Here is a 54,011-nt window from a genome sequence, read left to right on the forward strand (position 1 = left end):
GCGTCGAGCTGGGCTGCGGCTTCAGCTCGGGGGCGGTGGTAAATGGTTGCGATTGGGCGTCGTTGAAGCGCGCGCACCCGCTCGTCACCAGCACGAGGGCGCACAGCGCGGCGAACCCGCGTCGAACCGACCGCCTCGATCGCCCTAGTCGCATGACCGTCAGGCTACGGAAAGTGCCAGCGGCGCCGCCACACACGTCCCGGTTGCCGTCGGCCGCACACTCGATCCGACCGCTGTGTCACCCCGCCCGTCAGCCGCCTCGGGCAGACCGGCGATCGGCCGTGCGGGGCCGCCGGGACCGGTTTGCGGGCCGATTTGGGCCGATCCGGCCCGGTTCGGCGGGCAAACCACCGATTGCCAGGCGAAAGCGCCGCTCAAATCCCCAATTCAGGACCGAATGCCCTTACCCTGACACCCGTGACCAGTCAACCGAATGACGCACATTGGCAAAGGCCCGGCGAATCCCCGGAGCCGACCCCGGGACGCCCCGCCTCGGCGCGGCTGGTCGATCCCGAAGACGATCTGACGCCAGTCGGCTACCCGGGCGACTTCAACCCGTCGACCGGGACCACCACCGTCATCCCCTATGGCGCCGCCGCCGCGGTCGCCGGCTCCGGCGCCGGGGGCTACAACCTGCTGGAACAGCAGGAGCCCCTGCCCTACGTCCAGCCGCATTCGGCGGCCCGCCATGACTCCGAGTCCGTAGACGCCGACGACGACCAACACCATGACCGGTGGCCCGATGTCGGCCGGCGCGGAACGCAGCATCTCGGTTTGCTGCTGCTGCGCATCGGGCTGGGCGTGGTGCTCGGCGCGCACGGACTGCAGAAGCTGTTCGGCTGGTGGGGTGGCTCGGGCGTCGCGGGGTTCAAGAACTCGCTATCCGACGTCGGCTACCAGCACGCCGACATCCTGGCCTATGTCAGCGCCGGCGGGGAGGCGGTGGCGGGCGCGCTGCTGATACTCGGCCTGTTTACCCCCATCGCGGCGGCCGGTGCGCTGGCGTTTCTGATCAACGGCCTGCTGGCCAGTGTCTCGGCGCGGCCGCACTCGCGCACCTTCTCGTTCTTCCTGCCCGAGGGCCACGAATACCAGATCATCCTCATCCTCATGGCCGCCGCAGTCGTCCTGTGCGGTCCCGGCCGCTACGGCCTGGACGTGCGCCGCGGCTGGGCGCATCGCCCCTTCATCGGGTCCTTTGTCGCCCTGCTGGCCGGCATTGCCGCCGGTGTCGGAGTGTGGGTGGCGCTCACCGGCGTCAATCCGATCGGCTGACCGGCCTAAGTCACTGGTAGGGGTTGGGCACCCGCCCCGCGCTCGCCTCGGTCAGCTCCGGCAGTGTGGCGAATGTGACCGCGGGCAGCCGCAACTCGGCGCCGCTCTTGAGCCGCGCGCGTCCCCACGAACCGCGGTGAAAGCGCAGCCCGTCGATTTCGTCCCAACCCACCTTCCGGCTGCCGAAAAGCGTCCGAACGGTCACGCCCCGGTCGTCGGCGACGGTGCGTAACCGGATGATCAACGCCGATAGCAGCACCGGAAGGAGCAGCAGCGGAAGCGACGGGGGCCACAGCAGCACCGGAATCAGCAACCCCAGCGTCAGGAATCCGACGGCCAGATGCGCTATCGGCGACACCTTGATCACGACGGGCGCTGCGGAGGGGGTTTGGGGAGACGAACCGGTAGCCACCCCATCATCATTTCATCCGGCACCGAGAAGGATCCGGCGAGCGCTCCACCGCCAACCTACTGGTACGCGGGGCGCCGAGAGTCACGGATTTGACTCCTGAGCTGTGCGAAGGCTACCGTCGGACGCTATGGATACCTCCGGAAAGCCCGGGATGCTCGTAGTAATTAGTCGGCGCGTTGGTGCCTGACTTGACCTTCAGCATCTGAAGCAATCCAGAACCAACGCGCAACCCTCGTGCAGCAGATGAGCTGTCGGGGGTTTTTTGTTGCCCCCAGCGAGACTCCCGGAATGAATGAGGACTGAACGACAGTGAGCGCTCCCATCAGGCAGCACGCCTCCGCGACACCGGACGCCGCGGACATCGCCACGGACGCGGCCAAGCCCGCCGCGAAATCCGCGGCCGGCAAGCCGAAACGCATCGGGCCCGAGCAACTTACCGGCGCACAGTCGGTGATCCGCTCGCTGGAGGAACTCGGCGTGGAGGTCATCTTCGGCATTCCCGGCGGCGCGGTGCTGCCGGTCTATGACCCGCTGTTCGACTCGAAGAAGCTGCGCCACGTGCTGGTCCGCCACGAGCAGGGCGCCGGCCACGCCGCCAGCGGCTACGCGCACGCCACCGGCAAGGTCGGCGTCTGCATGGCGACGTCGGGGCCCGGGGCCACCAACCTGGTGACCCCGCTGGCCGACGCCCAGATGGATTCGATCCCCGTCGTCGCCGTCACCGGCCAGGTCGGACGCTCGCTGATCGGCACCGACGCCTTCCAGGAAGCCGACATCTCGGGCATCACGATGCCGATCACCAAGCACAACTTCCTGGTCCGCTCGGGCAACGAGATCCCGCAGGTGCTCGCCGAGGCGTTCCACATCGCCTCCTCGGGCCGCCCCGGCGCGGTGCTCGTCGACATCCCCAAAGACGTGCTGCAGGGCCAGTGCACGTTCAGCTGGCCGCCGCGCGTCGACCTGCCCGGATACAAGCCGAACACCAAACCGCACAGCCGGCAGATTCGTGAGGCCGCCAAGCTGATCGCGGCCGCCCGCAAGCCGGTGCTCTACGTGGGCGGCGGTGTCATCCGCGGTGAGGCGACCGGGCAACTCTACGAGCTGGCCGAGCTGACCGGCATCCCCGTGGTGACCACGTTGATGGCGCGCGGGGCGTTCCCGGACAGCCACCCGCAGCACATGGGCATGCCCGGCATGCATGGCACCGTCGCCGCGGTGGCGGCGCTGCAGCGCAGCGACCTGCTGATCGCGCTGGGAACCCGCTTCGATGACCGGGTGACCGGAAAGTTGGACACCTTCGCCCCCGAAGCCAAGGTCATTCACGCCGACATCGACCCGGCCGAAATCGGCAAGAACCGCCACGCCGACGTCCCGATCGTCGGCGACGTCAAAGCCGTCATCGCCGAACTGCTCGAGTTGCTGCGCCAGGACGGGATCCCCGGCAAGCTCGACATGACCGACTGGTGGGCCTACCTGAACGAAGTTCAGTCCACCTACCCGCTGAGCTATGACCCGCAGAGCGACGGCAGCCTCGGCCCGGAGTACGTCATCGAAAAGCTCGGCCAGCTCGCCGGTCCGGACGCCCTGTATGTCGCGGGCGTCGGCCAGCACCAGATGTGGGCGGCGCAATTCATCTCCTACGAAAAGCCGCGCACCTGGCTCAATTCCGGCGGGCTGGGCACCATGGGATTCGCCATTCCGGCGGCGATGGGCGCCAAGATGGCCCGCCCGGACGCGGAGGTGTGGGCGATCGACGGCGATGGCTGCTTCCAGATGACCAACCAGGAGCTGGCCACCTGCGCGGTCGAGGGCATCCCGATCAAGGTGGCGCTGATCAACAACGGCAACCTGGGCATGGTGCGCCAGTGGCAGACGCTGTTCTACGACGAGCGTTACTCGCAGACCGATCTGGCCACGCACTCCCATCGCATCCCCGACTTCGTCAAGCTCGCGGAGGCGCTCGGCTGCGTCGGATTGCGTTGCGAGCGTGAGGAAGACGTCGAAGACGTGATCAACCAGGCGCGCGCGATCAACGACCGACCGGTGGTGATCGACTTCATCGTCGGCGCCGACGCGCAGGTGTGGCCGATGGTGGCCGCCGGCACCAGCAATGACGAGATCCAGGCGGCGCGCGGAATCCGTCCGCTGTTCGACGACGAGAGCGAAGGCCACGCCTGATGCACACGCACACTTTGTCGGTGTTGGTCGAGGACACACCCGGCGTGCTCGCCCGGGTGGCGGCGCTGTTCTCGCGGCGCGGGTTCAACATCGAATCGCTGGCCGTCGGTGCCACCGAGCAGAAGGACATGTCGCGGATGACCATCGTGGTCTCCGCCGAGGAGACCCCGCTCGAGCAGATCACCAAGCAGCTCAACAAGCTGATCAACGTCATCAAGATCGTCGAGCTCGACGACGACAATTCGGTGTCCCGCGAGCTGGCGCTGATCAAGGTGCGCGCCGACGCCGGGATTCGCAGCCAGGTGATCGAGGCGGTGAACCTGTTCCGCGCCAAGGTGATTGACGTGTCGACGGAGGCGTTGACCATCGAGGCGACCGGCGACCGCGGCAAGATCGAGGCGCTGCTGCGGGTACTGGAGCCCTTCGGGATTCGCGAAATCGTCCAATCCGGGGTGGTGTCGTTGGCCCGCGGTTCCCGCGGAATCGGCCCGGCCAAATAAGTTTTCAGCGCAAACGAGAAGGAGATAGTGAAGTGGCTAACCCGTCTGGGGAGACATTGCCGATGTTCTACGACGATGATGCGGACCTGACGATCATCCAGGGTCGCAAGGTCGGCGTCATCGGATACGGAAGCCAAGGACACGCGCACTCGCTGAGCTTGCGCGATTCCGGCGTGCAGGTGAAGGTGGGCCTCAAGGAGGGTTCGAAGTCGCGGGAGAAGGTTTCCGAGCAGGGCCTCGACGTCGACACCCCGGCCGAGGTGGCCAAGTGGGCCGACGTGATCATGCTGCTGGCGCCCGACACCGCTCAGGCCGACATCTTCAAGAATGAAATCGAACCCAATCTGAAGGACGGCGACGCGTTGCTCTTCGGTCACGGCCTGAACATCCACTTCGATCTGATCAAGCCGCCGGCCAATGTCACCGTCGCGATGGTCGCCCCCAAGGGGCCCGGCCACCTGGTGCGTCGTCAGTTCGCCGACGGCAAGGGCGTGCCCGCGCTGATCGCCGTCGACCAGGACCCCAACGGCGACGGCGAGGCGCTTGCCCTGTCCTACGCCAAGGCCATCGGCGGCACCCGCGCCGGTGTCATCAAGACCACCTTCAAGGACGAGACCGAGACCGACCTGTTCGGTGAGCAGGCCGTGTTGTGCGGTGGCACCGAGGAATTGGTGAAGACCGGCTTCGATGTGATGGTCGAGGCGGGCTACCCGCCGGAGATGGCCTACTTCGAGGTGCTGCACGAGCTCAAGCTGATCGTCGACCTGATGTACGAGGGCGGCATCGCGCGGATGAACTACTCCGTTTCCGACACCGCCGAATTCGGCGGCTACCTGTCCGGTCCGCGCGTGATCGACGCCGGCACCAAGGAGCGGATGCGAGGAATCCTGCGCGACATCCAAAGTGGCGAGTTCACCAAAAAGCTGGTCGCCAACGTGGAGGGCGGCAACAAGCAACTCGAGCAGCTGCGCAAGGAGAACGCCGAGCACCCCATCGAGGTCACCGGCAAGAAGCTGCGCGACCTGATGAGCTGGGTCGACCGGCCGATCACCGAAACCGCCTAATTTTCAGCGCCGAGATCCGTCGAGACTGAAACTACGCACACCCGTTGCGGCGTGTCGTGTCCGTAGTTTCAGTGTCGCGGCGCCGAACCCAGCCGGTCGGCGACGGCGACCACCCGGCGGGCCAGGTGTTCGAGGGCGGCGCCGGTGGCCTCGTCGAATTCGTTGATGTTGTCGTGCGTGGTGACCAGGCTCGCCCCGTAGGGATTGCCATCGATGAACTTGCACGGGTCGGTGTATCCCGGCGGCACGATGATGCCGCCGAAATGCATCAGCGTGATGTACAGCGAGAGCAGGGTGGTCTCCTGACCGCCGTGAATGGTGTTCGACGACGTGAAGCCCGCATACACCTTGTCCGCGAGCTTGCCCTGCGCCCACAGCCCGCCCAGCGAGTCGATGAACGCGCGTAATTGCGCTGCCGGAGAGCCGAACCGGGTCGGTGAACCGAAGATCACCGCATCGGCCCAGACGATGTCGTCGCCGGTGGCTGACGGAAGGTCTTTGGTGGCCGCATAATTCGCCGTCCAGGCCGGGTTGTGGGCGAACGATTCGGGGTCCTGTGTTTCGGCGACGTGGCGCAGGCGGACTTCGGCGCCCGCTGATTCGGCCGCGGCGGCAACGCGCTGCGCCATTGTGGTGCCATGACCGGTGGCCGAGTAGTAGATGATCGCAAGTTTCGTCACGGCGTCATCGTAGGCCGTGAGCGTCGACGACCTGCACTTTCGGGCCGGCCCGAGCGCAGATTACGGCAGCGGTCAGCCCGGGGGGTCCGCTGCCGGCGACGGTGACGTCCAGGCGTGAATTACAGCCGATAGGCTGGCCGGGTGAATCTGCCTGTTGTACTCATTGCCGACAAGCTAGCCGAATCCACCGTCGCAGCCCTGGGCGACCAGGTCGAGGTGCGTTGGGTGGACGGCCCCGATCGCGAGAAGCTGCTGGCGGCCGTGCCGGAGGCCGATGCGCTGCTGGTGCGTTCGGCCACCACCGTCGACGCCGAGGTGCTGGCGGCGGCGCCCAAGCTGAAGATCGTCGCCCGTGCCGGGGTGGGCCTGGACAACGTCGACGTCGACGCCGCCACCGAGCGCGGTGTGCTGGTGGTCAACGCGCCGACGTCGAACATCCACAGCGCCGCCGAGCACGCGCTGGCGCTGCTGCTGTCCGCCGCCCGGCAGGTTCCGGCCGCCGATGCCTCGCTGCGCGAGCACGCCTGGAAGCGGTCGTCCTTCTCGGGCACCGAGATCTTCGGCAAGACGGTCGGCGTCGTCGGCCTGGGGCGGATCGGGCAGTTGGTCGCCCAGCGGCTCAGCGCTTTCGGCACCCACCTGATCGCCTACGACCCCTACGTGTCGCCGGCCCGCGCGGCACAGTTGGGCATCGAGCTGCTGACGCTGGACGAACTGTTGACCCGTGCCGACTTCATCTCGGTGCACCTGCCGAAGACGCCCGAGACCGCGGGTCTGATCGACAAGGACGCGCTGGCCAAGACCAAGCCGGGCGTCATCATCGTCAACGCCGCCCGCGGAGGTCTGGTGGACGAGGCCGCGCTGGCCGACGCGGTGCGCAGTGGCCACGTGCGCGCGGCCGGTCTGGACGTCTTCTCCAAGGAGCCGTGCACCGACAGCCCGCTGTTCGAACTGCCGCAGGTGGTGGTTACGCCGCATCTGGGCGCGTCGACCGAAGAGGCGCAGGACCGGGCCGGCACCGATGTCGCCGCAAGCGTGAAACTCGCCCTGGCCGGTGAATTCGTTCCCGACGCGGTCAACGTCGGCGGCGGTGTGGTCAACGAGGAGGTCGCGCCCTGGCTGGACCTGGTGCGCAAGCTCGGGGTGCTGGCCGCCACGCTGTCCGACGGCCCCCCGGTGTCGTTGTCGGTGCAGGTGCGCGGCGAGCTTGCCTCCGAAGATGTTGAGGTGCTTAAGCTTTCGGCGCTGCGGGGGTTGTTCTCCGCCGTCGTCGAGGGCCCGGTGACGTTCGTCAACGCGCCGGCGCTGGCCGAGGAACGTGGCATCATCGCCGAAATCGGCACGGCCTCGGAAAGCCCGAACCACCGCAGCGTGGTCGACGTACGCGCGGTCGCGCCCGACGGCACCGCCGTCAACGTCGCCGGCACTCTGTCCGGCCCACAGCTAGTGGAAAAGATCGTCCAAATCAACGGGCGCAACTTCGATCTGCGTGCCCGGGGCATCAACCTGGTGATCAACTACGTCGACCAACCCGGCGCGCTGGGCAAGATCGGCACCCTGCTGGGTTCGGCCGGAGTGAACATCGAAGCGGCGCAGCTTTCCGAGGACGCCGAGGGCCCGAGTGCGACGATCCTGCTGCGGCTGGACCAAGACGTTCCGGGCGACGTCCGGGCGGAGATCGGTGCGGCCGTCGGCGCCAACAAGCTTGAGGTGGTTGATCTCTCGTGACCATCGCCCACGACGATGCGAAGCGACGCAAGGAGCGGCGCCGATGAAGCTGGCGGTGATCGAGGGCGACGGTATCGGGCCCGAAGTCATTTCCGAGGCCATCAAGGTCCTCGACACGGTGCTGCCCGGAGTCGACAAGACCAGCTACGACCTGGGGGCGCGGCGCTATCACGCCACGGGCGAGCTACTGCCGGACTCGGTCGTCGATGAGCTGCGCGCCCATGACGCGATCCTGCTCGGGGCCATCGGTGACCCGTCGGTGCCCAGCGGCGTGCTGGAGCGAGGATTGTTGCTGCGCCTGCGTTTCGAGCTGGACCATCACATCAACCTGCGCCCCGGCCGGCTGTATCCGGGAGTGAGCAGCCCGCTGGCCGGCAACCCCGAGATCGACTTCGTGGTGGTGCGCGAGGGAACCGAGGGCCCCTACACGGGCACCGGGGGCGCCATCCGGGTGGGGACGCCCAACGAAGTGGCGACCGAGGTAAGCCAGAACACGGCCTTCGGTGTGCGCCGCGTGGTGGCCGACGCGTTCGAGCGGGCGCAGCGACGCCGAAAGCACTTGACACTGGTGCACAAGACCAACGTGCTCACCTTCGCGGGCAAGCTGTGGTCACGCATCGTGGCCGAGGTCGGCCGCGACTACCCCGACGTCGAGGTGGCGTATCAACACATCGACGCCGCGACGATCTTCATGGTCACCGACCCCGGTCGTTTCGACGTGATCGTCACCGACAACCTGTTCGGCGACATCATCACCGACCTGTCGGCGGCGGTATGCGGCGGAATTGGCTTGGCGGCCAGTGGAAATATCGACGGCACCCGGGCGAATCCGTCGATGTTCGAGCCGGTGCACGGCAGTGCTCCGGACATCGCCGGGCAGGGCATCGCGGATCCGACCGCCGCCATCATGTCGGTGGCGCTGCTGCTCGCCCATCTCGGCGAGGACACCGCCGCTACGCGGGTGGACCGGGCCGTCGAGCAGTATCTGGCAACGCGTGGGAACGAACGGCGCGCCACCACCGAAGTCGGCGAATTGATTGCTGCCGGGCTCTAGTCTCCAGACCGGGCGGCAGCAGCCGCGCCGGTACCAGCGGCACGGCCGCCAAGGGGAAAAACGCGCACAACAGCCATGCCGGTGGGTATTTCGCGGCCGAGATCAAGGCACCGAACAGTGGGGGGCCGGCCGCCGCCATCATCCGCTGGGTGGTGTTCTGGATGCCCAGAGCACGCCCGCTCCAGTAGGGCCCGGCGAATTCGGTGATGGCGGTGGCTTCCAGCCCGTTGTCGAGAACCGCGATCACCGCGATGGCGACCATCATCGCCGCCTGCCACCGGGTGTTCATGTAATCGGCCCACGCCAGCAACAGCAGAACCAGCACGGCGGCGGTCGCGATGTAGCGCACGGGTCGCATGCGTGAACCGAGTCGATCGGACCAGCGGCCCACAGCCACGCGTCCGAGCGCGCCGAGCAGCTGCGAGAGGGTGACCAATCCGCCGGCCGCCGCGACCGACCAGTGCAGGTTCTTGATCAGCCATACCAGCATGAACGTCACGGTTACCGTCTGCGGCATCATCAGCAGACCCGCCACCGCGTGAATCCGCCACAGTGTCAACGACCCTCGATACGGGCTGGCGAGTTCCTGAACACTTGCGCTGGCTCGGGGTTTGCGTGGCGGGTCGACGATGCCGATGACGCTCACTATCGCCCCGAGCGCGCACGCCACCGCCGTGAACCGCAGACCTGCCTGCGGCCCGTGCTCGGCAAGCTCGGGAATAATCATGGCGCCCAACGCGATTCCCAAGGGCTGCGCGGTTTGGCGGATGCCCATCGCCAGCCCCCGCTGGTGTGGTGGAAACCAGGCGGACACCAGCCGGCCGCCGGCCGTGTTGCAGCTGGCGGCGGCCATGCCGCCGAGAAACAGGTACACGGCGATCATCAGCATCGAATGCGCTGAGGCCGCGGCGTAGGCGGCTATCGCGGTCAGCGCCGAGCCCGTGGCCATCACCACCCGCTCGCCGACCCGGTCCAGCACGTATCCCCAGACCACCAGCGTGACCACCATGCCCCAGCTGGGCATCGAGGCCAGCAGGCCGGCCTCGTCGAGCCGGATTCCGCGCGCGGCTTGCAGCGATGGGATGAGGAACGCGACGCCGTTGATGAAGAGGAACGAACTCGCCGTTGCCAGCAGCGAAGCGATCATGATGGACCAGCGCGTGCCCGCGCCGATTTCGGGCTTCGCGGCCGGGTCGGTCTGCATTCCCCATGCTTGCATATCGGCGCGAAATTTAGGGGTAGGACTTGTGCGGGTGCCCGTCACTGGCTCGGACTGCGTGGCTCCTCGTCGGGCCGTCTTGGCCCGAATCGCCGCCAGACTAGGCTCAACCGAATGCGCCTTGGTCGAATCGCCAGCCCGGACGGTGTCGCCTTCGTCAGTATCGAAGGCGAACTCGACGACCCCGCCGAGATGATCGCGCGCGAGATCGCCGAACATCCGTTCGGGACGCCCAACTTCACCGGCCGGTCATGGCCGCTGGCCGACGTGCGGCTGCTCGCCCCGATACTGGCCAGCAAGGTGGTGTGTGTAGGGAAGAACTACGCCGATCACATCGCCGAAATGAAGGAGATGACCGGCCCGGCCCCGGTGGATCCGGTGATCTTCCTCAAACCCAACACCGCGATCATCGGGCCGAACGTTCCTATTCGCTTGCCGGCCAACGCATCACCGGTGCACTTCGAGGGCGAGCTGGCGGTGGTCATCGGCCGGCCCTGTAAGGACGTCTCGGCCGCCCAGGCGGCGGAGAATATCCTCGGCTACACGATCGGCAACGACGTGTCGGCGCGGGATCAACAAAAATCCGATGGCCAGTGGACCAGGGCCAAGGGGCATGACACCTTCTGCCCGGTGGGGCCGTGGATCGTCACCGACCTCAAACCGCTGGACCCCGGCGATCTCGAATTGCGCACCGAGGTCAACGGCGAGGTCAAGCAGCACAGCCGTACCTCGCTGCTGATTCACGACATTGGGTCGATCGTCGAGTGGATTTCGGCCGTGATGACCCTACTGCCGGGCGACATCATCCTTACCGGAACGCCTGCGGGTGTCGGCCCCATCGAGGACGGTGACACCGTCTCCATCACCATCGAGGGAATCGGTGCCCTCACCAATCCCGTGGTCCGTAAAGGAAAATCGTGACTGCACCAGCCCGAATTCGCGTCCGATTCTGTCCCTCGCCCACCGGCACGCCGCACGTCGGAATGGTCCGCACCGCGCTGTTCAATTGGGCCTACGCCCGACACACCGGGGGCACCTTCGTCTTTCGCATCGAGGACACCGACGCGCAGCGCGACAGCGAGGAAAGCTATCTGGCGTTGCTGGACGCGCTGCGCTGGCTCGGCCTGGATTGGGACGAGGGGCCGGAGGTGGGCGGACCCTATGGCCCGTACCGCCAGTCGCTGCGCAGTGAGATCTATCACGACGTGGTGGCCAAGCTGCTCGAAGCGGGGGAGGCCTACTACGCCTTTTCGACACCGGAGGAGGTCGAGGCGCGCCATGTCGCCGCGGGCCGTAATCCCAAGCTGGGCTACGACAATTTCGACCGGCAGCTGACCGATTCCCAGCGCGCCGCGTTCCTGGCCGAGGGCCGCAAACCCGTGGTGCGGCTGCGGATGCCCGACGAAGACCTCGCGTGGGACGACCTGGTTCGCGGCACCACCAGCTTCGCCGCCGGGTCCGTGCCCGATTTCACGTTGACCCGCGCCAACGGAGATCCGTTGTACACGTTGGTCAACCCGTGCGATGACGCGCTGATGAAGATCACCCATGTGCTGCGCGGGGAGGACCTGCTGCCGTCGACGCCGCGCCAGCTTGCGCTGTATCAGGCGCTGATCCGGATCGGTGTGGCCGAGCGCACTCCGCAGTTCGCGCACCTCCCAACGGTATTGGGGGAGGGCACCAAAAAGCTGTCCAAGCGCGACCCGCAGTCGAACCTGTTCGCTCACCGCGACCGGGGCTTCATCCCCGAAGGGCTGCTCAACTATCTCGCGTTGCTCGGCTGGGCCATCGCCGACGACCACGACGTGTTCAGCCTCGACGAGATGGTGGCCGCGTTCGACGTGGTCAACGTCAACTCCAATCCCGCCCGCTTCGACCAGAAGAAGGCCGACGCGCTCAACGCCGAGCACATCCGGATGCTGGCGGCCGACGATTTCACCACCAGGCTGCGCGACTATCTCAACGTGCACGGTCATCGCCTCGAGCTGGATGACGCGGGCTTCGCCACCGCCGCCGAGCTGGTGCAGACCCGGATCGTGGTGCTCGGTGACGCGTGGAACTTGTTGAAGTTCCTCAACGACGACGAGTACGCGCTCGACCCCAAGGCCGCCGCCAAGGAGCTGGGAGCCGACGGCGGCGCGGTTCTGGACGCGGCGTTGCCCGCGCTGGACGCGGTGGCGGACTGGACGGGTCCGCAGATCGAAGCCGCGCTCAAGGCCGCGCTCATCGACGATCTGGGCCTCAAGCCGCGCAAGGCGTTCGGCCCGATCAGGGTGGGGGTCACCGGGACGACGATCAGCCCGCCGTTGTTCGAGTCGCTGGAGCTGCTGGGCCGCGACCGTAGTCTGCTTCGACTGCGCGCGGCGCGTGAGACGGCCGGACGGGACCCCGCCTGAGTGACCGAGACCGCGCATGCGGAGTGTCCGGTGAGACTTTGGTAGTCTGCACTGCGGTTTACCGAAAGGCCGACAACGGCTGGCGGCGGCGGACTCCAAAGAGCTTACGAAGGCCCGCAATCGACGCTGACCAGCGGTTTTAGGCAGCCAATGGGGTATGGTGTAATTGGCAACACAGCTGATTCTGGTTCAGCCATTCTAGGTTCGAGTCCTGGTACCCCAGCAAAACTCCCTCCGCCTCAAGCGATTAGGTGGGCCTAGCGGGGTGAGCTATGCTGACTGCTCGGATCGTTTCTGGCCCCGTCGTCTAGCGGCCTAGGACGCCGCCCTCTCACGGCGGTAGCGTGGGTTCGAATCCCATCGGGGCTACAAACTACGCAGCTACTGGTCGGTCCCCGGGACCGCCGGTGCTGTCGATCCGCCCACCGGCATGGCCGGCAAGCCGAGTTTGCGATGATCCCAAGAACGAGCCCGGCGGGCCACAATGCGAACGCAGACCCGCTTGTTCATCATCTGCTCGACGAACGGTTTCATGTCATCGCTGTAGGGACCGGTGTAGCGCTCCCAGACGCTGACGCCCACGCGGTGTGAGACGTCGGGATCGTCGACGATCTCGGCGACGCCCTCGAAGGACACCCCGCGCAGCGTGTCGTAGGTGTGGCCGTCCTCGATCAGAAAGCTCACGCGCGGATCGCGCTTGAGGTTGACGGCCTTCTGCGACTTGGCCTTGGTCTCCAGCCAGATCTCGCCGTCGACGACGGCGTACCACATGGCGGTCAGGTGAGGTTGGCCGTCGGCGCCGACGGTGGCCAGCGTGCCGGTGCGGCTTTTCACGACGAAGTCGGCGATCTCGTCTTCGGACATGACGATGCTCGCGCGCTGATTGGTTCCCATGCCGGTCAGTCTGGCAGGCGTTCTGCGGTGAGCGTGCACTGGTGGCGTCGAGCGTGCGCCGGTGTTAGAGGCGGCGGGTGAGAGCGTCGGCGGCGGACAGAAGATCGGCGGCCCAGCGTGCACCGGGGCGCCGGCCGATCCGGTCGATGGGGCCCGAGACCGAGATGGCCGCGACGACGGCGCCGCGGCTATCGCGCACCGGCGCCGACACACTCGCCACGCCCGGCTCGCGCTCGGCCACGCTTTGCGCCCAGCCCCTCCGCCGCACTTCGGCCAGAGTTCGCTCGGTGAACTTCGCGGTCGCGAGCACCGCCTTCTGGGTGGCCACGTCGCTATGGGCCAGTAGCACTTTGGCACCCGACCCGGCCGTCATCGGCAATCGCGCCCCGATCGGAACCGTATCGCGAAGCCCCGCAGCGGGTTCCAGTGCGGCCACGCAAACGCGGTCGGTGCCCTCACGGCGGTAGAGCTGCACGCTCTCCCCTGTCGTTTCGCGCAACAGCGGGAGAACGGCGGCGCTGGCGGTGAGCAGCGGATCGTTGACGTGAGCCGCGAGTTCGGTGACGGCAGGACCGAGCCGCCAGCGACCCTCGTTGTCGCGTGCCAGCAGGCGATGGACTTCGAGGGCGGCCGCCAGCCGGTATGCGGTGGCGCGGGGTAACGAGGTCCGCTCGCACAGTTCGGCCAACCCACAGGGCGATTGGGAAATCGTTTGCAAAATACCCACGGCTTTGTCCAGGACGCCGATGCCGCTATGCTGTCTCACAAGGAGATACTAGCGTCTCGCATTGTGAGATCACAGCCCGGATGGTCGGCGAGCCGCTAACGAGGCGAATTGAGGCGAGTTCGATATGGGAGTCGACCAAGGGGCGGCGGGGGCCGCCACCAAACCGCGCACTCTGGCCGAAAAAGTCTGGGATGACCACGTTGTGGTGTCCGGTGGTGCCAGCGAGCCCGACTTGATCTACATCGATCTGCACTTGGTGCACGAGGTCACCAGCCCGCAGGCTTTCGACGGCCTGCGCCTGGCCAGGCGGCCGGTGCGCCGCCCCGACTTGACGCTGGCCACCGAGGATCACAACGTCCCGACCACCGATATCGACAAGCCGATCGCCGACCCGGTGTCGCGGACCCAGGTCGAGACATTGCGCCGCAATTGTGCCGAATTCGGTGTGCGGCTATATCCAATGGGCAATGTCGAGCAGGGCATCGTGCATGTGGTCGGGCCGCAGCTGGGTCTCACCCAGCCCGGCATGACGGTCGTCTGCGGCGATAGCCACACCTCGACGCACGGCGCATTCGGCGCGCTGGCCATGGGAATTGGCACCTCGGAGGTCGAGCACGTGCTGGCCACCCAGACATTACCGCTGCGGCCGTTCAAGACGATGGCGGTCAATGTCGATGGGCAGCTGCCCGCCGGTGTGACGGCCAAGGACATCATTCTCGCCCTGATAGCCAAGATCGGTACCGGCGGTGGGCAGGGGCACGTCATCGAATATCGGGGCAGCGCCATCGAATCGCTGTCGATGGAAGGCCGGATGACCGTCTGCAATATGAGCATCGAAGCGGGTGCCCGGGCGGGGATGGTGGCTCCGGACCACACCACGTTCGAGTTCCTGCGTGACCGCCCGCACGCCCCGCAGGGCGCGCAATGGGATGCGGCGATGAGCTATTGGCAGCAGCTGCATACCGACCCGGGTGCCGAATTCGACACCGAAGTCTATCTCGATGCCGCGTCGCTGAGCCCGTTCGTGACGTGGGGCACCAACCCCGGCCAGGGTGTGCCGTTGGCCGACGCCGTGCCGGATCCCGAGCTGATGACCGACGACGCGCAGCGCCAGGCGGCCGAGAAAGCGTTGGCATATATGGACCTTCGACCAGGCACGCCGATGCGTGACGTCGCCGTTGACACGGTGTTCGTGGGCTCTTGTACCAACGGTCGTATCGAAGATCTGCGGGTCGTCGCCGACGTGTTGCGCGGACGCAAGATCGCGTCGGGCATGCGGATGCTGGTGGTGCCGGGCTCGATGCGCGTGCGCGCGCAGGCCGAAGCCGAAGGGCTGGGTGAGGTTTTCACCGCCGCGGGCGCCGAATGGCGGCAGGCGGGCTGCTCAATGTGCCTGGGGATGAATCCCGACCAGCTTGCGCCGGGGGAGCGGTGCGCCGCGACGTCCAACCGCAACTTCGAAGGGCGCCAGGGTAAAGGCGGCCGCACGCATCTGGTGTCTCCGGCGGTAGCCGCAGCGACGGCGGTTCGCGGCAGATTGTCCGCTCCCGCCGATTTGAGCTGACGAATTCGACTGTGAAGGGATGAGCATGGAAGCATTTCACACCCACACCGGCATCGGTGTGCCGCTGCGGCGCTCCAATGTCGACACCGATCAGATCATTCCGGCGGTGTATTTGAAGCGTGTCACGCGAACCGGTTTCGAGGACGGTTTGTTCGCCAGTTGGCGGTCGGAGCCGTCATTCGTGCTAAATCTCAGCCCCTTTGACCGCGGGTCGGTGCTAGTGGCAGGGCCCGATTTCGGGACGGGATCGTCGCGTGAGCACGCGGTGTGGGCGCTGATGGACTACGGGTTCCGGGTGGTCATCTCGTCTCGGTTCGGTGACATTTTCCGGGGCAACGCCGGCAAGGCGGGGCTGCTGGCGGCCGAAGTTTCTCAGGACGGTGTGGAACTGCTCTGGAAGCTCATCGAGCAGAGCCCGGGCTTGGAAATCACTGTCAATCTTCAAGATCGAAATATCACAGCGGGAACGACGGTGTTGCCGTTCAAGATTGACGACTATACCGCTTGGCGACTGCTCGAAGGCCTTGACGATATAGCCCTTACGCTGCGGAAACTCGACGAAATCGAGGAATTCGAGGCGGCGTATCCGGACTGGAAACCGCGCACTCTGCCCGTCTCTTCAACGGCTGAGTGAAGCCGAATTTCTGCTTGATCGGCTAACTAAACCGAGCCGATTTCTAACTCCCTCGACCGGTCAAGGGCGGCAACCGGATTGCGAAAACGTCGCACCCTCTGCCCTGAAATTGCGCGTGGCTCTTGGAAATTTGCTGGGTGAGGGTTTACCGTGTCCACTAGTCGGTTCAAATCGAGGACCACTAGCGTCGGAGGGATTGATGAATAAGGCAGAGCTCATTGATGTGCTCACAACTAAATTGAACACGGACCGTCGACAGGCGACCGCAGCGGTCGAAAACGTCGTCGACACCATTGTGCGTGCGGTACACAAGGGCGACAGCGTCACCATCACCGGGTTCGGTGTGTTCGAGCAGCGGCGCCGCGCAGCACGGGTGGCCCGCAACCCGCGGACCGGTGAGACGGTGAAGGTGAAGCCGACGTCCGTCCCGGCGTTCCGCCCCGGTGCACAGTTCAAAGCGGTTGTGTCTGGCGCACAGCGCCTCCCGTCGGACGGCCCTGCCGTCAAGCGCGGTGTCGTATCGGGTGGCGGCGCGGCCAAGAAGACCGCCGCGAAGAAAGCCCCCGCCAAGAAGGCTGCGGCCAAGAAGGCTCCGGCCAAGAAGGCTGCGGCCAAGAAGGCTCCGGCCCGCAAGGCCGCGACCAAGGCTCCCGCCAAGAAGACTGCGGCCAAGAAGGCTCCAGTCCGTAAGGCGGCGACCAAGGCTCCGGCCAAGAAGACTGCCGCCAAGAAGGCCCCGGCCAAAAAGGCCGCGACCAAGGCTCCCGCCCGCAAGGCCGCGAGCAAGGCTCCGGCCCGCAAGGCGGCCGCAAAGAAGACGACCGCTCGGCGCGGTCGCAAGTAGCGGAGTCAAGTTCTAGACACGAGTACCCTTCGGGCGGCATTGAAGCCCCCGAAGGGTATTCGTGCGTTAGCGGGTTACCGCCATCGCATCAGGCCCGAACATCGGCGGCCAACGCTCCGCCGATGTGGTCGGCAGCCACCAACCGGCCGTCTGACAGCGACAGCACCCAGGTGCTGCCCTTGTGGTTGCGCGATTTGTCGGGCCGTACGCCATCGCGCTCACACCACCACGCGATCAGGTCCGGAATCACCTTGCCCTGAGTGCAGACAACGGGGGTGCCTTGCTGCTCGGCGATGTCCAGCATCCGGTGGCGTCCGCGTTTCGCGTTCTTGGCATAGGCCTCTTCGGTGAGGGTGGGCTCGTTGTGCACGGGCACGTCCAGCTCCTCGGCAAGCGGTTCCACGGTCTGGTGGCAGCGGACGCGGTCGGCCGCATGCACCTGCGTCGCGCCGAAGGCAAGCAGCTGCGGCACCAGCGCCTCGGCCTGGGCGCGTCCGCGTTTGTCCAGCGGCCGCTTGGCATCGTCGCCGGAGAAACGCGATTTGCGGCCCGCCGTGCCGTGCCGGACCACCAGCAGGGTATGCGTGTCGGCGGGCTTCTTGTTGAAGTGGCGCAGCACTTTTCGGTCTTGCGCGTAGTCCAGCTTCTGCATGGCCTCGGCGATCGGCAGCCACAGCAACCCGTCCACTTCGTTGCCCGGCACGAATTCTCCACCGGTGGAGCGCGCCGCCCAGTAGAAGACTTTTTTGACGCCCTGGTCGATCGGATAACTCACCAAGTCGAGCCGCCTGCCGAGGATGGCGTGCTGACCCGTCTCCTCGTGCACCTCGCGCACGGCCGCCACCGGGGCGGTCTCGCCGGGGTCCACCTTGCCCTTGGGCAGTGACCAGTCGTCATACCGGGGCCGATGAATGATGGCGATCTCGATGTCGCGGTTCTTCGCATCACCATCGCCTGGTCGCCACAGCACCGCACCGGCGGCATAGACGACTCGGCTTCCAGAGCGCCGTGCGGCGGACGAATTTTGGGTCGGCACCTCAACTCCTGCAGATCAATTCACTTCAGAGCCGCACACTTGGTCAGGACGCGGCCCGGAGAAACGACCGGAAATCAACCGCACAGAGCTAGGGACTGCGATGGCGCTCCATCAACGATACTTGGTGGTCGCGCACGGTATGGCCCTCTTGTGGCGATGGGGTCCACTGCCCGTCGGGCCCCAATTCCCAGCACCGGGTCGACGGATCCAGCGCGGATTCGAACAATTCGTCCAGTTGCGCGGTGAGCCTGGGGTCCTTGACCTGAGCCAGCACCTCCACGCGCCGATCGAGGTTGCGGTGCATCATGTCGGCGCTGCCGATCCAGAACTCGTTGATGTTGCGGAAATGGATGATCCGCGAATGCTCCAGGAAACGGCCGAGAATCGAGCGGACGAAAATGTTTTCGGAAAATCCCTCGGCGCCGGGACGCAGCGCGCAGATGCCGCGCACCACGACCTCGACCCGCACACCGGCCTGCGACGCCCGGTAGAGCGCATCGATCACCTGCTCGTCGACAAGCGCATTCATCTTCAGGCGAATGCGTCCGTCCCCGCGGTCGCGGTGCGCTTCGATCTCGCGTTCGACACGTTCGATGATGCCGGCGCGAATTCCATGCGGTGCCACCAGCAGATTGCGATAGGAGACCTTACGCGAATAGCCGGTAAGCGAATTGAACAAATCGGTAAGGTCCGCGCCGATGTCGGGGTTCGCGGTCAGCAGGCCGACATCCTCGTACAGGCGGGCGGTTTTGCTGTTGTAGTTGCCGGTTCCGATGTGGCAGTACCGCCGGATGGTCGAACCTTCGCGGCGCACCACCAAGCATGTCTTGCAATGCGTCTTGAGGCCGACGAGCCCGTAGACCACGTGCACGCCCGCCTGCTCGAGTGCGCGCGCCCAACGGATGTTGGCCTGCTCGTCGAAACGCGCCTTGATCTCGACGAGTGCCACGGCCTGCTTTCCGGCTTCGGCCGCTTCGATCAGCGCCCGCACGATCGGCGAATCACCGGAGGTCCGGTACAGCGTTTGTTTGATCGCCAGCACATTGGGGTCCGCGGCGGCCTGCTGGATGAAGCGCTGCACGCTGGTGGAAAAAGAGTCGTACGGGTGGTGAACCAGGACGTCGCCTTCACGCAGCGTCGCGAAGATGCTCTTGGGAGATTCGCGGTCGGCAAAGGCGGGGTGGGTGTCCGGGACGAACGCCGGGTCTTTGAGGGCGGGTCGGTCGAGGCCGTAGATCTGCCACAGCGACGAAAGGTCGAGCAGGCCGGGGACTTCGATGACGTCACCGGGGTGCACATCGAGTTCGCGCAACAACAGATCCAGCATGCCCTCGGTCATGTCGTCGGCGATTTCGAGTCGCACCGGCGGGCCGAACCGCCGCCGCGCCAATTCCCGTTCCAGCGCCTGCAGTAGATCCTCGTCGCGGTCTTCTTCGACTTCCATGTCGGCGTTGCGGGTGATGCGAAAAGCGTGATGCTCCACGATTTCCATGCCCGGGAAGAGCAGCGGAAGGAAGGCCGCGATCAGCTCTTCCATCGGCAGGTAGCGCACGATGGCCCGCCCGCCATCGTCCGCGCTGTTGATGGCGGCGAGCTCGACGAAGCGATCGACGTTGTTGGGCACCTTGACTCGGGCGAAGTGCTGACCGCCGTCCTCGGGCTGACGCACCATGACCGCCAGGTTCAGGCTCAGCCCGCTGACGAACGGGAACGGGTGCGCCGGATCGACGGCCAGCGGCGTCAAAACGGGGAAGACCTGTTCGGTGAAATAGGCCGACAATTCGTCGCGCTCGCGCTGATCGAGGTCGGCCCACGTGACGATGTGAATGCCTTCCTCGGCGAGTGCGGGCCGCACCGACTCGAGGAACACCCGCGCGTGCCGGGTCGCGATCCGCTGGGTCTGTTCCCCGATGAGGGCGAGTTGCTTTCGCGGCGTCAAACCGTCCGCGGAGCGAACCGACAATCCCATCTCGTCACGGCGCTTGAGGCCGGCGACGCGCACCATATAGAACTCGTCGAGGTTGGAGGCGAAGATCGCCAGGAACTTGGCGCGTTCCAGCAGCGGCAGCGAGTTGTCGTCGGCGAGCGCCAGCACGCGGGCGTTGAAGTCGAGCCAGCTCAATTCGCGATTGAGGTATCGGTCGTCCGGGAGGTCGGTCAGCGCCGCCTGGGTCGCAGCCGGCGGTGCCGCCACGGCCGAGTCGCCCGAATGCCACAAATTTTCGTCGGGTCGCGCCTCAGCTTCGATTTCAGTCACCCTGCGATCATTGCTCATCATGCGCGGGTGCTGCCAGTGGTGATCGCGAGCACGGCGCGGCCGGGCGAAGCGGGTCGCCACCGTCGGAGCCAGCGCTCGAGGGACATCCATTCGCCGTTGGCACGACGTTTACCCGCCGGACAGATTTGCTGATCGAATCAATGCGTCGCGATGGCGCGTGCGGTCGCCGGCCCCACCCCGAGGCGACGGGCGGCGGCAAGATCGTTGGGAGTGTCGACGTCACACCGCAGGCCGGGCCAGGCGCCGGTCAGCTCGATCGCACCCGAACTGCGGTGCCGCGCGGAGGAATCGGAGCCGAATCGCGGGTCGAGCGGGCTACCGAACGCGAACAGCGCCGCGGTGCCCGTCGCCAGCCGGTCGGCGACGAAGCTGCGTCGGTGCTGGCGTGCGGCGGCGATCGCCTCGTTCAGCTCCTGAGTCTGCAATGCGGGTAAATCCCCTTGCAGCACAACGACATTGACGAAAGAACTTCTTAACGCCCGTTCCGCGGTGGCGATGGCGTTGTTCAGCGGATCGGGATGACCCTCTGGTGTCGGGTCGGCCAGCACGCCGGCTCCCAGATCGATCGCCGCCGCGGCCGCGGCGTCGTCGGGCGTGATCACGGTGATCGAACCCAGCGACCGAACCCGTCCGGCGGCGGTCAGGGTGTCCATCAACATGGCGAGAACGACGCTTTCCCGGGTGCGCGCCGAGAAGACCGGGGCCAGCCTGGTCTTGGCCGCGGCCAACCTCTTGACGGCGATGATCAATGCGACATCGCCTGCGCCGTGGGCTCCACCGTCGGCTCGTATGCCGCTCATGAGAAGTCATCCTGCCAGCGACGCGCTGCGGATCGCTCGCGCACCGGGGGTGAAGCGGCCGGTGCGCGGGACACGCTGGCTCGCGTGATGCCCGTGATCTAGGGTGTAGCGGCTGCACGTGCCGCGTGAGCGACATCGACCACGGACAGGGGGTCATTTATGACCAGCGCATCATCGGGCGCTGTCGCGGTCATGGGTGCCGGGGCGTGGGGCACGGCGCTGGCCAAAGTGCTCGTCGACGCCGGTGGGCCCGAGGCGCGGGTGACGCTGTGGGCCCGCCGGCCCGAGCTCGCCGAGCAGATCAATTCCACCCGATCCAACCCCGACTACCTGCCCGGCACGTTGCTGCCGCCGGGCATCTGTGCCACCGCCGACGCCGCCGAAGCGCTGCGCGACGCGTCGACGGTACTGCTGGGTGTGCCCGCGCAGACCATGCGCGGCAACCTCGAGCGCTGGGCGCCGCTGATCCGGGAGGGTGCCACCCTGGCCAGCCTGGCCAAGGGCATCGAGCTGGGCACGTTGATGCGGATGAGCCAGGTCATCGTCTCGGTCGTCGGCGTCGACCCGTCCCAGGTCGCGGTGATCTCGGGGCCGAACCTGGCCAGCGAAATCGCGGCATGCCAGCCCGCCGCCACCGTCATCGCGTGCAGCGACTCCGGCCGGGCCGTCGCCCTGCAGCGCATGCTGAACAGCGGCTACTTCCGCCCGTACACCAATAGCGACGTGGTTGGTACCGAGATCGGCGGGGCCTGCAAGAACGTCATCGCCCTGGCGTGCGGGATGGCCGTCGGTGTCGGGCTCGGCGAGAACACCGCGGCGGCGATCATCACCCGCGGCCTGGCCGAGATCATGCGGCTGGGGATTGCGCTCGGCGCCAAGGGCGCGACGCTGGCCGGGCTGGCCGGAGTGGGCGACCTGGTGGCGACCTGCAGCTCACCGCGTTCGCGGAACCGTTCGCTGGGTGAACGGCTCGGCCGGGGAGCGACCATCCAGTCGGTGCTTTCCGGCACGCCCGACGGCGGCGACGGGCACGTCGTCGAGGGTGTGACGTCCTGCGAGTCGGTATTGGCCCTGGCCGCCAGTTACGACGTCGAAATGCCCCTCACCGACGCCGTGCACCGCGTGTGCCACAAAGGGCTGTCGGTGGACGAGGCGATGGCCCTGCTCCTGGGTCGCAGAACCAAGCCCGAATAAACGCCGCCCGGGCAAAGGAAAGGGCGACGCCGAGCCCCGCCACCCGACCGGGCCGCGCACCACCCGGTAGCCTCTTGAGATTGTGAATGCCAGCCAGCGCTCGCCGCTCCCCGGCTCAGGCGAGCGGGTACGCGTCGCCGTCGTCTTCGGCGGGCGCAGCAACGAGCACGCCATCTCATGCGTCTCGGCGGGCAGCATCCTGCGCAACCTGGACCCGGAGCGGTTCGACGTGCTCGCGATCGGCATCACTCCCGAGGGTTCGTGGGTGCTCACCGACGGCGATCCCGCCGCGCTGGCGATCACCGACCGGCAATTGCCCGAGGTGACCGCCGCGTCGGGAACCGAATTGGCGCTGCCCGCCGACCCTCGGCGCAGCGGCCAGTTGGTGTCCCTCGCGCCGGGCGCCAGCGAGGTGTTGGCGTCGGTCGACGTGGTGTTTCCGGTACTGCACGGCCCCTACGGCGAGGACGGCACCATTCAGGGTCTGCTGGAACTCGCCGGGGTGCCCTACGTGGGTGCCGGCGTGCTCGCCAGCGCGGCCGGCATGGACAAGGAGTTCACCAAGAAACTGTTCGCCGCCGAAGGATTGCCGATCGGTGACTACGCGGTGCTGCGCCCGTCGCGCCCGGGGCCGCGCCCCGAGGAGTGCGAGCGGCTGGGCCTGCCGGTGTTCGTCAAACCCGCCCGGGGAGGCTCCTCGATCGGCGTGAGCCGGGTGTCGAGCTGGGATCAGCTGGACGCCGCCGTCGCCGCCGCGCGCCGCCATGACCCCAAAGTTATCGTCGAGGCCGCGGTCGTCGGTCGTGAGCTGGAGTGCGGTGTGCTCGAAATGCCCGATGGCACAGTGCAAGCCAGCACGCTGGGCGAGATCCGGGTGGCCGGGGTGCGCGGGCGCGAGGATTCCTTCTACGACTTCTCGACCAAGTACCTCGACGACGCGGCCGAATTGGACGTGCCCGCCAAGGTGGACGACGAAATCGCCGACGGGATACGCCAATTGGCGGTCCGGGCGTTCAAGGCCATCGACTGCCAAGGGCTGGCCCGGGTCGACTTCTTTCTCACCGAAGACGGGCCGGTGCTCAACGAGATCAACACGATGCCGGGGTTCACCACGATCTCGATGTACCCGAGGATGTGGGCGGCCAGCGGCATGGACTACGCGACCTTGCTGGCGACGATGGTCCAGACCGCGCTGGCGCGCGGAGTGGGCCTGCGCTGACCACCTAACGGGGCTGGCCGGGGTCGACGGGCGCCGCCGGGATGCTGCGGTCGATCGCCTCGGAGAGCCGCTGAATGGGCGTCGGTCCCGATCCGGTCGGCAGCGTGAGCGCCACATAGACCCCGCGATCCACCGTGTACCAGGTGGATCGGCCTGCGTCACCGGCGGATTGCTGCTCGGAACGCACCTGGAACCACTGCACCCGATCGACGACCTGAATCGGGGATCCCACGACGAACTCGGCCGGGCGATCCAGCCCGCAACGCAGCACCACCGGGTCTCCGTCCGGCCCGCTTCGCCAGGCGGCGACGCCGTGCGGGGCCGGCTGCTCGAGCGGCGCGTGCTGGTAGTCCCCGAGCCGCTGCGGCAGCGCGCCCATCAGCGCCCGGCATGAGGGCCCGTCGGCCTGCGGCGCGGGGACGGCGGGAACCGCAACCGAGCGCGGGGGCGCCTCGCGGGTCGCCGCGATGGCCAGGATCACGCCGATCGTCGCGACGCCCAATGCGATCGCGGCGATGATCAGCGCGCGCGGCGGCCCGGGATCGGCGTCCGATTCGGTTGCCACCGTCCGCGCACCTCCTTGTCTGCTAACCACTATCGCCCGCATTTACCTACGTGCCAATTTATTCTCGGGCCGAAACGGTCCCGCGGAGCCCCGTCCGGCGCGGTCCGAGCGACGCCACGAGCCCTATCGTGGGTGGCGTGCAAGACGAATCGGGTGAGTCCCCGTCGCTGCGGCAACTCGGTGAGTTCGCCGTGATCGATCGCCTGGTGCGGGGGCGCGAGCAGCCCGCCGCGGTCGTGCTCGGGCCGGGTGACGATGCGGCGCTGGTGTCATCGGGTGATGGCCGCGCGCTGGTGTCGACCGACATGCTCGTGCAGGACCGGCACTTCCGGCTGGACTGGTCGACGCCGCACGACATCGGCCGCAAGGCGATTGCGCAAAACGCGGCGGATATCGAGGCGATGGGCGGGCGGCCCACGGCATTCGTGGTCGCCTTCGGCGCACCCGGTGATACGCCGGCGGCGAAGGTGGACGCGCTGGTCGACGGGATGTGGGACGAGGCGCACCGGATCGGTGCCGGCATCGCGGGCGGCGACCTGGTCCACTGCCCGCAGTGGGTCATCTCGGTGACGGTGCTGGGCGACCCGAACGGGCTCCCACCGGTGCTCCGATCGGGCGCGAAGCCCGGTGCGCTGATCGCCGTCGCCGGTGACCTGGGCCGCTCGGCGGCAGGATTTGACTTGTGGCGCAACGGTATTGAGGGCTTCGATGAACTGCGGCGCCGTCATGTGGTGCCGCAGCCGCCCTATGGTCAGGGAGCGGTGGCGGCGGCCGGGGGTGCGCAGGCGATGATCGACATCTCCGACGGCCTGGTCGGCGACCTGGGTCATGTCGCCGAGGCGTCCGGGGTGGGCATCCATCTGTCCACGGCGGCGCTGGCCGCGGACCATGATGCGCTTGGCGAAGCCGCGGCCGCGGTGGGCGCCGATCCCTGGGGCTGGGTGCTGGGCGGGGGCGAGGACCACGCGCTCGCCGCGTGTTTCGCGGATGCCGCGCCGGCCGGTTGGCGCATCATCGGGCGGGTCGTCGATGGGCCGGCCCGGGTGCTGGTCGACGATCGGGAGTGGAGCGGCCACGCAGGCTGGCAGTCGTATTAGGGTGACGCGGTGACCGTTTACGCGATCGCGAAGAGCCGATGATGACCGCGCGCCCGCTGGGTGAACTGGTCGAGCCGGGGTGGGCGAGTGCGCTGCAGCCGGTGGCCGACCAGGTGGCCGAGATGGGGCAATTCCTGCGGACCGAGATCGCGGCCGGGCGCAGGTATCTGCCGGCGGGGCCGAATGTGTTGCGCGCCTTCACCTATCCCTTCGACGACGTCAGGGTGTTGATTGTCGGGCAGGACCCGTACCCCACGCCCGGACACGCTGTGGGGCTGAGCTTTTCGGTGGCGCCCGAGGTGCGGCCACTGCCGCGGAGTCTGGCCAACATTTTTCAGGAGTACACCGCGGACCTGGGCCATCCGTCGCCCTCGTGCGGTGACCTGACGCCCTGGGCGCAGCGCGGCGTGCTGCTGCTGAACAGGGTGCTCACGGTGCGCCCGAGTAACCCGGCCTCGCACCGCGGCAAGGGCTGGGAGGCGGTGACCGAGTGCGCTATCCGTGCGCTGACGCAGCGGTCGCGGCCCCTGGTGGCCATCCTGTGGGGCCGCGACGCTTCGACACTCAAACCGATTCTCGCCCAAGGAAATTGCGTTGCCATCGAATCGCCGCATCCGTCGCCGCTATCGGCCTCGCGCGGGTTCTTCGGTTCGCGCCCGTTCAGCCGCGCCAACGAACTGCTGGCCGAGATGGGCGCCGACGCGATCGATTGGCGCCTGCCATGACCGAGATGTTCGCGCTGCGGGCGCACCGGCGGGGCGGCCCGGAGGAGCTGGTATTCGAACGCGCCCCGGTACCGATACCGGCCGCAGGCGAAGTCTTGGTGGCCGTGCACGCGGCCGGGATCACCTTCGACGAGCTGACGTGGGACGAGACCTGGATCCGCGACGGGGCCAGCCGCGTCCCGGTGGTCCCGTCACACGAGGTGTCGGGTGTCGTCAAGGAGGTTGCCGCCGAGGTCACGGATTTCGCGCCCGGCGCCGAGGTGTACGGGTTGATCGGGTTCGACCGCGACGGTGCCGCGGCCGATTTCGTCGCGGTGCCCGCGACCGACCTGGCCATCAAGCCGTCGACGGTGTCGCACGCCATGGCCGCCGCGCTGCCGCTGGCCGGCCTGACCGCCCTGCAGGCGTTGGTCGACCACGCCGCGGTGCAACCGGGAGAGGCCGTCCTGGTGACCGGAGGTGCCGGGGGAGTGGGGCTGTTGGCGGTTCAGCTGGCCGCGATGCTGGGTGCCCGGGTCACCGCGACCGTGCGCAGCGACACCGCCAATCTCCTGCGCGGGTGCGGCGCGCAGCGCGTGATCGACGTGCGCACCGAGGCGTTCGACGAGACCGGCGCCGGTTACGACGTCGTCATCGACACGGTGGGAGGCCAGATGTTGGAGCGGTCGTTCGGCGTGCTGCGCCGCGGCGGCCGGCTGGTCACCTTGTCGGCGCCGCCTCCGGCCGGCAGGGCCGACGAGTTCGGCGTCACCGCAACCTTCTTCATCGTCACGCCGAATCGCGATCAGCTTGACGAACTCGCCGCGCTGGTCGACAGCGACCGGTTGCACGTCGCGATCGCCCAGACGTTCGGCCTCGACGAGGGCCGGGAGGCTTATGAAAGCCGCGACGCCGGCACGCGCGCCGGCAAGACGGTCCTCATCGTGCGGGACTGACAGCCGTCCCAGAGTCGGGCGGCAAGCGGCGTCACGAGTCCGCGAAATTGACGTCCTTCGTGACGGCCTTCCACTCCTCGATCGACTCCGACATCGCAGTGATCTTGTCCCGCATGGCCTTCAGCACGTCACGGCCCAGCAACAGCCGAAGTGGCGGCTCGTCGAGAGTGGTCACCATCAGCACCGCGTCCGCGACCTTTTTCGGATCACCGGGTAGGTGATCGGCGAACTGCTTGATCAGGTCCTTGCGCGCGGCCACGTCGGCGTAGTCGGAGATCGGGCTGCCCGATTCCTTCATCGACCGCGTCGCCCAGTCGGTGCGGAACGCGCCCGGCTCGATGGCGGTCACCTTGATGCCCAACGGGCGCACCTCGGCGGCCAGCGCCTCGCTCACCGCCTCCAGCGCGAATTTGGTCGACGAGTAATAGGCGTTGGGCGGGTTGGCCACCAGGCCCGTCATCGAGGAGATGTTGATGATGTGCCCCGACCCCCGGGCGCGCATGGCGGGCAGCACCGCCTTGATCATGTCGACCGCCCCGAAGTAGTTCACGTCGAACAGCTTTCGCACCTCGGCGTCCTCGCCCTCTTCCACCGAGGACAGGTAGCCGTGACCGGCGTTGTTGACCAGGACATCGATCCCACCGAATGCCGCGTCGGCCGCCGACACCGCCGCCGCGATCTGGGCGGCGTCGGTCACGTCGAGGGCAAGGGGCAGGGCCCGGTCGCCGAATTCGGCGGCGATGTCGCGCACCGCCTCGGGCCGCCGCGCGGTCACCACCACGTTGTGGCCGGCTTGCAGTGCGGCGCGCGCGATTTCGCGACCAAAGCCGGTGGAGCATCCCGTGATCAGCCAGCGCGCCACCGTCAGATCGTCCCTTCCGGCAGGCGGCGCAGGTAGGCCGTGCGCCGCTGCGCCAGCTCCGTTTCCCGCTGATCCTCGCTCACCCGCGGCAGGTGCGGGACCTCGGCGTCGAGCCGGTCCAGCTTGATCACCCGTCCGCGCGCGCCGAGGTCTTCCCGGGGACCGCCCTCGCCGAACTCCGCCATGCGCAGGGTCAAGATGGCCTCCCGCAAGCCGTCGGAGTCGATCCAGTTGGCCACACCGGGGTCGACCGGCGAGATCAGGTACGTGTACGAGCCGTCCTCGTTTGCGACCGACTGTGCCTTGTTGAGGCTTCCGGTGCGGTCGACGAGATCCAAAGTGGTGCCCCAGACGTTGCTCAGCGGCACCGTGAAGTATTCGGCGCCGCCGTCGTTCAGGTCGACGACGAACGCCTCGTCGGGGGCGAGGTCGAACCGGCCCATCACGTACACCTGGTTGCGCATCGCGCCGACCTTGTCGGCCGACCAGGCCAGGTCGAAGTGGTTGGCCGGCATCTTGTAGACGCCGTGGCTGAGCTTGCCGGTGAAGTTGGCGAAGTAGTCCATCATCGCCGCGGTGGCCTCGGCCTGCTCGTCAAGTGTGCGTGCCGGGGTGGCCGGCTGGCCGCCAAGTCGTTGTACCTCAATGTGATTGGGGTCGTCGCGACCCCAATCCAGCAGCACGTCGCGGATGTAGAACTCGTGGGCTTCCGGCGAGGTCTGCACGTGGTTCGGCCGCCCGTTGGCGGGTTGGGCGTCGACGGTGATGGTGTAGCTGCCGTCGGGCTCGACCTGCATGGTGCGGCCGTTGAGCACCGCGACGGTGCCCATCTGCGCGTCCCACAGCGTGAAGTAGTTCTCGGTCATGCGGTGCTCGCCGACCCGGCCGTGGATCTCGTAACGTTCATCCCCGCAGACCGGGATGACCCGGTACACGCTGTCGGGATTGTCGATGCCCCAACGCGATCCGGGAACGCTGCGGCCGTCCACCGGGTGCGCGAGCCGGGTGATGCAGCTGACCTTGGGCCGCAGCTTGTCCTGGTTGGACGACCACACCGCCGCCGAGAACATCACCTCGGCGAACGCGTCGTCGAATCGTTCGCGCATCGCGTCCGACGCCTTGGCGCGGCCGAGCCACGTCTCGGCGACCGTGCGGTAGGCGGCCCTGACGGTCGGGTGCTCGATCAGGTCGAGGGCCGCCAGCTCCTGTTCGTGCTGGGACGCCGTCGCGACCGGGTGATCAGGCATGTGTTGTTCCTCCGATATGCTGTCCAAAACGCTTGTTGTACAACGTGAATCGATCGTCGACCTGCTCGGGACGCAGGTTGTAGTTCTCCAACCCGTAGGGCGGGCGCGGCGCCTCCCGGGGGCGGTGGGCCAGCCAGCGCCGCATCGCCTCCTCCGCCTGCGCGGTCAGCGGCAGGCCGATGGCGTCGTAGACGCGAGCCACCTGGCCGATCGGATCGGCCACCGCGTCGTCGAACCCGATGTCGGTGACCACCGCGCCCTCATCGGCCCAGCCGTCGCGGACCGCCATCGCCCGATCGTTCGTCCAGCCCATCCGGTCCAACCACTGCGCACCGACCCGGTGCATGTCGACGGTATCGGAGTGCATCGCGTGCAGGGGTCGCGTTCAGGCTGGCCCCCGACGCGATGGTGGTGCGCGGGTCACGATGCATTTGCACGATGTGCAGATCGGGAAACTGGGCGCGCAGGACATGCAAATACCCAAGGTGCGCAGGCGATTTGAGCACCCAGCGCTGGCCCCGCACCCCGCGCCGGCGCTTCTGCCACTGGAGGAATTGCAGCATGCGGTGCAGATAGCTATAGGCGGGGGAGAAGTCCTGGGCGTCGAGCCAGGTTCGGTACCGCGGCAGGTGCGCGCCCGATTCGGGCACGTGCGACAGGAACGCATCGGCCAAAAAGACGATTTCCTCCTCGGCCTCCCTGGCGTACATCGGGTGGATCGAAAACAATTCGGGCGCCAGTTCGCGCGACTTCGCTTCTCGCGCTTCGCTGATCGCGATGCGCGGATCGGGGGGGTCGGTGAACCGATGGTCCAGCCGCGGCGCGACCTCGACGACCTCCCAGCCATACGCGCAGACGAAGCGTGGGTCGGCGGCCAGGAGCCGCTGCAGCAGGGTGGTGCCGCTGCGCATCATGCCGACGACGACGATCGGCGCGGCCACCACCTCGTCGAGGATCTCCGGGTGGCGGCGGATCCACTCCTGTGCGCGCAGCCGCATCCGCAGGCTGTGCACGATGCCCGAGCGCAGGATGTGCACTCCGACGGCGTTCAGGTCGGCGCCGGCGTAATCGTCCAGCAATACGCAAAGCGGGCCCTCGAATTCGCCCGGGCCCCAGTCGGTCAGCTCATCCTTGCGTTGCGCGTCGGCCAGGACGGCGGCAGGGTCGAATGGGCCGCCGGACGCGCTCGCGGATGCCACCGGTCAGAACTTCAGGTGCCGGCTGACATCGCCGACCTGGTCGACGAACATGATGCGGCTGTCGAAACACCAGGCCCCGCCCACCCGGTGGAAGGTGTCCTTGTAGTGCCCGGTGACGATCACCTGCAGCGGCAGGTCATCGGTGGCCTGCGTGACGCAGTAATAGGACGTGCTCCGCGCGGTCCCGGCCGCCTCGTCGATGTAGAGCTGGACGTTGGTCGTGTTGTGTTTGGTCTTTGGGGTGCCGTCGTCATAGATGCGCGTGGCCATGTCGTACATCTCCCGCACCCGGGCCGAGCCGGCGAACACCGTCTCCGGTGGGCCGTCTTCCACCCCGCAGATGCGGCCGTGCTCGAAAAGCCGGGCCACCCCGTCCAGGTCGCCGCCGTCGAGAAGCTGCGCGTAGGTGTAGATGAGGTTGGTGATCTCGGTGGCGCTGTCACTCATGTCGAACCGCCTCGGAGTCTTCCGCTCTTATGTTGGCAGAACCGGTCCAACTTACATAGAACCGACCATTACTCTGGATCGCCGTGACCTTACCGTGGACGCCGAGCAGGCTCGGCAACCTGACCGGCAAACGGGTGATCGTGACCGGAGCGACCAACGGCGTCGGGCTCGGCACCTCGCGCGCGCTCGCCAAAGCCGGCGCGCACGTGATCCTGGCCGTGCGCAACACCGAACTCGGCGAGCAGCGCGCGAGCGAGATCGGCGGCTCGACCGCCGTGGCGAAACTCGATCTCGCCGACCAGTCGTCGGTGCGGGCCTTCGCCGGCCTGATCGACGAGCCGGTGGACATCCTGATCAATAACGCCGGCGCCCTGACCGACCGGCGCACCGAGACGGTCGACGGCTTCGAGATGACACTGGGAACCAATCTGCTCGGGCCGTTCGCGCTGACCAATCTGCTCCTGCCCAAGGTGCGTTCGCAGATCATCAACGTCGGGTCCGACGCGCACCGCTCGGCGACGTTGCGGATCGACGACCTGCACTCGCGCCGGCACAAGTGGACGAGGCTGGGTGCGTACGCGCAGTCGAAGCTCGCGGTCATGTTGTGGGGCCTGGAGCTGGATCGCAGGCTGCGCGCGGCCGGATCGCCGATCGTCACGCAGCTCACCCACCCGGGCTGGGTGGCCTCGAACCTGTCGAATCTGGGCGACTCACCGCTGATGTCGCTGGCCCACAAGGGGGTCAAAATGGTGGCCGACCGGTTGGCCAACGACATCGACGAGGGCGCTGCGCCCACGCTCTACTGCATCAGCGAGCCGATTCCGCCGGGCAGCTACGTCGGGGTCACCGGCAGGTTCGGGCTGCGCGGCGGCCCGGTATTGATCGGCCGCACGCCGCTGGCCTGCGATTACGACGCGGCGGCGCGGCTGGTGGCCTTCGCCGAACGCGAGACCGGCACGACCCTGGAGGTGTAGTGATGGGTGAATTCGCCAACACGGTCGCCGTCATCACCGGCGCCGCGCGCGGGCAGGGTCGCAGCCACGCCGTCGCGCTGGCCGAGCAGGGCGCCGACATCATCGCTGTCGACATCTGCGCCGACCTCGAGGCGATCCCGTACGCCCTGGGGACCGAATCGGAGCTCGCCGAGACCGTGCAGCTGGTCCAGGCGGCCGGCCGCAAAGCGGTGTCCGTCGCTGCGGACGTCCGCGACCTCAGGGCGTTGTCGGCCGGAGTGCAGGCCGGCGTCGACGAGCTCGGCGACATCGACGTCGTCGTCGCCAATGCCGGGGTGGTGGCCATCGGGGTCACCGACCCCGAATCCGAACCGGTGTTCAACACGATCGTCGACACCAATCTCAAGGGTGTGTGGCACACGCTGCTGGCGACGGTTCCCTCGATCGTGCGCAAGGGGCGGGGCGGCTCGGTGGTGCTGGTTAGCTCATCGCAGGGGCTCACCGGCCGCGGCGGCGACGGTAGCGCGGCGATGTTCGCCTACGCCGCGTCCAAACACGGGGTGGTGGGGCTGATGCGTTCCGCGGCGAATGCCTATGCGCCGCACAAGATTCGGGTCAATTCGATCCACCCGAGCGGTGTCGCGACGCCGATGATCCTCAACGATTTCGTGGTGAACCGGATGCTGGAGAACCCCAACCCGGCGCTGTCGCAGACGCTGCTGCCCGACGTGCCGTTGGTGGAGGCGCAAGACGTCACCGAGGCGGTGCTCTGGCTTGCCGGACCGCGGTCGCGCTACATCACCGGCGCTGCGATACCCGTGGACGCCGGCCACGTCGTCATGTGACGACGGCTGCTGTCAGCCCCGGACGACCTTGCCGGCCTTGATGCAGGACGTGCACACGCTAAGACGCTGCTTGTTGCCGCCCGGACGGGCGACGACGTGCACGGTCTGAACGTTGGGGTCCCACCGGCGGCTGGTGCGGCGGTGGGAGTGCGACACCGACTTACCGAAGCCGGGGCCTTTCCCGCAGATGTCGCACACAGCGGCCATTGTTCAAGCTCCTCAAATCTCGGGGGTCCGGCAATCCGGCCGGGACAGCCCAGGTTCACCCGGGCACACCTGAGGATACCGACTGTGGTGGCAAGCACCAAAACGGTCACCGCCGCTGTCGCCCCCTCTGGCTAGGCTCGATGGGCCGGATCGGCCCTGGTGGTCACGGGCAGCCGTCGCGGCTGTGGCCGGGCTACGCTGGCGCCCACCGGGTGCTGGGCGTCCAAAGGTGCGGAGGAGGTGGGTCACCCTGGGCACTGCTGATACGTCGCAGGATCGTCTCCTGGACGCGATCGCCCTGCGCGACTGGGCGCACACCGCCGTCAGCGACCTGATCACGCACATCGACGAGATCAACCGGCTCAATGTCTTCCCCGTCGCCGACTCCGACACCGGCGCCAACATGCTGTTCACCATGCGTTCGGCCTTGGCCGAGGCGAAAGTTTGCACCGGCGTGGAGGGCGGCTCGACGTGCGTCGCGCGGGCCGCCGCGGCGCTGTCCGCAGGTGCCCTCAACGGCGCGCGCGGCAATTCCGGGGTGATCCTGTCGCAGATCCTGCGCGGCGTCGCCGACGTCACAGCGATCGCAGCGGCCGACGCCGGGGGTGAGCTGCCCCACATCGACGCCGCCGTCCTGGGTGCCGCGCTGCAGCGCGGCGTGGAGTTGGTGATCAGCTCGATGGGCGGCGAGGAGATCCCCGGGACCATCGTCTCGGTGCTGGGGGCGGCCGCGAACGCCGTCGCGCAGTGCGCCGGAGCCGGTGAGGGGTTGGTGTCGGCGGTCATCGCCGCCGGCGACGCGGCGGTGGTCGCGCTGGAAAAGACGCCCGAACAACTCGACGTGCTCGCCGATGCCGGCGCCGTGGACGCCGGCGGGCGGGGTCTGCTGGTCCTGCTGGACGCGCTGCGGCGCACCATCACCGGGCAGGCGCCGGCCCGCACGGTGTACGAGCTGGCGCCGCGAGAGCAGCCGCCGGAGGCGTCCGCGCACCGCCCGGCGCCCCAGTTCGAGGTCATGTACCGGTTGGACGGCTGCGAGCCCGCGGCGGCGGACACGCTGCGCGACCGGCTGGGGGAGCTGGGTGATTCGGTCGGCATCGCGTCGGCGCCGTCCTCGACGCAGCGCACCTACTCGGTCCACGTGCACACCGACGACGCCGGCGCCGCCGTGGAGGCCGGGCTGGCGGCCGGCCGGCTCAGCCGCATCGTCATCTCGGCGTTGAGCTCCGGCACCCCGGGGCTGCCCGCGGGCGGCTGGACGCGGGAGCGCGCGGTGCTGGCGGTGGTCGACGGCGACGGCGCCGCCGACCTGTTCGCCGGGGAGGGTGCCTGCGTGCTGCAGCGCGACGCGGCCGCGGACGATGCCGTCACCAACATCAGTGCGCACCAGCTGATGCGGGCCGTCGTCGACACCGGCGCTGCCCAGGTGATGGTGCTGCCCAACGGCTACGTGCCGGCCGAGGAGCTGGTGGCCGGCTGCACCACGGCCATCGGCTGGGGCATCGACGTGGTGCCGATCCCGACCGGGTCGATGGTGCAGGGCCTGGCCGCGCTGGCGGTGCACGAAACCGACCGGCAGGCGGTCGACGACGGCTACACGATGGCCCGCGCCGCCGGGGCGGCGCGGCACGGCTCGGTGCGCATCGCCACCGAGAGCGCGTTGACCTGGGCGGGTCGCTGCCGCCCCGGTGACGGCCTGGGCATCGCGGGCGATGAGGTGCTGATCGTGGCCGACGACGCGGTCGGGGCGGCGATCGGACTGCTCGACCTCCTGCTGGCCTCCGGCGGCGACCTGGTGACGGTGCTGCTGGGCGCCGCCATCGACGGCGACGGCGACGCGGGCGCGGTCACCGACATCCTGGAAGAGCACATGCACGATCACCACCCCGGGACCGAATTGGTCACCTACCGCACCGGCCACCGCGGTGACGCGCTGCTGATCGGGGTCGAATAGCGATGGTGTCGCTGAGCGATCGGCTGGACTTCGTCGTGGGCGGGAAGGTTGCGGAGCTCTTCGACGAGGTGTTCGGCATCCGCACGGTCGACGACCTGCTGCGCCACTATCCGCGCAGCTACACCGAGGGCGCGAGCCGTTGGAACACCGACGACGAACGGCCGCCCGCCGGCGAACACGTCACCATCATCGACACGATCGCCGAAACCAAGACGTTCCCGATGAAGAAGACCCCGAAGAAGCTGTGCCACCGCATCACCCTCGGCTCCGGGCGCAACAAGGTGACCGCAACGTTCTTCAACGCGAATTACCTGAAAAAGGACCTGACCACGGGCGCCAAGGTGATGCTTTCCGGAGAGGTCGGATTCTTCAACAACGTCATGCAGCTGACGCACCCGGCGTTCCTTTTGCTCGACCGCCAGGATGGGAAGAATCGCGGCACCGCCTCGCTCAAGAGCATCGCCAACGCCTCGGGCGCCACCACGGGCGAAGGTATCGCGGACGCCTACGAGCGTCACTTCTTCCCGATCTATGCCGCCAGCGCGAAGCTGCAGAGCTGGACCATCTTCGGCTCCGTGCGCCAGGTGCTCGACATGCTCGACCCGGTCCCGGATCCACTGCCCGAAGGCCTGCGCGCAAAATTCGGCCTGGTCTCCGAGGACGAGGCGCTGCGCGACATCCATCTGGCCGAGAGCGAGCCACGGCGCCGGCGGGCCCGTGAGCGCCTGACCTTCGACGAAGCCGTCGGCCTGCAGTGGGCGCTGGTGGCCCGCCGCCACGGCGAGCTGTCGGAGTCGGGGCCGCCGGCGCTGCCGCGTCCGGACGGTTTGGCCGCAGAACTGTTGGGGCGTTTGCCCTTCGAGCTGACCGCGGGGCAGCGCGAGGTGCTCGGGGTGCTGACCGACGGGCTCGCCGCGACCCGCCCGCTGAATCGTCTGCTGCAGGGCGAGGTCGGCTCCGGCAAAACGATCGTCTCGGTGCTGGCGATGCTGCAGATGGTCGACGCCGGATATCAGTGCGCGCTGCTGGCCCCCACGGAAGTGCTTGCGGCCCAACACCTCCGGTCGATCCGCGACGCGCTCGGCCCGCTGGCGATGGCGGGCCAGCTGGGTGGCGCCGACAATGGCACCCGGCTGGCGCTGCTGACCGGTTCGATGACCACCGCCCAGAAGAAACAGGTCCGCGCCGAAATCGCCGGCGGCGAGGTCGGCATCGTCGTCGGCACTCACGCGCTGCTGCAGGACGCGGTGGAATTCGACAACCTGGGGATGGTGGTGGTCGACGAACAGCACCGCTTCGGCGTCGAGCAACGAGATCAGTTGCGGGCCAAGGCCCGTCCCGGGGTCACGCCACACCTGCTGGTGATGACGGCGACACCGATTCCGCGCACCGTCGCGCTCACCGTGTACGGGGACCTGGAAACCTCGACGCTGCGCGAACTTCCGCGGGGCCGCCAGCCGATCACCAGCAACGTCATCTTCGTCAAGGACAAGCCCGCGTGGCTGAGTCGGGCCTGGCAACGCATCACCGAGGAGGTGGCCGCTGGCCGCCAGGCTTATGTGGTGGCGCCGCGCATCGACGAGAGCGACGACCCGGGGGATCAGGAGCCGAACGCCAAGGCGCCCGAGACCGCCGAGGGCCTGTACGCCCGGCTGCGCTGCGGCGAGCTGGCGAGTCTGCGCCTGGGCCTGATGCACGGGCGGCTGTCGGCCGAGGAGAAGGACGCCGCGATGGCGGCCTTCCGGGCCGCCGAGATCGACGTGCTGGTGTGCACCACCGTCATCGAGGTGGGCGTCGACGTCCCCAACGCCACCCTCATGTTGGTGATGGACGCCGACCGGTTCGGCATCAGTCAGTTACATCAGCTGCGCGGCAGGATCGGCCGCGGCCGGCATCCCAGCCTGTGCCTGTTCGCCAGCTGGTCCGCGCCGAATTCGTCGGCCGGTCGGCGGCTGCGCGCGGTGGCCGAGACACTGGACGGCTTCGCCCTGGCCGATCTTGACCTCAAGGAACGCCGCGAGGGAGATGTGTTGGGCCGCAACCAGTCCGGTAAGGCGATCACGTTGCGGCTGCTGTCCCTGGCCGATCACCAGGAGTTCATCGAGGCGGCCCGGGAGTTCTGCGTGCAGGCCTACACCGAGGACGATGCGCATCCCGGCTTGGCGGTGCTGGCCGCGCGGTTCACCGACACCGACCGCATCGAATACTTGGACAAGTCGTGAACCGCAGAGTGCTGCTGTGGCTGGCCGCGGCGGCGGCGCTCGCCTTGCTGGTGGCCTACCAGACGGTGGGAGCCTCGAGCGCGCGGCATTCCGCCGAATACGCCGCGCGCGCTGACGTTCCGACGGTCGCGCCCGGCACCGATGTGCTCGGGGGCATCGCCGTCGTGCCGCTGCGCCAGCACCGCTATGACTACCTGCGGTTGGCATTCGGCGACGCCTGGGACGACGACAACGACGCCCCGATGGGCCACAACGGCTGTGACACCCGCGACGACATTCTCAACCGTGACCTCGTGGACAAGACCTACGTGTCGGTCAAGCGGTGTCCGGACGCCGTGGCCACCGGCACGCTGCACGACCCCTACACCAACAAGACCATTGCGTTCCGCCGGGGCCCCAAGGTCGGCGAATCCGTTCAGATCGACCACATCGTCCCGCTCGCCTACGCCTGGGACATGGGCGCCTACGGCTGGCCCGCCACCGAGCGGCTGCGCTTCGCCAACGATCCCGCCAACCTGCTGGCCGTCGACGGGCAGGCCAATCAGGACAAGGGCGATTCGGCGCCGGCGCAGTGGATGCCGCCGAACGGGGCGTTCGCCTGTCAGTACGCCATGCAGTTCATCGCGGTGCTGCGCGGCTATTCGTTGCCGGTCGACCAGGCGTCGACCGGCGTGCTGCGTCAGGCCGCGACGACCTGCCCGGCGGCGTAGGGGTTTACGCGCCTTCGTAGGTCTCCGGGTCCGGGCGCAGCCGAGTGCCGTCGTTGAGCGCGTTGATCGCGTCCATGTGCTCATCGGCCAGTTCGAAGTCGAACACATCCAAGTTGGACCCGATGTGCTCCGCATTGGCCGACCGGAAGACGACGGCATTGCCCAGTTGCAGGTTCCATCGCAGCAGCACCTGCGAGGCGGACTTGCCGTATTCGCCGGCGACCGAAGTCACCGTCGGGTTGTCGTTCAGCTTGCCCAGCGCCAGCGGCGTGTAGGACTGGGTCAGCACGTTGTGCTCGGCGTTGGTCTTGCGCAGCGCTTCCTGGTTGAGCAGCGGATGCAGCTCGATCTGGTTGACCGCCGGGGTGACGAAGGTGAGGTCGATGACCGTCGTCAGGAACTCCTCGGTGAAGTTGGAGACCCCGATCGAGCGGGCCTGACCCTCCGCACGGGACTGGATCATGCCGCCGAAGGAGTTCACGTAGTTGCCCATGGCGGGGGCTGGCCAGTGGATCAGATAGAGGTCGACGTAGTCCAGCCCGAGGCGCTCCAGGCTGGCGTTGCATGCGTCCATCGCCCCCTTGAAACCCTGGTCGGAGGTGGCCAGCTTGGTGGTGACGAACAGCTCGGCGCGCGGAATACCGGAGGCGGCGATCGCGCGCCCAACGGCGGCTTCGTTCCCGTAGGCCGCGGCGGTGTCGATCAGTCGGCAGCCGACCTCGAGCGCAGCCGACACCGCGCGTTCGGTCTCGTCGTCCGACAATTCCGCGACGCCCAGGCCGAGGGCCGGGATCGTGTTTTCGTCGTTGAGAGCAATTGAGGGTAAGGCGGAGCCCGACTCGCCGGCCAATTCATTCACCTGCCTGTGAAATTGAAGGTTCGAGATTGTGCACCGAGTCGGGTTCCGTCATCGAGCGACCAGGTCGACGCCGTTCGGCGCCGAGTTCGAGGCGCTCAGTTCGGTATCGAACACGTCGAAGTTGCTCGCAACCCGATGAAAGCTCACCGACTTGGGGATCACGATATTACCGAGTCTGTAAAGGTAACCTAATCAACCCCTGGACGGGTGTCTATGCGCGCCGTCGGCCTCGGGCAGGCCACCCCGTACAGTTGGTCGCGCGGCACACCGGTATAGGCGGCGGCCCGGCCGGTCTCCCGTGCTGCGGCCAAGCCGGTGATGTCGGTCGGCCGGCGACCGACCGCAGCGTTGTCCGCCGTTTGGCGACCGCCGGGGTTGGTAAGCCTTGAGAGGCGATGAGCGGCGGGACCAATATCCGTCGAGCGTAAGCACGTGTTGTTGTAAGGGGGTTGTTCATGACCAGGCCTCTGTCGGGCGCGCCGGGTGTCAAATTCGGAGCCGATCACGCATCGGTGCCGCTGGCCAGTCGCATCCAGGGCGCCCTCACCAGCGTCGGAACCAAGGTCATCCCCTGGATCCCGACCGCGCTGCGGCGAGGGCTGGTCCGCAGTCGTTCGGTCATCATCGACGGCAACACGCTCGATCCCACCTTGCAGCTGATGTTGTCGGGCCTGCGCGCCGTCGGCATCGACGGGCTGGTCGTCGACGACGACCCGCAGGCGTCGCGCACCCAGCTGCGCGAGTCGATCGTGGGGCTGCCCGGCGCGCAGATCCACGTCGACGTCGACGAGCTCTCCCTGCCCGGTCCGGCCGGCGGGATCGGGGCCCGCCACTACCGTCCTGCCGATGGCACGGCCGCACCGCTGCTGGTCTTCTACCACGGGGGCGGTTGGTCGATCGGTGACCTGGACACCTATGACGCGCTGTGCCGGCTGATCTGTCGCGACGCCGGCATTCATGTGTTGTCGATCGACTACCGGCTGGCCCCCGAACATCCGGCCCCGGCCGCGATCGAGGACGCTTACGCGGCGTTCACCTGGGCATGCGAGCGCGCCGGCGAGCTCGGCGCGATTCCGGGACGCGTCGCGGTCGGCGGGGACAGCGCCGGCGGCAACCTCGCCGCCGTCGTCAGTCAGATAGCGCGCGACGAGAACGGCCCCGCCCCGGCGTTGCAATGGCTGATCTATCCGCGGACCGACTTCACCGCCAAGAACCGGTCGCTGACCCTGTTCTCGCGAGGCTTCCTGCTCACCAAACGGGACATCGACTGGTTTGAATCGCAGTATCTGCGGCGTTCGGGTGTGGACCGGACCGATCCGCGGGTGTCGCCGGCGCTGGCCGAATCGCTGACCGGGTTGGCGCCCGCGCTGATCGCGGTCGCCGGCTTCGATCCGCTGCGCGACGAAGGCGAGAGCTACGCCGAGGCGCTGCGGGCCGCGGGGGTCGCGGTGGACCTGCGGTACCAGGGTTCGCTGACCCATGGCTTCGTCAATCTGTTCCCGTTGGGCGGCGACAGCATGGTGGCGACCAGCGAGCTGATTTCGGCGTTGCGCGCACACCTGAGCCGGGTTTGATTCGTTGAGTCGCCGGCGCCGGTAACCTAGAGGCGCTTTGTCCGATCGCTTTGTCCGCAAACGGGCAGACCGACAACTCGTACCGAAAGATCAGGGAACCCGTGGCCGACAAACCCAAACGTCCCCCGCGATTCGACATGAAGGTGGCCTCTGGCGGTAAGTCGAGCCGGCTCGTCCAGATCGGCGGCACCGCATTCGTGGTCATCTTCGCGGTCGCCCTCGTCTTCTACATCGTCACGTCGCACCACAAGAAGGCCGGCCCCACCGGCCCCGGCGACACGGTCCGCGTGACGTCGAGCAAGCTGGTCACCCAGCCCGGCAGCAGCAACCCCAAGGCCGTGGTGGCGTTATACGAGGACTTCCTGTGCCCGGCCTGCGGCAACTTCGAGCGCACCTTCGGCCCGACGGTCTCCAGGCTCATCGACATCGGCGCCATCGCCGCCGACTACAACATGGTGTCGATCCTCGACAGCGCCCGGAACCAGAACTATTCGTCGCGCGCGGGCGCCGCGGCGCTGTGCGTCGCCGACGAGAACCAGGACGCGTTCCGCCGGTTCCACTCCGCGCTGTACAGCACCGACATCCAGCCCAGCGAAACCGGCAAGACCTTCCCGGACAACGCGCGGCTGATCGAACTCGCCCGCGAGGCGGGGGCGGCGGGCAAGGTGCCGGACTGCATCAACAGCGGCAAGTACCTGTCCAAGGTCACCGGCGAAGCGGCGAACGCGCATATCAACGCCACGCCGACCATCAAGATCAACGGCGACGACTACGACCCCTCGACACCAGATGCGCTGGTCAACAAGATCAAAGAGATCGTGGGCAACATCCCGGGCATCGACGGCGCGGTCGCGCCGGCCTCCATGTGACAAGTGCGGTGTCGACAGCAGCTGCCGATCCCACCGGCGACCTGACCCCGGATGCGTCGTCAGCGGCGCGGGTGCCGGCGCTCAGCGCCTGGTGGGTGCTGATCTCCGGGCTGATCGGTTTGGCCGCCTCCATGACGCTGACGGTGGAGAAGATCGACATCCTGCTCGACCCGTCGTATGCGCCGTCCTGCAACATCAATCCGATCCTGTCCTGCGGCTCGGTGATGATCACCCCGCAGGCGTCGCTGCTGGGCTTTCCCAACCCGCTGTTGGGGCTGGTGGCCTTCACCGTGGTGGTCGTCACGGGGCTGCTGGCGTTGACGAAAGTGGCCTTGCCGCAATGGTATTGGATGGGACTGACGATCGGCGTGGGGGTCGGGGGGGTGTTTGTGCACTGGCTGATCTTTCAGAGCCTGTATCGGATCAACGCGCTGTGCCCGTACTGCATGGTGGTGTGGGCGGTCACCATGTCGCTACTGGTGGTGGTCGCCTCGATCGCCTATCGCCCGGTCTCGCAACGCAGGCAGGCCGGTTTCGGGTGGGTCCTTTTCCAATGGCGCTGGTCGGTGGCCGCCCTCTGGTTCACCGCGGTGTTCTTACTGATCATGGCGCGGTTCTGGGACTACTGGTCGACGCTGCTCTAGGTATCTGCAGGTGACCCGGATCATTGGCGGCGTGGCCGGGGGCAGGCGCATCGCGGTGCCGCCGCGTGGCACCAGGCCCACCACCGACCGCGTCCGCGAGTCGCTCTTCAACATCCTGTCCGCCCGCCTGGAGCTGACCGGCCTCAAGGTGCTGGACCTCTATGCCGGTTCGGGCGCACTGGGATTGGAGGCGTTGTCCCGCGGCGCAGCCGCCGCGCTCTTCGTGGAGTCGGACCCGCGCACCGGATCGGTCATCGCGCGCAACATCGAAACCCTCGGCCTGCGCGGCGCGACGCTGCGCCGGGGAGCGGTGGCGAGCGTGCTGGCGGCCGGGACCACGGCCGCGTTCGATCTGGTGCTGGCCGACCCGCCCTACGAGGTCGACGCCGCCGAGGTCGAGGCCATGCTGGCCGCGTTGCCCGCGCACGGCTGGGTGCACGAGCGCAGCGTTGCAGTGGTGGAGCGGGCGGCCGGTGGTGCGCCGCTGAATTGGCCGTCCGGCTGGTCGGCGTGGCCGCACCGGGTTTACGGCGACACCCGTCTGGAACTGGCCGAGCGTCAGTGAGGCGGCCGTGTACCGTCATTCGTCATGAGCGGCGCGGTATGCCCGGGCTCGTTTGACCCGGTGACGTTGGGCCACATCGACGTCTTCGAGCGCGCGTCGGCTCAGTTCGACGAGGTGGTAGTGGCGATCCTGACCAACCCCGCCAAGAAGGGCATGTTCGACCTCGACGAGCGGATCGCGATGATCAACGAATCGACGACGCACCTGCCCAACCTCAGGGCCGAAGCGGGGCAGGGTCTGGTCGTCGACTTCGTCCGCTCGCGCGGCATGACGGCCATCGTGAAGGGGCTGCGCACCGGCACCGACTTCGAATACGAGCTGCAGATGGCGCAGATGAACAAACACGTCGCGGGCGTCGACACCTTTTTTGTCGCGACCGCGCCGCGCTATTCGTTCGTGTCGTCGTCGCTCGCGAAAGAGGTCGCGATGCTCGGTGGGGACGTGTCGGAGCTGCTGCCCGAGCCGGTCAATCGCCGCCTGCGGGAAAGGCTTTCGGAGCGGGCCTGATTCGGACGCGCGATGACCGCAGGTCAGTGCTGATGCTCGGGAGCATCGGGGGAGCCGCCCATCATGCGCACCATCGGCAGGCCCCCGGAGGTGACGAACCGGGCGACCAGGATGGCCGCGAGGGCCAGGAACGCGATGTTGAGCCACGTCGTGTAGTTCCACGAGATCGATGCCTCGATCACCATGGCGTTGCGCTGCATGGGAATGAGATTGGTTGTGCCAAAGATCAATTCGACCAGATACCCGGCGGCGACCATCGCGGCGTAAAAGGTGCCCAACAGCGTCAGCATCATCCGAGTGCCGTAGTACTTGCGGTAGATGTTCAGGATCGGAAGGATCAACAGGTCGGCGTAGATGAACGCGATGACCCCGCCGAAGCTGATGCCCCCGTTCCACAACACCGCGGCCAGCGGGACATTGCCGATCGAGCACACGAAGGACACGATCGCCACGACGGGACCCACGATCGGCCCCCAGATCGCCGAGAGGCCCGGGTGGTCGGCCAAAAAGAAGACCTGCCAGAACTTTTCGGGCACCCAGGCCGCGACGGCACCCGCGATCAGCAAGCCCAGGACGAGGTCGCGCAGGATGGCGAGGCACTCCATCACGAACACGTGCGAAACCGAGGTGAGGCCCGCCGGGGAGAACAGCCGTCGCCAGAACGAACCGTCACCCTGGATGGACATGTCCATGGCGGCGTGGCCTTCCATCGCGCCGGCGATTCCCCGCTCGGCCTGCTCGCGGGCGGCATCGACGAGGCGCGATCGCACGAACAGCCGGAACAGGACGGCCAGCACCACGATCATCAGTGGGCCGCCGACGAATTCGGCGGCGGTGAATTGCCAGCCCATCAGCAGGGCCAGGATGATGCCCAGCTCCACCACCAGGTTGGTGGAGCCGATTTCGAACGCCATCGCGGCGGTGAAGTCGGCGCCCTTGCGGAACAGCGCTCGGGCCAACGCCACCGCGGCATATGAGCACGACGACGACGCCGCGCCCAGCCCGGCCGCGACCGCCAGGGTGCGTGGCCGGTCATCGCCCATCAGCGCCACAATCGTCGAGCGCCGCACCACGGCCTGCACCACCGCCGAGAGGGCGAAGCCCAGAATCAGCGCCCACAGGATTTCCCACGTCATCGACCCCGCGAGCGTCAACGCGTGTCCGACCGCTGATAACACCGTCACTTGGTTCCTCCTTCGGGAAGCTTCGAGGGCCGCTGCGCCGTCACTATACCCCTTGGGGGTATAGTGACGGGCGAAACCTCGCCGCATTTGCAAGACTGCCCCGGTGTGGATCCGACTGCTCGGGGCGCCGTGGTGGCAGCGGTGGCTGGTGCAGTTCTGCGTCGCCGCCCTCTGCTTCGGCGTGATCGCTCCGCTGGCCGCGCCGCACCTGACGGCCGGCATGCGCTGGCCTTGGCGGCTGGCCTTCGTCGGCGTCTGCGGCGTCTGTTTCGCCTGCCTGCTGGTGGTGTCCACCCAGCGGTCTTCCCGCGAGTACCAGGCGGCTATGCGCGGCCTGAACCGCTCCGAGCGGTCGCGGGCGATTCGGGCGAGCGTGGGCGGCGAGATGCCCGCCGGCACGGCCGTCGTGGCGGCGGCGCTGCGCCTCGGCGCCATTCGGCTCGGGCACGGCCGGTCGACGCCGAAGCGCATCGTCGTCACCTACGGCGTGCTGTTCGCCAGCTGGCTGATGCTGACGATGGGCGGCATCTCGACCAACGGCACCCGTCAAACCGTGTTGCAGGGCGCGATCACCGCGCTGCTCGGGATCACCGGAGTCCGCGGCTGGATCGTTGCCCGCCGCGTCGAGCGGCGAGTTACGTTGTTGCAGAATGCATTAGAACGCACCCCGGACAGCGCTGACGCCCTCGCCGCGGTGCAGCGCGATATACCCACGGGCGGCCAGTGGCGGCCGATCTTCGCGCTGGTCACCGGCATGGTGCTGGTCTCCAACGGGATGCTGGCTGCAGTGTACCTGGTCCACCGCCCGTCGGCCGATTGCCGCACCGTCGCCGACATGGAGCGGTTCGTGGTCTCGCATCGCGACATGCTCGACCCGGCGTTCATCCCCGCCGACAGCGGCGGGCCCGGCCTGGGCGACTACCAGGAGTGGAGCCGGCGACTCCGGCATTACGCGACCAGCGTTTCCGCCCCCGGCGTCGCGCTGCACGTGCGCAGCGTCGGCGACCTGTCCGAACAGGCGGTCGGCGAGGTCCGGGCCGCGCGGGCAGATCCGGCCGGCGCGCAGGCGTCGTCCCAGGAACAGCGTCGAAGCTCCTACGCCGGCATCATCGGCAAGCTCATCGCCGAGTTGAGGGTGCTCGACGCGTCGTGCCCGCCGCGGGGACGCCGGCTCGGATAGTGCCCCGGGCCGTCCGCGACCTAGAATCGCAGGCAAATCCGTTACCGCGGCGTTTGGGGCGGCTCGGACGGGCCAATACCCGACACACCGGCGTCGCCACCGCTGTCACAGAGACAACACCAGGCACACTAGTAACACCGAGAGCTTTGCAGACGCCAGGAGGGTATGGCCGTGTATCGAGTCTTTGAGGCGCTGGACGAACTCAGCGCCATTGTGGAAGAAGCCCGTGGCGTTCCGATGACGGCCGGCTGCGTGGTGCCTCGCGGCGACGTGCTGGAGCTGATCGACGACATCAAGGACGCGATCCCGGGCGAACTGGACGACGCCCAGGACGTCCTGGACGCGCGCGACTCCATGCTGCAGGACGCCAAGGCACACTCCGAGTCCATGGTGTCCTCGGCGACCACCGAGTCGGAGTCGATGCTCAACCACGCCCGCGCGGAGGCCGACCGGCTGCTCTCGGACGCGAAATCGCAGGCCGACCGGATGGTGAGCGAAGCGCGCCAGCACAGCGAGCGGATGGTCGGCGAGGCTCGCGAAGAGTCGATGCGCATCGCCACGGCGGCCAAGCGCGAGTACGAGGCCAGTGTCAGCCGCGCCCAGGCCGAAGCCGACCGGCTGCTGGAAAACGGCAACATCTCCTACGAGAAGGCCGTGCAAGAGGGCATCAAAGAGCAGCAGCGCCTGGTCTCGCAGAACAGCGTGGTGGAAGCGGCCAACGCCGAGGCCACCCGGCTCATCGACTCTGCGCATGCCGAGGCCGACCGGTTGCGCGGCGAGTGCGACATCTACGTCGACAACAAGCTCGCCGAGTTCGAGGAGTTCCTCAACGGCACCCTGCGGTCGGTGGGGCGCGGTCGTCACCAACTGCGGACGGCGGCCGGAACCCACGACTACGCCGTGCGCTAGCCGTTTCGCGGCTGTCTGCCGGGCGGGCGCGCCCTGGAATTGTGCGGTCTGCGCCGTAGGATTTCCGGTATGACGCGCCAGCACAGCACTCGATCGGCCCGCGGCGCGACGTCACGGCTGGCCGCGCCGATGGCGTTCGACATCACCCGGCTGGGGCGCCGCCCCGGGACGATGGTGACGTGGGAGAAAACCGTGCCCAGCCCGTCGCGCATCGGGCTGGACATGATCGCGATCGAGGCGGACGCCCCGCTCGAGCTGGACTTACAGATTCAATCGGTGTCCGAGGGCGTTTTGGTGACCGGAACGGTCACCGCGCCCACGGTCGGCGAATGCTCTCGTTGTCTGACCAAGCTTGATGGACAGGTGCAAGTGGAGCTCACCGAGCTGTTCGCCTACCCGGACAGCACCACCGAGGCGACCACCGAGGAAGACGAGGTGGGCCACATCGTCGACAACACCATCGACCTCGAGCAGTCCATCGTCGATGCCGTGGGACTGGAGCTTCCGTTCTCGCCCGTGTGCACCCCGGGTTGCCCGGGACTGTGCCCCGAATGCGGTGTTTCGCTGGCCGCCGAGCCGGGCCACCAGCACGATCGCATCGATCCGCGGTGGGCCAAGCTGGCGGGGATGTTCAGCGCCGAGTCGGACGAGCCGCGGGGCAAGCGGTGAGTTCACGCCAAGCGCTGCTCGACGCCCTCGGGGTTGAGCTGTCGGAGGAACTGCTGTCCCTGGCGCTGACGCATCGCAGCTACGCCTACGAACATGGGGGGCTGCCGACCAACGAACGCCTGGAATTCCTGGGCGACGCCGTGCTGGGCCTGACCATCACCGACGAGTTGTATCACCGCCATCCCGACCGCACCGAGGGTGACCTGGCCAAACTGCGCGCCAGCGTGGTCAACACCCAGGCGCTGGCCGACGTCGCGCGCAAGCTGTGCGACGGGGGCCTCGGCGTCCATCTACTGCTGGGGCGTGGGGAAGCCAATACCGGCGGCGCCGACAAATCGAGCATCCTGGCCGACGGCATGGAATCGCTGCTGGGCGCGATCTACCTCGATCACGGCATCGACGTTGCGCGCGACGTGATTCTGCGGTTGTTCGGCCCGCTACTGGATGCGGCGCCGACCCTCGGGGCAGGGCTGGACTGGAAGACCAGCCTGCAGGAACTGACCGCGGCCCGCGGCATGGGCGCGCCGTCCTACGTCGTCACCTCCACCGGGCCCGATCACGACAAGGAATTCACCGCGGTCGTCGTGGTGGCGGACACCGAATACGGCACGGGTGTCGGCCGCTCCAAGAAGGAGGCCGAGCAGAAGGCGGCGGCGGCCACCTGGAAGACGCTCGACGTGCTGGACCCCGCGGGGACGACGTCCAACTAGATGGTGTCCGTCTAGATGCCCGAACTGCCCGAAGTCGAGGTGGTGCGCCGCGGCCTGCACGCCCACGTCGTCGGCAAGACAATGACCGCGGTGCGGGTGCATCACCCGCGCGCGGTTCGTCGGCATGAAGCGGGGCCCGCGGACCTCACCGCCCGGTTGCTGAACGCGCGGATCACCGGCACCGATCGACGTGGCAAGTACCTGTGGCTGCTGCTCGACACGGAACCCGCTGGGCAGGAATCGGATACGGCGCTGGTGGTTCACCTAGGCATGAGCGGGCAGATGCTGCTGGGTGGGGGTCCCGCCAGCCGCGAAGCGGCGAGGGGGAAGGTGCCGCGCGCCGAGCACGTCCGGATCTCCGCGCTGCTCGACGACGGGACCGTGCTGAGTTTCGCCGACCAGCGCACTTTCGGTGGGTGGATGCTCGCCGATCTGATCGACGTGGACGGCAGCGTGGTGCCTGAGCCGGTCGCGCATCTGGCTCGTGACCCGCTGGACCCCCGATTCGATGCCGGTGCTGTGGTGAAAGTGTTGCGGCGCAAGCATTCCGAGATCAAGCGCCAGCTTCTCGACCAGCAGGTGGTATCTGGCATCGGCAATATCTACGCCGACGAGGCGCTGTGGCGAGCCAAGCTGAACGGCGCGCGGATCGCCGACACGCTGAGCCGCAAGCAGTTGACCGCAGTGCTGGACGCGGCCGCCGACGTGATGCGCGATGCGCTGGCCAAAGGGGGGACCTCGTTCGATTCGCTGTACGTCAACGTGAACGGCGAATCTGGATATTTCGACCGGTCGCTGGACGCGTACGGCAGGGAGGGTGAAGCCTGCCGTCGCTGCGGCGCGGTGATGCGCCGGGAGAAGTTCATGAACCGTTCGTCGTTCTACTGCCCGAAATGTCAACCGCGGCCACGGGTTTGAGCGTTCAACGCGCGGCCGACTCAACCGAAGATGTCGCCGCGCAGCGTCCCGGTGGGCAAGGTCGGGTCCACGAACCATTCGTGGCGAAACAGCGCACCGAACACCTGGGGCGGCAACCGGAGCAGTAGCCCGAACACCCGCGCGGCCAGACCGGAATCGCCGATCTGGGAACGGTGCGCGGCCAGAGCATCTCGCTTCTGGCGCGCAAAGCGAAAGACGTTGACCCGGTGGGTGATCGTCGCGCGCGGGGCGTATGCGCCGCGGACGACGTCGCGCTCGTACGGGCCGGGAAGCCGCAACAGGTGCGCGATATCGCTGACGCGGACCAGGATTTCGCGTGGCATCGTCACCTCGAGCACCCGCGGTGTGGCGGCGAGTTCGGCGGCCCGCTTGCCGACGTGGTGGACCTGGACGTGGTCGCGGTGGCCGTAGCCGCCGTTGGCCTGGTAGCTGAGCAGCAGGTCGGCGCGTTCGTCGCGCAGGATGCCGGCCAGGCGCCCGGCGGCCTCGTCGACATCCGCACGCCCGAATCGGATGCGCCCGGGTGGATCCGGATAGAACAACGGTCCGTAGCCGCTGTCGGCATACCCGAGGCACTCCACCCGCTGTGCCCCGAGAACTCTTGCGCTCGAACGTAATTCGCCTAGACGATCGTGGGTGTCGTCGTTGTGGACGCGCCCGTCAGTTGCGGTGACCACGACCACCCGGTGCCCGGCCGCGGCCGCCCGCGCCAGGGTGCCACCGGTGAGCACGACCTCGTCGTCGGGGTGGGCATGGAATGCGACCACGGTAGCCATGCCAAGCAGTATGCCCGTGCGCCAAAGTCGCGGCGCCCGGTAGAAATAAGCCATGGCCGAACTATGGGTGGAACGCACCGGAACTCGCCGCTACACCGGCTACAGCTCACGTGGCGCGCAAGTGCTGATCGGTTCCGAGGACGTCGAGGGCGTGTTCACGCCCGGCGAGCTGCTCAAGATCGCGCTCGCGGCGTGCAGCGGGATGTCCAGCGACCTGCCGCTGGCCCGCCGGCTGGGCGACGATTACAAGGCGGTCATCAGGGTTTCCGGCGCCGCCGACCGCGAGCAGGAGCGCTATCCGCTGCTGGAGGAGACGCTGGAGCTGGACCTTTCGGGCCTGGCCGACGATGAGAAGGAGCGCCTGCTGGTGGTGGTCGACCGGGCCGTCGACCAGGTCTGCACCGTCGGGCGCACGCTCAAGTCCGGTACCACCGTCGGCTTCGAGGTCATCGATGTCGGAGCCTGACGCCCGGCTCACCGCCTGGGTGCATGGCCGGGTCCAGGGCGTCGGTTTCCGTTGGTGGACGCGTTGCCGGGCGCTGGAGCTGGGCCTCACCGGTTACGCCGCCAACCAGGCCGACGGCCGCGTCCTGGTGGTCGCCCAGGGTCCGCGGCCGGCCGGCGAGAAGCTGCTGCACCTGCTGGAAGGTGCCATGGCGTGGCCGTCGCGTCCGGGCCACGTCGAGAAGGTAGTGGCGGACTGGTCGCAGCCGCTGGAGCGATTCGAGGGTTTCGTCGAGCGCTGAGGGGCTCAGGGTTTCAGCACCTGACCCTTAAGCGCGCCAGCGCCGGCGCCAGCGCGTTCCTCACGGCCGCAGTCGCCCTCTCCCGTGGCGGATGTGACCACTGTGACCAGTGCGTCGACCAGGCATCACGCGGCCATGCTTCGGGCGAGCCGACACCCCTCGGTGCGGCCGTCCCGGGGCGATTCGAGCGGTAGTCTGGCTCGCCGTGTACCTCAAGAGTCTGACGCTGAAGGGCTTCAAGTCCTTCGCTTCGCCGACGACTCTGCGGTTCGAACCGGGCATCACCGCCGTCGTCGGACCCAACGGCTCGGGCAAATCCAACGTCGTCGACGCGCTGGCGTGGGTGATGGGGGAGCAGGGGGCAAAGACCCTGCGCGGCGGGAAGATGGAGGACGTCATCTTCGCCGGAACCTCGTCGCGGGCCCCGCTGGGCCGCGCCGAGGTCACCGTCACCATCGACAACTCCGACAACGCGCTGCCCATCGAATACTCCGAGGTGTCCATCACCCGGCGGATGTTCCGCGACGGCGCGAGCGAATACGAAATCAACGGCACCAGTTGCCGTTTGATGGATGTCCAAGAATTGCTCAGCGACTCGGGGATCGGCCGGGAGATGCACGTCATCGTCGGGCAGGGCAAGCTCGACGAGATCCTGCAATCGCGGCCCGAGGACCGTCGCGCGTTCATCGAAGAAGCCGCCGGGGTGCTCAAGCACCGCAAGCGCAAGGAGAAAGCCCTCCGCAAGCTCGACGCGATGTCGGCGAACCTGGCCCGGCTCACCGACCTGACCACCGAACTGCGCCGCCAGCTCAAACCGCTGGGCCGCCAGGCCGAGGTGGCCCGTCGCGCCCAGACGATCCAGGCCGACCTGCGTGACGCCCGGCTGCGGCTGGCCGCCGACGACCTGGTCAACCGGCAGGGCGAACGCGAGGCCATCTTCGAGGCCGAGGCCGCCGTGCGCCGCGACCACGACCAGGCCTCCGCGCGGCTCGCCGAGGCGTCCGCGGAGCTGACCACGCACGAGACGGCGGTGGGTGAACTATCCAGCCGGGCCGAGTCGGTTCAGCACACCTGGTTCGCGCTGTCCGCACTGGCCGAGCGGGTCGCCGCGACCGTGCGTATCGCCAGCGAGCGGGCGCAACACCTCGACGTGGAGCCGGTGGCCACCGGCGACACCGACCCCGACGCGCTGGAAGCCGAGGCCGAGCAGGTCGCCGTCGCCGAGCGCCAGCTGCTCGCCGATTTGGCCGGCGCGCGCACCCGCCTGGATAGCGCCCGCGCCGAACTGGCCGAGCGGGAGCGCGAGGCCGCCGAGGCCGATCGGGCCCATATGGCCGCGGTGCGCGCGGAGGCGGATCGCCGAGAAGGTTTGGCGCGCTTGGCCGGTCAGGTGGAGACGATGCGGGCGCGGGTCGAATCGATCGACGACAGCGTGGCGCGCCTGTCCGAACGCATCGAACAGGCCGCCGCCCGGGCGCAGCAGGCCAAGGTGGAATTCGAAACCGTCCAGGGCCGCGTCGGTGAGCTCGATCAGGGCGAGGTGGGCCTCGACGAACACCACGAGCGCACCGTCGCCGCGTTGCGGCTCGCCGACGAGCGGGTCGCCGAGCTGCAGTCCGCCGAGCGAGACGCCGAACGCCAGGTGGCCTCGTTGCAGGCCCGCATCGACGCGCTCGCGATGGGCCTGGAGCGCAAGGACGGCGCGGCGTGGCTCACCCAAAATCACGGCGGCACAGGCCTTTTGGGACCGATGGCGAAGCTGGTCAAGGTCCGCTCCGGTTACGAGTCGGCGCTGGCCGCGGTGCTGGGATCAGCGGCCGACGCCCTGGCGGCCGAGAGCTTCGGCGCGGCGCGGTCGGCCGTCGCCGCTCTCAAGCAGGCGGACGGGGGCCGCGCCGCGCTGGTGCTGGGCGACTGGCCCGCCGATCGGCCGGCGCCGCAGGCCCCCCCGGCCGGAGCGCTGTGGGCGCTCGACCTGATCGACGCGCCGGCCCGGCTGCGCGGCGCGATCACGGCCATGCTCTCCGGCGTCGCGGTAGTCGACGATCTGGACCAGGCCCTGGCGCTGGTCGCGGCGCACTCCCACCTGCGCGCGGTCACGCTCGACGGTGACCTGGTGGGCGCCGGCTGGGTGAGCGGCGGGTCGGACCGCAAGCCCTCGACGCTCGAGGTGACCTCAGAAATCGACAAGGCCGGCGACGAGCTCACCGCCGCAGAGGCCCGGGTGGCCCAGCTGAGCGCGGCGCTGTCCGGCGCGCTGACCGAGCAGGCCGCCCGCCAGGACTCGGCCGAGCAGGCGCTGGCCGCGCTCAACGAGTCCGACAGCGAAATCTCCGGGATGTACGAGCAGCTCGGCCGGCTCGGTCAGGAGGCCCGGACATCCGAAGACGAGTGGAGCAGGCTGCTGCGCCAGCGCGAGGAGCTCGAGGCGGGCCGGACCCAGACAGTCGCCGAAGTCACCGAACTGGAAACCCGGCTGCGCAACGCCCAGGAGACCCAGCACGCGCCGACGGAAGAACCCGTGAACCGTCAGCAGATCGCCGCCGCCACCGAAGCCGCTCGCAGCGTCGAAGTCGAGGCCCGGCTGGCGGTGCGGACCGCCGAGGAGCGTGCGAATGCGGTTCGCGGGCGGGCGGATTCGTTGCGCCGCGCGGCCGCGGCCGAACGCGAAGCCCGCCTGCGGGCCCAGCAGGCGCGGGAGGCGCGGCTGCGCGCGGCCACGGTGGCGGCGGCGGTGGCCGACTCCGGGCGCCTGCTGGCGCAGCGATTGGACGGCGTCGTCAAGGCCGCCTCCAAGATCCGCGACGCGCTGGCCGCCGAACGCCAGCAGCGTGCGACGGCGATGGCAGCGGTGCGCGACGAGGTGAACGCGTTGAGCGCCCGGGTGGCCGCCCTGACCGACTCGCTGCACCGCGACGAGGTGGCCAACGCCCAGGCGGCGATGCGAATCGAGCAGCTCGAGCAGGTGGTGCTCGAGCAGTTCGGCATGGCGCCGGCCGACCTGATCGCCGAGTACGGGCCGGAGAATCAACTGCCGCCCACCGACCTGGAGATGGCCGAATACGAGCAGGCCAAGGAGCGCGGCGAACAGGTCTTCGCGCCCTCGCCGATCCCCTACGACCGGCCCACCCAGGAGCGCCGGGCCAAGCGGGCCGAGCGTGAGCTGGCCGAACTGGGCAGGGTCAACCCGCTGGCGCTGGAGGAGTTCGCCGCGCTCGAGGAGCGCTACAACTTCCTGTCCACCCAGCTCGAGGACGTCAAGGCCGCCCGCAAGGACCTGCTCGGGGTGGTCGACGAGGTCGACGCCCGCATCTTGCAAGTGTTCAGCGAGGCCTACACCGACGTCGAACGCGAGTTCTCCGACGTCTTCACCGTGCTGTTCCCCGGTGGTGAGGGCCGGCTGCGGCTGACCAATCCCGACGACATGCTCACCACCGGCATCGAGGTCGAGGCCCGCCCACCGGGCAAGAAGGTCACCCGGCTCTCGCTGCTGTCCGGTGGTGAGAAGGCGCTGACGGCGGTGGCGATGCTGGTGGCGATCTTCCGGGCCCGCCCGTCGCCGTTCTACATCATGGATGAGGTGGAGGCCGCCCTCGACGACACCAATCTGCGGCGGCTGATCTCGCTGTTCGAACTGCTGCGGGCGCGCTCTCAGCTCATCATCATCACGCACCAGAAGCCGACGATGGAAGTCGCGGACGCGCTCTACGGCGTGACCATGCAGGGCGACGGGATCACCGCGGTGATCTCCCAGCGGATGCGCGGCCAGCAGGTGGACCAGCTGGTCGGCGCCGTCGAGTAAGGCCCGGTGACCGACGGGCAACCGGCGACTTGAAACAATGTCAGCGTGTCCCAAGGTCTTTGGATCGCCATCGCGGTCGTCGCTGCCCTGGTCGTCATCACCGCACTGGTCCTGGGCCTGCTGCGGTATCGGCGGCGCCGCATCAGCTTCTCGACCCGGGCCGAGCCCGGGGCCATCGACCGGTCCGGCGGCTACACCGCGTCCTCGGGCATCACCTTCAGCCAGACCACGACGGCCGACCGACTCGACACCACCGGGCTGCCCGCGGTAGGTGACGACGCGGCCATTCCGCGCGACGCGCCGCGGCGCACCATTTCCGAGGTCGAGCTTCCCGAACCGGCGCCCGAGGCCCCGGCGCCGCAGGCCCCCGCGCCCGAGGCCCCGGCGCCCGAGGTCCCGGCCGCTCCCCAGGTC

52 protein-coding genes, 2 tRNA genes and 3 pseudogenes are annotated in these 54,011 nt (G+C 68.0%); 37 read left to right on the forward strand and 20 right to left on the reverse strand.

All coding sequences use genetic code 11. The annotated features are described in order from the left end of the window. Positions 1-154 (reverse strand): annotated as a pseudogene (locus tag A5753_RS24245) (sorbosone dehydrogenase family protein); the annotation flags it as partial. A 263-nt stretch (positions 155-417) separates the two neighbouring features. Here A5753_RS24245 and A5753_RS06610 point away from each other — a divergent pair. Beyond that, complete coding sequence (locus A5753_RS06610; RefSeq protein WP_067124707.1) at positions 418-1,275, forward strand: DoxX family protein; 858 nt, start codon at positions 418-420, stop codon at positions 1,273-1,275. Positions 1,276-1,285: 10 nt separating this feature from the next. Here the strand turns inward: A5753_RS06610 and A5753_RS06615 are convergent, their stop codons facing one another. Next, positions 1,286-1,642: a PH domain-containing protein gene (locus tag A5753_RS06615; RefSeq protein ID WP_067124710.1), complete on the reverse strand. Its 357-nt coding sequence runs from the start codon at positions 1,640-1,642 to the stop codon at positions 1,286-1,288. A gap of 354 nt (positions 1,643-1,996) precedes the next feature. On the opposite strand from A5753_RS06615, the gene A5753_RS06620 reads away from it, so the two are divergent. The 3 genes from A5753_RS06620 (at position 1,997) to ilvC (ending at position 5,429) form a co-directional block, all read left to right on the forward strand. Further along, on the forward strand, positions 1,997-3,865 hold the full coding sequence (locus tag A5753_RS06620; RefSeq protein ID WP_067124713.1) for an acetolactate synthase large subunit: 1,869 nt from the start codon (positions 1,997-1,999) through the stop codon (positions 3,863-3,865). Then, a complete protein-coding gene (gene ilvN, locus A5753_RS06625; RefSeq protein ID WP_067124716.1) occupies positions 3,865-4,365 on the forward strand; it encodes an acetolactate synthase small subunit in 501 nt (166 codons plus the stop codon). Before A5753_RS06620 ends, ilvN begins: the two co-directional genes overlap by 1 nt. A 62-nt stretch (positions 4,366-4,427) precedes the next feature. After that, entirely contained in the window at positions 4,428-5,429 is a 1,002-nt protein-coding gene (gene ilvC, locus A5753_RS06630) for a ketol-acid reductoisomerase (protein ID WP_067124719.1), read from the forward strand. Between the two features lie 68 nt (positions 5,430-5,497). Here ilvC and wrbA read toward each other — a convergent pair whose 3' ends face one another. Further along, the gene (gene wrbA, locus A5753_RS06635; protein WP_067124722.1) at positions 5,498-6,109 is read right to left on the reverse strand and encodes an NAD(P)H:quinone oxidoreductase; all 612 of its coding nucleotides are present in this window, start codon (positions 6,107-6,109) and stop codon (positions 5,498-5,500) included. Positions 6,110-6,128: 19 nt separating this feature from the next. Next, a pseudogene (locus A5753_RS24250) lies at positions 6,129-6,221 on the reverse strand (FAD-binding protein); the annotation flags it as partial. A gap of 29 nt (positions 6,222-6,250) precedes the next feature. Between A5753_RS24250 and serA the strand changes: the two are divergent. Beyond that, positions 6,251-7,837 carry a phosphoglycerate dehydrogenase gene (serA, locus tag A5753_RS06640; protein ID WP_067124725.1) on the forward strand — a complete coding sequence of 529 codons (1,587 nt, stop codon included), beginning with the start codon at positions 6,251-6,253 and terminating at the stop codon, positions 7,835-7,837. Between the two features lie 43 nt (positions 7,838-7,880). After that, positions 7,881-8,891 (forward strand): 3-isopropylmalate dehydrogenase, encoded by a 1,011-nt coding sequence (locus A5753_RS06645; RefSeq protein ID WP_067124728.1) that lies wholly within the window; start codon positions 7,881-7,883, stop codon positions 8,889-8,891. On the opposite strand, the gene A5753_RS06650 is transcribed toward A5753_RS06645, so the two are convergent. After that, a complete protein-coding gene (locus A5753_RS06650; protein WP_067124731.1) occupies positions 8,791-10,095 on the reverse strand; it encodes an MFS transporter in 1,305 nt (434 codons plus the stop codon). The two genes, A5753_RS06645 and A5753_RS06650, sit on opposite strands and share 101 nt — an antisense overlap. Positions 10,096-10,224: 129 nt before the next feature. On the opposite strand from A5753_RS06650, the gene A5753_RS06655 reads away from it, so the two are divergent. The 4 genes from A5753_RS06655 (at position 10,225) to A5753_RS06670 (ending at position 12,875) form a co-directional block, all read left to right on the forward strand. Then, on the forward strand, positions 10,225-11,031 hold the full coding sequence (locus A5753_RS06655) for a fumarylacetoacetate hydrolase family protein (RefSeq protein ID WP_067124732.1): 807 nt from the start codon (positions 10,225-10,227) through the stop codon (positions 11,029-11,031). After that, positions 11,028-12,506 carry a glutamate--tRNA ligase gene (gltX, locus tag A5753_RS06660; RefSeq protein WP_156655980.1) on the forward strand — a complete coding sequence of 493 codons (1,479 nt, stop codon included), beginning with the start codon at positions 11,028-11,030 and terminating at the stop codon, positions 12,504-12,506. The genes A5753_RS06655 and gltX overlap by 4 nt, the downstream gene beginning before the upstream one ends. A 151-nt stretch (positions 12,507-12,657) precedes the next feature. After that, positions 12,658-12,729: transfer RNA gene (locus A5753_RS06665), tRNA-Gln, on the forward strand. Between the two features lie 73 nt (positions 12,730-12,802). Next, positions 12,803-12,875, forward strand: a tRNA-Glu gene (locus tag A5753_RS06670). Between the two features lie 12 nt (positions 12,876-12,887). Here A5753_RS06670 and A5753_RS06675 read toward each other — a convergent pair. Both A5753_RS06675 and A5753_RS06680 read right to left on the reverse strand, forming a co-directional pair. Then, complete coding sequence (locus A5753_RS06675; protein ID WP_067124736.1) at positions 12,888-13,400, reverse strand: pyridoxamine 5'-phosphate oxidase family protein; 513 nt, start codon at positions 13,398-13,400, stop codon at positions 12,888-12,890. 64 nt (positions 13,401-13,464) lie between these two features. After that, positions 13,465-14,166 (reverse strand): IclR family transcriptional regulator, encoded by a 702-nt coding sequence (locus A5753_RS06680; RefSeq protein WP_067124738.1) that lies wholly within the window; start codon positions 14,164-14,166, stop codon positions 13,465-13,467. Between the two features lie 85 nt (positions 14,167-14,251). Here A5753_RS06680 and leuC point away from each other — a divergent pair, with 85 nt between their 5' ends. From leuC to A5753_RS06695, 3 genes are all read left to right on the forward strand, one after another. Beyond that, positions 14,252-15,691: a 3-isopropylmalate dehydratase large subunit gene (gene leuC, locus A5753_RS06685; RefSeq protein ID WP_067124740.1), complete on the forward strand. Its 1,440-nt coding sequence runs from the start codon at positions 14,252-14,254 to the stop codon at positions 15,689-15,691. Between the two features lie 25 nt (positions 15,692-15,716). Beyond that, on the forward strand, positions 15,717-16,325 hold the full coding sequence (gene leuD / locus A5753_RS06690) for a 3-isopropylmalate dehydratase small subunit (RefSeq protein ID WP_067124815.1): 609 nt from the start codon (positions 15,717-15,719) through the stop codon (positions 16,323-16,325). A 199-nt stretch (positions 16,326-16,524) separates the two neighbouring features. After that, positions 16,525-17,169, forward strand: coding sequence for an HU family DNA-binding protein (locus A5753_RS06695; protein WP_067124742.1), 645 nt, complete (start codon positions 16,525-16,527; stop codon positions 17,167-17,169). Between the two features lie 88 nt (positions 17,170-17,257). On the opposite strand, the gene A5753_RS06700 is transcribed toward A5753_RS06695, so the two are convergent. The 3 genes from A5753_RS06700 to cofC form a co-directional block, all read right to left on the reverse strand. After that, positions 17,258-18,205, reverse strand: a complete 948-nt coding sequence (locus A5753_RS06700) for an NUDIX hydrolase (RefSeq protein WP_067124744.1) — start codon at positions 18,203-18,205, stop codon at positions 17,258-17,260. Positions 18,206-18,293: 88 nt separating this feature from the next. Beyond that, positions 18,294-20,483, reverse strand: coding sequence for an RNA degradosome polyphosphate kinase (locus A5753_RS06705; RefSeq protein WP_067124817.1), 2,190 nt, complete (start codon positions 20,481-20,483; stop codon positions 18,294-18,296). Between the two features lie 137 nt (positions 20,484-20,620). Continuing rightward, the gene (gene cofC, locus A5753_RS06710; RefSeq protein ID WP_067124746.1) at positions 20,621-21,283 is read right to left on the reverse strand and encodes a 2-phospho-L-lactate guanylyltransferase; all 663 of its coding nucleotides are present in this window, start codon (positions 21,281-21,283) and stop codon (positions 20,621-20,623) included. Positions 21,284-21,442: 159 nt separating this feature from the next. Between cofC and A5753_RS06715 the strand changes: the two genes are divergently transcribed. Together A5753_RS06715 and A5753_RS06720 are read left to right on the forward strand one after the other, a co-directional pair. After that, on the forward strand, positions 21,443-22,477 hold the full coding sequence (locus A5753_RS06715; RefSeq protein WP_067124747.1) for an NAD(P)H-dependent glycerol-3-phosphate dehydrogenase: 1,035 nt from the start codon (positions 21,443-21,445) through the stop codon (positions 22,475-22,477). Positions 22,478-22,559: 82 nt separating this feature from the next. Continuing rightward, a complete protein-coding gene (locus A5753_RS06720) occupies positions 22,560-23,696 on the forward strand; it encodes a D-alanine--D-alanine ligase family protein (RefSeq protein WP_067124748.1) in 1,137 nt (378 codons plus the stop codon). 4 nt (positions 23,697-23,700) lie between these two features. On the opposite strand, the gene A5753_RS06725 is transcribed toward A5753_RS06720, so the two are convergent. Beyond that, on the reverse strand, positions 23,701-24,261 hold the full coding sequence (locus tag A5753_RS06725; protein ID WP_231990017.1) for a DUF3515 domain-containing protein: 561 nt from the start codon (positions 24,259-24,261) through the stop codon (positions 23,701-23,703). Between the two features lie 128 nt (positions 24,262-24,389). Here A5753_RS06725 and A5753_RS06730 point away from each other — a divergent pair, with 128 nt between their 5' ends. The 3 genes from A5753_RS06730 to A5753_RS06740 are packed head-to-tail and all read left to right on the forward strand — an operon-like array spanning position 24,390 to position 27,018. Then, positions 24,390-25,358 (forward strand): thiamine-phosphate kinase, encoded by a 969-nt coding sequence (locus A5753_RS06730; protein ID WP_067124750.1) that lies wholly within the window; start codon positions 24,390-24,392, stop codon positions 25,356-25,358. A gap of 41 nt (positions 25,359-25,399) precedes the next feature. After that, positions 25,400-26,083, forward strand: coding sequence for a uracil-DNA glycosylase (locus A5753_RS06735; protein ID WP_067124819.1), 684 nt, complete (start codon positions 25,400-25,402; stop codon positions 26,081-26,083). A 5-nt stretch (positions 26,084-26,088) separates the two neighbouring features. Further along, the gene (locus A5753_RS06740; RefSeq protein WP_067124822.1) at positions 26,089-27,018 is read left to right on the forward strand and encodes an NADP-dependent oxidoreductase; all 930 of its coding nucleotides are present in this window, start codon (positions 26,089-26,091) and stop codon (positions 27,016-27,018) included. A gap of 31 nt (positions 27,019-27,049) precedes the next feature. Here the strand turns inward: A5753_RS06740 and A5753_RS06745 are convergent, their stop codons facing one another. Genes A5753_RS06745 through A5753_RS06760 form a run of 5 tightly spaced genes read right to left on the reverse strand, consistent with a single transcriptional unit; the run spans position 27,050 to position 30,773 of the window. Next, positions 27,050-27,880 carry an oxidoreductase gene (locus A5753_RS06745; protein WP_067124751.1) on the reverse strand — a complete coding sequence of 277 codons (831 nt, stop codon included), beginning with the start codon at positions 27,878-27,880 and terminating at the stop codon, positions 27,050-27,052. A gap of 2 nt (positions 27,881-27,882) precedes the next feature. Next, entirely contained in the window at positions 27,883-29,127 is a 1,245-nt protein-coding gene (locus A5753_RS06750) for a DUF1214 domain-containing protein (protein ID WP_067124754.1), read from the reverse strand. Next, positions 29,120-29,416: a sulfotransferase gene (locus A5753_RS24775; RefSeq protein ID WP_231990018.1), complete on the reverse strand. Its 297-nt coding sequence runs from the start codon at positions 29,414-29,416 to the stop codon at positions 29,120-29,122. The genes A5753_RS06750 and A5753_RS24775 overlap by 8 nt, the downstream gene beginning before the upstream one ends. Continuing rightward, on the reverse strand, positions 29,388-30,326 hold the full coding sequence (locus tag A5753_RS06755; RefSeq protein ID WP_231990019.1) for a sulfotransferase: 939 nt from the start codon (positions 30,324-30,326) through the stop codon (positions 29,388-29,390). The genes A5753_RS24775 and A5753_RS06755 overlap by 29 nt, the downstream gene beginning before the upstream one ends. A 3-nt stretch (positions 30,327-30,329) precedes the next feature. Further along, entirely contained in the window at positions 30,330-30,773 is a 444-nt protein-coding gene (locus A5753_RS06760) for a nuclear transport factor 2 family protein (RefSeq protein WP_067124757.1), read from the reverse strand. An 83-nt stretch (positions 30,774-30,856) separates the two neighbouring features. Here A5753_RS06760 and A5753_RS06765 point away from each other — a divergent pair, with 83 nt between their 5' ends. Together A5753_RS06765 and A5753_RS06770 are read left to right on the forward strand one after the other, a co-directional pair. After that, the gene (locus A5753_RS06765; RefSeq protein ID WP_067124760.1) at positions 30,857-31,747 is read left to right on the forward strand and encodes an SDR family NAD(P)-dependent oxidoreductase; all 891 of its coding nucleotides are present in this window, start codon (positions 30,857-30,859) and stop codon (positions 31,745-31,747) included. A gap of 2 nt (positions 31,748-31,749) precedes the next feature. Continuing rightward, positions 31,750-32,571, forward strand: coding sequence for a mycofactocin-coupled SDR family oxidoreductase (locus tag A5753_RS06770; protein WP_067124825.1), 822 nt, complete (start codon positions 31,750-31,752; stop codon positions 32,569-32,571). Positions 32,572-32,583: 12 nt separating this feature from the next. Here A5753_RS06770 and rpmB read toward each other — a convergent pair whose 3' ends face one another. Further along, positions 32,584-32,778 carry a 50S ribosomal protein L28 gene (rpmB, locus tag A5753_RS06775; RefSeq protein WP_067124763.1) on the reverse strand — a complete coding sequence of 65 codons (195 nt, stop codon included), beginning with the start codon at positions 32,776-32,778 and terminating at the stop codon, positions 32,584-32,586. A 250-nt stretch (positions 32,779-33,028) separates the two neighbouring features. Between rpmB and A5753_RS06780 the strand changes: the two genes are divergently transcribed. From A5753_RS06780 to A5753_RS06790, 3 genes are read left to right on the forward strand one after another with little or no spacing between them, the layout of a single operon-like run. Then, positions 33,029-34,732, forward strand: a complete 1,704-nt coding sequence (locus tag A5753_RS06780; protein ID WP_156655982.1) for a DAK2 domain-containing protein — start codon at positions 33,029-33,031, stop codon at positions 34,730-34,732. Positions 34,733-34,734: 2 nt separating this feature from the next. Beyond that, positions 34,735-36,954 (forward strand): ATP-dependent DNA helicase RecG, encoded by a 2,220-nt coding sequence (gene recG / locus A5753_RS06785; protein ID WP_067124767.1) that lies wholly within the window; start codon positions 34,735-34,737, stop codon positions 36,952-36,954. Further along, a complete protein-coding gene (locus A5753_RS06790) occupies positions 36,951-37,664 on the forward strand; it encodes an HNH endonuclease family protein (protein ID WP_067124770.1) in 714 nt (237 codons plus the stop codon). Before recG ends, A5753_RS06790 begins: the two co-directional genes overlap by 4 nt. A 4-nt stretch (positions 37,665-37,668) precedes the next feature. On the opposite strand, the gene A5753_RS06795 is transcribed toward A5753_RS06790, so the two are convergent. Continuing rightward, on the reverse strand, positions 37,669-38,514 hold the full coding sequence (locus A5753_RS06795) for an aldo/keto reductase (RefSeq protein ID WP_067124831.1): 846 nt from the start codon (positions 38,512-38,514) through the stop codon (positions 37,669-37,671). A gap of 464 nt (positions 38,515-38,978) precedes the next feature. Here A5753_RS06795 and A5753_RS06800 point away from each other — a divergent pair, with 464 nt between their 5' ends. From A5753_RS06800 to coaD, 5 genes are all read left to right on the forward strand, one after another. Beyond that, positions 38,979-40,097, forward strand: coding sequence for an alpha/beta hydrolase (locus A5753_RS06800; RefSeq protein ID WP_067124773.1), 1,119 nt, complete (start codon positions 38,979-38,981; stop codon positions 40,095-40,097). Positions 40,098-40,198: 101 nt separating this feature from the next. Beyond that, positions 40,199-40,966: a DsbA family protein gene (locus A5753_RS06805; RefSeq protein ID WP_067124834.1), complete on the forward strand. Its 768-nt coding sequence runs from the start codon at positions 40,199-40,201 to the stop codon at positions 40,964-40,966. Next, entirely contained in the window at positions 40,963-41,610 is a 648-nt protein-coding gene (locus A5753_RS06810; RefSeq protein WP_067124776.1) for a vitamin K epoxide reductase family protein, read from the forward strand. The genes A5753_RS06805 and A5753_RS06810 overlap by 4 nt, the downstream gene beginning before the upstream one ends. A gap of 10 nt (positions 41,611-41,620) precedes the next feature. Continuing rightward, the gene (gene rsmD, locus A5753_RS06815; protein WP_067124778.1) at positions 41,621-42,175 is read left to right on the forward strand and encodes a 16S rRNA (guanine(966)-N(2))-methyltransferase RsmD; all 555 of its coding nucleotides are present in this window, start codon (positions 41,621-41,623) and stop codon (positions 42,173-42,175) included. Between the two features lie 24 nt (positions 42,176-42,199). Beyond that, positions 42,200-42,682 carry a pantetheine-phosphate adenylyltransferase gene (gene coaD / locus A5753_RS06820; RefSeq protein ID WP_067124781.1) on the forward strand — a complete coding sequence of 161 codons (483 nt, stop codon included), beginning with the start codon at positions 42,200-42,202 and terminating at the stop codon, positions 42,680-42,682. 23 nt (positions 42,683-42,705) lie between these two features. On the opposite strand, the gene A5753_RS06825 is transcribed toward coaD, so the two are convergent. Then, complete coding sequence (locus tag A5753_RS06825; RefSeq protein WP_082971192.1) at positions 42,706-43,866, reverse strand: permease; 1,161 nt, start codon at positions 43,864-43,866, stop codon at positions 42,706-42,708. Positions 43,867-43,969: 103 nt separating this feature from the next. Here A5753_RS06825 and A5753_RS06830 point away from each other — a divergent pair, with 103 nt between their 5' ends. The 5 genes from A5753_RS06830 to mutM all read left to right on the forward strand — a co-directional run bounded on the left by A5753_RS06830 (position 43,970) and on the right by mutM (position 48,252). Next, positions 43,970-45,046, forward strand: coding sequence for a hypothetical protein (locus A5753_RS06830; RefSeq protein WP_082971193.1), 1,077 nt, complete (start codon positions 43,970-43,972; stop codon positions 45,044-45,046). Positions 45,047-45,217: 171 nt separating this feature from the next. Next, positions 45,218-45,955: a cell division protein SepIVA gene (gene sepIVA / locus A5753_RS06835; RefSeq protein WP_067124840.1), complete on the forward strand. Its 738-nt coding sequence runs from the start codon at positions 45,218-45,220 to the stop codon at positions 45,953-45,955. Positions 45,956-46,024: 69 nt separating this feature from the next. Beyond that, complete coding sequence (locus A5753_RS06840) at positions 46,025-46,624, forward strand: DUF177 domain-containing protein (RefSeq protein WP_197694610.1); 600 nt, start codon at positions 46,025-46,027, stop codon at positions 46,622-46,624. Next, positions 46,621-47,334, forward strand: coding sequence for a ribonuclease III (gene rnc / locus A5753_RS06845; protein ID WP_067124790.1), 714 nt, complete (start codon positions 46,621-46,623; stop codon positions 47,332-47,334). Before A5753_RS06840 ends, rnc begins: the two co-directional genes overlap by 4 nt. Positions 47,335-47,349: 15 nt before the next feature. Further along, a complete protein-coding gene (gene mutM, locus A5753_RS06850) occupies positions 47,350-48,252 on the forward strand; it encodes a DNA-formamidopyrimidine glycosylase (RefSeq protein ID WP_067124793.1) in 903 nt (300 codons plus the stop codon). Positions 48,253-48,272: 20 nt separating this feature from the next. On the opposite strand, the gene A5753_RS06855 is transcribed toward mutM, so the two are convergent. After that, positions 48,273-49,049 (reverse strand): PIG-L deacetylase family protein, encoded by a 777-nt coding sequence (locus A5753_RS06855; protein ID WP_067124843.1) that lies wholly within the window; start codon positions 49,047-49,049, stop codon positions 48,273-48,275. Between the two features lie 52 nt (positions 49,050-49,101). Between A5753_RS06855 and A5753_RS06860 the strand changes: the two genes are divergently transcribed. From A5753_RS06860 to A5753_RS06875, 4 genes and pseudogenes are all read left to right on the forward strand, one after another. Beyond that, positions 49,102-49,515: an OsmC family protein gene (locus A5753_RS06860; RefSeq protein ID WP_067124796.1), complete on the forward strand. Its 414-nt coding sequence runs from the start codon at positions 49,102-49,104 to the stop codon at positions 49,513-49,515. Beyond that, the gene (locus tag A5753_RS06865; RefSeq protein ID WP_067124798.1) at positions 49,502-49,795 is read left to right on the forward strand and encodes an acylphosphatase; all 294 of its coding nucleotides are present in this window, start codon (positions 49,502-49,504) and stop codon (positions 49,793-49,795) included. The genes A5753_RS06860 and A5753_RS06865 overlap by 14 nt, the downstream gene beginning before the upstream one ends. Positions 49,796-50,000: 205 nt before the next feature. Next, positions 50,001-53,597, forward strand: coding sequence for a chromosome segregation protein SMC (gene smc, locus A5753_RS06870; protein WP_067124805.1), 3,597 nt, complete (start codon positions 50,001-50,003; stop codon positions 53,595-53,597). Positions 53,598-53,642: 45 nt separating this feature from the next. Then, a pseudogene (locus tag A5753_RS06875) lies at positions 53,643-54,011 on the forward strand (signal recognition particle-docking protein FtsY); the annotation flags it as partial.

Origin of the sequence: Mycobacterium sp. 852002-51971_SCH5477799-a, assembly GCF_001667145.1 — a bacterium.
Lineage (GTDB): Bacteria > Actinomycetota > Actinomycetes > Mycobacteriales > Mycobacteriaceae > Mycobacterium.

Coding starts and splice junctions, on each gene's coding strand:
- ilvN (WP_067124716.1), top strand. CDS start 3,865: ATGCACACGCACACTTTGTCGGTGTTGGTCGAGGACACACCCGGCGTG.
- ilvC (WP_067124719.1), top strand. CDS start 4,428: ATGTTCTACGACGATGATGCGGACCTGACGATCATCCAGGGTCGCAAG.
- A5753_RS06645 (WP_067124728.1), top strand. CDS start 7,881: ATGAAGCTGGCGGTGATCGAGGGCGACGGTATCGGGCCCGAAGTCATT.
- A5753_RS06650 (WP_067124731.1), bottom strand. CDS start 10,095: ATGCAGACCGACCCGGCCGCGAAGCCCGAAATCGGCGCGGGCACGCGC.
- A5753_RS06655 (WP_067124732.1), top strand. CDS start 10,225: ATGCGCCTTGGTCGAATCGCCAGCCCGGACGGTGTCGCCTTCGTCAGT.
- A5753_RS06675 (WP_067124736.1), bottom strand. CDS start 13,400: ATGGGAACCAATCAGCGCGCGAGCATCGTCATGTCCGAAGACGAGATC.
- leuC (WP_067124740.1), top strand. CDS start 14,252: ATGGGAGTCGACCAAGGGGCGGCGGGGGCCGCCACCAAACCGCGCACT.
- leuD (WP_067124815.1), top strand. CDS start 15,717: ATGGAAGCATTTCACACCCACACCGGCATCGGTGTGCCGCTGCGGCGC.
- A5753_RS06695 (WP_067124742.1), top strand. CDS start 16,525: ATGAATAAGGCAGAGCTCATTGATGTGCTCACAACTAAATTGAACACG.
- A5753_RS06705 (WP_067124817.1), bottom strand. CDS start 20,483: ATGATGAGCAATGATCGCAGGGTGACTGAAATCGAAGCTGAGGCGCGA.
- cofC (WP_067124746.1), bottom strand. CDS start 21,283: ATGAGCGGCATACGAGCCGACGGTGGAGCCCACGGCGCAGGCGATGTC.
- A5753_RS06715 (WP_067124747.1), top strand. CDS start 21,443: ATGACCAGCGCATCATCGGGCGCTGTCGCGGTCATGGGTGCCGGGGCG.
- A5753_RS06735 (WP_067124819.1), top strand. CDS start 25,400: ATGACCGCGCGCCCGCTGGGTGAACTGGTCGAGCCGGGGTGGGCGAGT.
- A5753_RS06740 (WP_067124822.1), top strand. CDS start 26,089: ATGTTCGCGCTGCGGGCGCACCGGCGGGGCGGCCCGGAGGAGCTGGTA.
- A5753_RS06750 (WP_067124754.1), bottom strand. CDS start 29,127: ATGCCTGATCACCCGGTCGCGACGGCGTCCCAGCACGAACAGGAGCTG.
- A5753_RS24775 (WP_231990018.1), bottom strand. CDS start 29,416: ATGGCGGTCCGCGACGGCTGGGCCGATGAGGGCGCGGTGGTCACCGAC.
- A5753_RS06760 (WP_067124757.1), bottom strand. CDS start 30,773: ATGAGTGACAGCGCCACCGAGATCACCAACCTCATCTACACCTACGCG.
- A5753_RS06770 (WP_067124825.1), top strand. CDS start 31,750: ATGGGTGAATTCGCCAACACGGTCGCCGTCATCACCGGCGCCGCGCGC.
- rpmB (WP_067124763.1), bottom strand. CDS start 32,778: ATGGCCGCTGTGTGCGACATCTGCGGGAAAGGCCCCGGCTTCGGTAAG.
- recG (WP_067124767.1), top strand. CDS start 34,735: ATGGTGTCGCTGAGCGATCGGCTGGACTTCGTCGTGGGCGGGAAGGTT.
- A5753_RS06800 (WP_067124773.1), top strand. CDS start 38,979: ATGACCAGGCCTCTGTCGGGCGCGCCGGGTGTCAAATTCGGAGCCGAT.
- coaD (WP_067124781.1), top strand. CDS start 42,200: ATGAGCGGCGCGGTATGCCCGGGCTCGTTTGACCCGGTGACGTTGGGC.
- A5753_RS06840 (WP_197694610.1), top strand. CDS start 46,025: ATGACGCGCCAGCACAGCACTCGATCGGCCCGCGGCGCGACGTCACGG.
- mutM (WP_067124793.1), top strand. CDS start 47,350: ATGCCCGAACTGCCCGAAGTCGAGGTGGTGCGCCGCGGCCTGCACGCC.
- A5753_RS06855 (WP_067124843.1), bottom strand. CDS start 49,049: ATGGCTACCGTGGTCGCATTCCATGCCCACCCCGACGACGAGGTCGTG.
- A5753_RS06860 (WP_067124796.1), top strand. CDS start 49,102: ATGGCCGAACTATGGGTGGAACGCACCGGAACTCGCCGCTACACCGGC.
- A5753_RS06865 (WP_067124798.1), top strand. CDS start 49,502: ATGTCGGAGCCTGACGCCCGGCTCACCGCCTGGGTGCATGGCCGGGTC.